At 72.0% G+C, this 57,112-nt stretch carries 51 protein-coding genes and 1 pseudogene; 28 read left to right on the top strand and 24 right to left on the bottom strand.

From position 1 onward, the window contains the following. Positions 1-96 precede the first annotated feature (96 nt). Positions 97-765, bottom strand: a complete 669-nt coding sequence (locus ACLJPY_RS45225; protein WP_410597156.1) for a response regulator — start codon at positions 763-765, stop codon at positions 97-99. After that, on the bottom strand, positions 762-2,336 hold the full coding sequence (locus ACLJPY_RS45220) for an ATP-binding protein (protein WP_410597194.1): 1,575 nt from the start codon (positions 2,334-2,336) through the stop codon (positions 762-764). The genes ACLJPY_RS45225 and ACLJPY_RS45220 overlap by 4 nt, the downstream gene beginning before the upstream one ends. A gap of 155 nt (positions 2,337-2,491) precedes the next feature. Here ACLJPY_RS45220 and ACLJPY_RS45215 point away from each other — a divergent pair, with 155 nt between their 5' ends. Further along, positions 2,492-3,838, top strand: coding sequence for a cation:dicarboxylate symporter family transporter (locus tag ACLJPY_RS45215; RefSeq protein ID WP_410597155.1), 1,347 nt, complete (start codon positions 2,492-2,494; stop codon positions 3,836-3,838). Between the two features lie 141 nt (positions 3,839-3,979). Here the strand turns inward: ACLJPY_RS45215 and ACLJPY_RS45210 are convergent, their stop codons facing one another. Beyond that, on the bottom strand, positions 3,980-4,381 hold the full coding sequence (locus tag ACLJPY_RS45210; protein WP_410597154.1) for a winged helix-turn-helix transcriptional regulator: 402 nt from the start codon (positions 4,379-4,381) through the stop codon (positions 3,980-3,982). A 103-nt stretch (positions 4,382-4,484) separates the two neighbouring features. On the opposite strand from ACLJPY_RS45210, the gene ACLJPY_RS45205 reads away from it, so the two are divergent. Further along, a complete protein-coding gene (locus ACLJPY_RS45205; protein ID WP_410597153.1) occupies positions 4,485-5,903 on the top strand; it encodes a DHA2 family efflux MFS transporter permease subunit in 1,419 nt (472 codons plus the stop codon). A gap of 158 nt (positions 5,904-6,061) precedes the next feature. Here the strand turns inward: ACLJPY_RS45205 and ACLJPY_RS45200 are convergent, their stop codons facing one another. The 4 genes from ACLJPY_RS45200 to ACLJPY_RS45185 form a co-directional block, all read right to left on the bottom strand. After that, positions 6,062-6,505, bottom strand: a complete 444-nt coding sequence (locus ACLJPY_RS45200; protein WP_410597152.1) for an SRPBCC family protein — start codon at positions 6,503-6,505, stop codon at positions 6,062-6,064. 1 nt (position 6,506) lies between these two features. Further along, entirely contained in the window at positions 6,507-7,223 is a 717-nt protein-coding gene (locus ACLJPY_RS45195; protein WP_410597151.1) for an anti-sigma factor family protein, read from the bottom strand. Beyond that, complete coding sequence (locus ACLJPY_RS45190) at positions 7,220-7,771, bottom strand: sigma-70 family RNA polymerase sigma factor (RefSeq protein ID WP_410597193.1); 552 nt, start codon at positions 7,769-7,771, stop codon at positions 7,220-7,222. Before ACLJPY_RS45190 ends, ACLJPY_RS45195 begins: the two co-directional genes overlap by 4 nt. Positions 7,772-7,916: 145 nt before the next feature. Then, complete coding sequence (locus ACLJPY_RS45185; RefSeq protein WP_410597150.1) at positions 7,917-8,420, bottom strand: hypothetical protein; 504 nt, start codon at positions 8,418-8,420, stop codon at positions 7,917-7,919. Positions 8,421-8,556: 136 nt separating this feature from the next. On the opposite strand from ACLJPY_RS45185, the gene ACLJPY_RS45180 reads away from it, so the two are divergent. Then, the gene (locus tag ACLJPY_RS45180) at positions 8,557-8,883 is read left to right on the top strand and encodes a hypothetical protein (protein WP_410597149.1); all 327 of its coding nucleotides are present in this window, start codon (positions 8,557-8,559) and stop codon (positions 8,881-8,883) included. 3 nt (positions 8,884-8,886) lie between these two features. On the opposite strand, the gene uvrA is transcribed toward ACLJPY_RS45180, so the two are convergent. Next, positions 8,887-11,748, bottom strand: coding sequence for an excinuclease ABC subunit UvrA (gene uvrA / locus ACLJPY_RS45175; RefSeq protein ID WP_410597148.1), 2,862 nt, complete (start codon positions 11,746-11,748; stop codon positions 8,887-8,889). 88 nt (positions 11,749-11,836) lie between these two features. Then, the gene (locus ACLJPY_RS45170; RefSeq protein ID WP_410597147.1) at positions 11,837-13,042 is read right to left on the bottom strand and encodes an acyltransferase family protein; all 1,206 of its coding nucleotides are present in this window, start codon (positions 13,040-13,042) and stop codon (positions 11,837-11,839) included. A gap of 111 nt (positions 13,043-13,153) precedes the next feature. On the opposite strand from ACLJPY_RS45170, the gene ACLJPY_RS45165 reads away from it, so the two are divergent. From ACLJPY_RS45165 to ACLJPY_RS45155, 3 genes are all read left to right on the top strand, one after another. Beyond that, complete coding sequence (locus ACLJPY_RS45165; RefSeq protein ID WP_410597146.1) at positions 13,154-13,831, top strand: MBL fold metallo-hydrolase; 678 nt, start codon at positions 13,154-13,156, stop codon at positions 13,829-13,831. Positions 13,832-13,856: 25 nt separating this feature from the next. Beyond that, the gene (locus ACLJPY_RS45160) at positions 13,857-15,830 is read left to right on the top strand and encodes a UvrD-helicase domain-containing protein (protein WP_410597145.1); all 1,974 of its coding nucleotides are present in this window, start codon (positions 13,857-13,859) and stop codon (positions 15,828-15,830) included. Positions 15,831-15,930: 100 nt separating this feature from the next. After that, the gene (locus ACLJPY_RS45155) at positions 15,931-16,425 is read left to right on the top strand and encodes a hypothetical protein (RefSeq protein ID WP_410597144.1); all 495 of its coding nucleotides are present in this window, start codon (positions 15,931-15,933) and stop codon (positions 16,423-16,425) included. 58 nt (positions 16,426-16,483) lie between these two features. Here the strand turns inward: ACLJPY_RS45155 and ACLJPY_RS45150 are convergent, their stop codons facing one another. From ACLJPY_RS45150 to ACLJPY_RS45140, 3 genes are all read right to left on the bottom strand, one after another. Continuing rightward, positions 16,484-17,266 (bottom strand): DUF1684 domain-containing protein, encoded by a 783-nt coding sequence (locus ACLJPY_RS45150; protein ID WP_410597143.1) that lies wholly within the window; start codon positions 17,264-17,266, stop codon positions 16,484-16,486. 80 nt (positions 17,267-17,346) lie between these two features. Next, positions 17,347-18,309 carry a hypothetical protein gene (locus ACLJPY_RS45145; RefSeq protein ID WP_410597142.1) on the bottom strand — a complete coding sequence of 321 codons (963 nt, stop codon included), beginning with the start codon at positions 18,307-18,309 and terminating at the stop codon, positions 17,347-17,349. A 281-nt stretch (positions 18,310-18,590) separates the two neighbouring features. Next, a complete protein-coding gene (locus ACLJPY_RS45140) occupies positions 18,591-19,286 on the bottom strand; it encodes a Crp/Fnr family transcriptional regulator (RefSeq protein WP_410597141.1) in 696 nt (231 codons plus the stop codon). A 74-nt stretch (positions 19,287-19,360) separates the two neighbouring features. Here ACLJPY_RS45140 and rnhA point away from each other — a divergent pair, with 74 nt between their 5' ends. The 4 genes from rnhA to ACLJPY_RS45120 all read left to right on the top strand — a co-directional run bounded on the left by rnhA (position 19,361) and on the right by ACLJPY_RS45120 (position 24,729). Continuing rightward, positions 19,361-19,822, top strand: coding sequence for a ribonuclease HI (gene rnhA, locus ACLJPY_RS45135; RefSeq protein WP_410597140.1), 462 nt, complete (start codon positions 19,361-19,363; stop codon positions 19,820-19,822). A 75-nt stretch (positions 19,823-19,897) separates the two neighbouring features. Next, the gene (locus ACLJPY_RS45130; RefSeq protein ID WP_410597139.1) at positions 19,898-20,278 is read left to right on the top strand and encodes a YchJ family protein; all 381 of its coding nucleotides are present in this window, start codon (positions 19,898-19,900) and stop codon (positions 20,276-20,278) included. 31 nt (positions 20,279-20,309) lie between these two features. Beyond that, on the top strand, positions 20,310-21,566 hold the full coding sequence (locus ACLJPY_RS45125; protein WP_410597138.1) for a hypothetical protein: 1,257 nt from the start codon (positions 20,310-20,312) through the stop codon (positions 21,564-21,566). A gap of 91 nt (positions 21,567-21,657) precedes the next feature. Further along, complete coding sequence (locus tag ACLJPY_RS45120) at positions 21,658-24,729, top strand: glycosyl hydrolase 2 galactose-binding domain-containing protein (protein WP_410597137.1); 3,072 nt, start codon at positions 21,658-21,660, stop codon at positions 24,727-24,729. A gap of 44 nt (positions 24,730-24,773) precedes the next feature. Here the strand turns inward: ACLJPY_RS45120 and ACLJPY_RS45115 are convergent, their stop codons facing one another. Then, positions 24,774-26,159, bottom strand: coding sequence for a carboxylesterase/lipase family protein (locus tag ACLJPY_RS45115; protein ID WP_410597136.1), 1,386 nt, complete (start codon positions 26,157-26,159; stop codon positions 24,774-24,776). Between the two features lie 73 nt (positions 26,160-26,232). Here ACLJPY_RS45115 and ACLJPY_RS45110 point away from each other — a divergent pair, with 73 nt between their 5' ends. The 3 genes from ACLJPY_RS45110 to ACLJPY_RS45100 are packed head-to-tail and all read left to right on the top strand — an operon-like array spanning position 26,233 to position 29,254. Then, the gene (locus ACLJPY_RS45110; RefSeq protein WP_410597135.1) at positions 26,233-26,640 is read left to right on the top strand and encodes a nuclear transport factor 2 family protein; all 408 of its coding nucleotides are present in this window, start codon (positions 26,233-26,235) and stop codon (positions 26,638-26,640) included. 54 nt (positions 26,641-26,694) lie between these two features. Further along, positions 26,695-28,557 carry a Na+/H+ antiporter gene (locus ACLJPY_RS45105; protein WP_410597192.1) on the top strand — a complete coding sequence of 621 codons (1,863 nt, stop codon included), beginning with the start codon at positions 26,695-26,697 and terminating at the stop codon, positions 28,555-28,557. 10 nt (positions 28,558-28,567) lie between these two features. Beyond that, positions 28,568-29,254 carry a histidine phosphatase family protein gene (locus ACLJPY_RS45100; RefSeq protein ID WP_410597134.1) on the top strand — a complete coding sequence of 229 codons (687 nt, stop codon included), beginning with the start codon at positions 28,568-28,570 and terminating at the stop codon, positions 29,252-29,254. Here ACLJPY_RS45100 and ACLJPY_RS45095 read toward each other — a convergent pair. Together ACLJPY_RS45095 and ACLJPY_RS45090 are read right to left on the bottom strand one after the other, a co-directional pair. Beyond that, positions 29,217-29,981 carry an ABC transporter permease gene (locus tag ACLJPY_RS45095; RefSeq protein ID WP_410597133.1) on the bottom strand — a complete coding sequence of 255 codons (765 nt, stop codon included), beginning with the start codon at positions 29,979-29,981 and terminating at the stop codon, positions 29,217-29,219. The two genes, ACLJPY_RS45100 and ACLJPY_RS45095, sit on opposite strands and share 38 nt — an antisense overlap. Before the next feature lie 17 nt (positions 29,982-29,998). Continuing rightward, positions 29,999-30,460, bottom strand: a complete 462-nt coding sequence (locus ACLJPY_RS45090) for an MmpS family transport accessory protein (RefSeq protein ID WP_410597132.1) — start codon at positions 30,458-30,460, stop codon at positions 29,999-30,001. A 209-nt stretch (positions 30,461-30,669) separates the two neighbouring features. Here ACLJPY_RS45090 and ACLJPY_RS45085 point away from each other — a divergent pair, with 209 nt between their 5' ends. From ACLJPY_RS45085 to ACLJPY_RS45070, 4 genes are all read left to right on the top strand, one after another. Beyond that, on the top strand, positions 30,670-31,332 hold the full coding sequence (locus tag ACLJPY_RS45085; protein ID WP_410597191.1) for a helix-turn-helix domain-containing protein: 663 nt from the start codon (positions 30,670-30,672) through the stop codon (positions 31,330-31,332). A 154-nt stretch (positions 31,333-31,486) separates the two neighbouring features. Beyond that, a complete protein-coding gene (locus ACLJPY_RS45080; protein WP_410597131.1) occupies positions 31,487-32,464 on the top strand; it encodes a LacI family DNA-binding transcriptional regulator in 978 nt (325 codons plus the stop codon). Positions 32,465-32,973: 509 nt separating this feature from the next. Further along, positions 32,974-33,555 carry a DNA-binding protein gene (locus ACLJPY_RS45075; protein WP_410597130.1) on the top strand — a complete coding sequence of 194 codons (582 nt, stop codon included), beginning with the start codon at positions 32,974-32,976 and terminating at the stop codon, positions 33,553-33,555. A 51-nt stretch (positions 33,556-33,606) separates the two neighbouring features. Then, positions 33,607-34,263 carry an RES family NAD+ phosphorylase gene (locus ACLJPY_RS45070; RefSeq protein ID WP_004558748.1) on the top strand — a complete coding sequence of 219 codons (657 nt, stop codon included), beginning with the start codon at positions 33,607-33,609 and terminating at the stop codon, positions 34,261-34,263. Here ACLJPY_RS45070 and ACLJPY_RS45065 read toward each other — a convergent pair. The 3 genes from ACLJPY_RS45065 to ACLJPY_RS45055 all read right to left on the bottom strand — a co-directional run bounded on the left by ACLJPY_RS45065 (position 34,245) and on the right by ACLJPY_RS45055 (position 37,829). Then, positions 34,245-34,721, bottom strand: coding sequence for an HAD family hydrolase (locus ACLJPY_RS45065; protein ID WP_410597190.1), 477 nt, complete (start codon positions 34,719-34,721; stop codon positions 34,245-34,247). The genes ACLJPY_RS45070 and ACLJPY_RS45065 overlap by 19 nt on opposite strands. 156 nt (positions 34,722-34,877) lie before the next feature. Next, the gene (locus ACLJPY_RS45060) at positions 34,878-36,815 is read right to left on the bottom strand and encodes an alpha/beta fold hydrolase (RefSeq protein WP_410597129.1); all 1,938 of its coding nucleotides are present in this window, start codon (positions 36,813-36,815) and stop codon (positions 34,878-34,880) included. Between the two features lie 51 nt (positions 36,816-36,866). Further along, a complete protein-coding gene (locus ACLJPY_RS45055; RefSeq protein WP_410597128.1) occupies positions 36,867-37,829 on the bottom strand; it encodes a TerC family protein in 963 nt (320 codons plus the stop codon). A gap of 303 nt (positions 37,830-38,132) precedes the next feature. Here ACLJPY_RS45055 and ACLJPY_RS45050 point away from each other — a divergent pair, with 303 nt between their 5' ends. The 3 genes from ACLJPY_RS45050 to ACLJPY_RS45040 are packed head-to-tail and all read left to right on the top strand — an operon-like array spanning position 38,133 to position 42,701. After that, the gene (locus tag ACLJPY_RS45050) at positions 38,133-40,994 is read left to right on the top strand and encodes an alpha/beta fold hydrolase (RefSeq protein ID WP_410597127.1); all 2,862 of its coding nucleotides are present in this window, start codon (positions 38,133-38,135) and stop codon (positions 40,992-40,994) included. A 20-nt stretch (positions 40,995-41,014) separates the two neighbouring features. Further along, positions 41,015-41,941: an ABC transporter permease gene (locus ACLJPY_RS45045; protein ID WP_410597126.1), complete on the top strand. Its 927-nt coding sequence runs from the start codon at positions 41,015-41,017 to the stop codon at positions 41,939-41,941. A gap of 19 nt (positions 41,942-41,960) precedes the next feature. Further along, positions 41,961-42,701 carry an enoyl-CoA hydratase/isomerase family protein gene (locus ACLJPY_RS45040; protein ID WP_410597125.1) on the top strand — a complete coding sequence of 247 codons (741 nt, stop codon included), beginning with the start codon at positions 41,961-41,963 and terminating at the stop codon, positions 42,699-42,701. On the opposite strand, the gene ACLJPY_RS45035 is transcribed toward ACLJPY_RS45040, so the two are convergent. Then, positions 42,698-43,201 carry an SRPBCC family protein gene (locus tag ACLJPY_RS45035; protein ID WP_410597124.1) on the bottom strand — a complete coding sequence of 168 codons (504 nt, stop codon included), beginning with the start codon at positions 43,199-43,201 and terminating at the stop codon, positions 42,698-42,700. The genes ACLJPY_RS45040 and ACLJPY_RS45035 overlap by 4 nt on opposite strands. Before the next feature lie 236 nt (positions 43,202-43,437). On the opposite strand from ACLJPY_RS45035, the gene ACLJPY_RS45030 reads away from it, so the two are divergent. Then, complete coding sequence (locus tag ACLJPY_RS45030) at positions 43,438-44,823, top strand: S28 family serine protease (protein ID WP_410597123.1); 1,386 nt, start codon at positions 43,438-43,440, stop codon at positions 44,821-44,823. A gap of 60 nt (positions 44,824-44,883) precedes the next feature. Continuing rightward, on the top strand, positions 44,884-45,273 hold the full coding sequence (locus tag ACLJPY_RS45025; protein WP_410597122.1) for a VOC family protein: 390 nt from the start codon (positions 44,884-44,886) through the stop codon (positions 45,271-45,273). A 245-nt stretch (positions 45,274-45,518) separates the two neighbouring features. Here ACLJPY_RS45025 and uvrB read toward each other — a convergent pair whose 3' ends face one another. The 3 genes and pseudogenes from uvrB to ACLJPY_RS45010 all read right to left on the bottom strand — a co-directional run bounded on the left by uvrB (position 45,519) and on the right by ACLJPY_RS45010 (position 49,968). Next, on the bottom strand, positions 45,519-47,675 hold the full coding sequence (uvrB, locus tag ACLJPY_RS45020) for an excinuclease ABC subunit UvrB (protein ID WP_410597121.1): 2,157 nt from the start codon (positions 47,673-47,675) through the stop codon (positions 45,519-45,521). A gap of 46 nt (positions 47,676-47,721) precedes the next feature. After that, complete coding sequence (locus ACLJPY_RS45015) at positions 47,722-48,333, bottom strand: carboxymuconolactone decarboxylase family protein (protein ID WP_410597120.1); 612 nt, start codon at positions 48,331-48,333, stop codon at positions 47,722-47,724. Between the two features lie 10 nt (positions 48,334-48,343). Next, a pseudogene (locus ACLJPY_RS45010) lies at positions 48,344-49,968 on the bottom strand (DUF5685 family protein). 106 nt (positions 49,969-50,074) lie between these two features. Between ACLJPY_RS45010 and ACLJPY_RS45005 the strand changes: the two are divergent. Beyond that, entirely contained in the window at positions 50,075-50,593 is a 519-nt protein-coding gene (locus tag ACLJPY_RS45005; protein ID WP_410597119.1) for a DUF402 domain-containing protein, read from the top strand. Between the two features lie 34 nt (positions 50,594-50,627). On the opposite strand, the gene coaE is transcribed toward ACLJPY_RS45005, so the two are convergent. Then, positions 50,628-51,812, bottom strand: a complete 1,185-nt coding sequence (coaE, locus tag ACLJPY_RS45000) for a dephospho-CoA kinase (protein ID WP_410597118.1) — start codon at positions 51,810-51,812, stop codon at positions 50,628-50,630. A gap of 159 nt (positions 51,813-51,971) precedes the next feature. Between coaE and ACLJPY_RS44995 the strand changes: the two genes are divergently transcribed. The 3 genes from ACLJPY_RS44995 to ACLJPY_RS44985 all read left to right on the top strand — a co-directional run bounded on the left by ACLJPY_RS44995 (position 51,972) and on the right by ACLJPY_RS44985 (position 53,436). Continuing rightward, positions 51,972-52,226, top strand: a complete 255-nt coding sequence (locus ACLJPY_RS44995) for a hypothetical protein (protein WP_410597117.1) — start codon at positions 51,972-51,974, stop codon at positions 52,224-52,226. Positions 52,227-52,327: 101 nt separating this feature from the next. Further along, entirely contained in the window at positions 52,328-52,576 is a 249-nt protein-coding gene (locus tag ACLJPY_RS44990; protein WP_410597116.1) for a hypothetical protein, read from the top strand. Between the two features lie 245 nt (positions 52,577-52,821). Then, complete coding sequence (locus ACLJPY_RS44985; protein ID WP_410597189.1) at positions 52,822-53,436, top strand: TetR/AcrR family transcriptional regulator; 615 nt, start codon at positions 52,822-52,824, stop codon at positions 53,434-53,436. Between the two features lie 81 nt (positions 53,437-53,517). Here the strand turns inward: ACLJPY_RS44985 and rpsA are convergent, their stop codons facing one another. Continuing rightward, positions 53,518-55,017: a 30S ribosomal protein S1 gene (gene rpsA / locus ACLJPY_RS44980; RefSeq protein ID WP_003098851.1), complete on the bottom strand. Its 1,500-nt coding sequence runs from the start codon at positions 55,015-55,017 to the stop codon at positions 53,518-53,520. A gap of 319 nt (positions 55,018-55,336) precedes the next feature. On the opposite strand from rpsA, the gene ACLJPY_RS44975 reads away from it, so the two are divergent. Together ACLJPY_RS44975 and ACLJPY_RS44970 are read left to right on the top strand one after the other, a co-directional pair. Next, entirely contained in the window at positions 55,337-56,188 is an 852-nt protein-coding gene (locus tag ACLJPY_RS44975) for a class I SAM-dependent methyltransferase (protein ID WP_410597115.1), read from the top strand. Beyond that, positions 56,185-57,099, top strand: a complete 915-nt coding sequence (locus ACLJPY_RS44970; RefSeq protein ID WP_410597114.1) for a GNAT family N-acetyltransferase — start codon at positions 56,185-56,187, stop codon at positions 57,097-57,099. The genes ACLJPY_RS44975 and ACLJPY_RS44970 overlap by 4 nt, the downstream gene beginning before the upstream one ends. Positions 57,100-57,112: the final 13 nt, after the last annotated feature.

Here is a 57,112-nt window from a genome sequence, read left to right as displayed (position 1 = left end):
ACTCCCCTGGTCGGTGTGCTTCCCGGTGTACCGCACCGGTGGAGGCGCCGGAACCCGCCGGAAGTCGGGGGCCACGACGTCGGCCGGTATAGGACGTTATACGCGAGTCAGCCGGTACCAGACCTCGGGCCGGCCGACCTGGCCGTAGCGCGGCTCGCGGTGGGCCAGGCCGTTGTCCGCCAGGTACTCCAGGTACCGCCGGGCCGTGACGCGGGAGGCGCCGATCGCGCTCGCCGCCGCGCCCGCCGAAAGCCCTTCCGCCGCGCCGGAAAGCGCGTCGGTGATCGCCTCCAGCGTCTGGACGCTCATGCCCTTCGGCAGCGGCGGCTGCTCGGTCGCGCGCAGGGCGCCGAGGGCCCGGTCGATCTCCGCCTGGCCGGTGACCTCGCCGGAGGCGTCGCGGAATTCCGCGTAGCGCTCCAGCTTTTCGCGCAGCGTGGCGAAGGTGAACGGCTTGAGCAGGTACTGCACCACGCCGACCGACACCGCCGCCTTGACCAGGCCGAGGTCGCGGGCCGACGTCACGGCGATGACGTCGATCGGCAGCCCGGCCGCGCGCAGCGAGCGGCACACCGCCAGCCCGTGCGTGTCCGGCAGGTAGAAGTCCAGCAGCACCAGGTCGACCGGCTCGCGCTCGCAGAACCGCAGCGCCTCGCCGCCGGAGTGGACCACGCCGGCGACCGCGAACCCGGAGAGCCGCTCGACGTAGACGCGGTGCGCCTCCGCGGCCACCGGCTCGTCCTCGACCACCAGGACCCGGATCACCGGGCCCTCTCCTGCCGCGGCAGCCGGACGGTGAACACCGCGCCGCCGTCCCGTCCGATCTCGACGGTGCCGCCGTAGCGGCGCACCGCCTGCCCGACGAGCGCGAGGCCGAGTCCGTGCCCGTCCTCGGCCTTCGTCGACCAGCCGCGGCGGAAGACGTCGGCGTCGTCGGGTACGCCCGGTCCGGTGTCGGCGACGCGCAGCAGCAGCCCGCCGTCGTCCGAGCGGGCGGTGACGACCACTTTCGGGTGACCGGTGCCGCGCACGGCCGCGTCGAGGCCGTTGTCGATCAGGTTGCCGAGGATGGTCACCAGGTCGCGGGCTTCGATGCCGAGCGAGACGTCGTCGATGACGGTGTCCGGGGTGACCGTCAGCTCGACCCCGCGTTCGCTGGCTTCGGCGGCCTTGCCCAGCAGCAGCGCGGCGAGCACCGGCTCGGCGACGGCGCCGACGACCCGGTCGGTCAGCTCCTGGGCGAGCGCGAGTTCCGCGGTGGCGAACTCGACCGCCTGCTCGGGTTGGCCGATCTCCACCAGGGAAACGACCGTGTGCAGCCGGTTCGCCGCTTCGTGCGCCTGCGACCGCAGTGCCTCGGCGAGCCCGCGGGCGGTGGTCAGCTCCCCGGTCAGAGACTGCAGTTCCGTGTGGTCGCGCAGGACGACGACGGTGCCCTGCGCGCGGCCGCCCGAGCGGACGGCGGTGGTGCTCACCAGCAGCACGCGCGAGTCGGTCAGGTGCAGTTCTTCCGCCCGGTTCTCCGCCGACGTGAACGCCTCGGCCAGCCCGTCCGGCAGGCCCAGCGTCGCCAGGTCGCGGCCGACCGGGTCGCCGTCGAGGCCGAGGAGCGCGCGGGCGCCGTCGTTGCAGAGGCCGATCCGCCCGTCCCGGCCCACGAGCAGCACGCCTTCGCGGACCGAGTGCAGCACGGCCTCGTGGTATTCGAAAAGGTTGCTCAGCTCGTCCGGCGCGACGCCCCGGGTCTGGCGCCGCAGCCGGGCGCTGATCAGCCAGCCGCCCAGCGCCCCGACCAGCAGGACCGCGCCCGCCACGCCTAGCAGCGGCCACAGCCGTTCGCGCAGCTCGGCCGAAATCGCCGCGACGGTGATCCCGACCGCGACCAGCGCGGTGACCCGGTGGGCGGCGTCGAACACCGGGACGACCGTACGCACCGACGGGCCGAGCGAACCGGTGTAGGTCTCGGTGAGCTCGCCGCCCCGCTGCGCCTTGTCGATCGTGCCGATGTAGTGCTGCCCGATCAGGGCCGGGTTCGGGTGCGTGTAGCGGATCCCGGCCGGGCTCATGATCGTGATGAAGTCGACGCCGGTGTCGGCCTGCACCCGCAGCGCGAACGGCTGCAGCGTCCCGCTCGGGTTCGGCGTGCCCACCGCGGCGGCCACGGTCGGCGCGTCGGCGACCGTCGCGGCGACCGCGCGGACCTGGTCCTGGGCGTTCTGCTCGACCGCTCGCCGCGCGTCGAGCCAGGCGAGCGTGACACCGACGCCGGCCAGCACGCAGAGCACCACCAGCTGCAGCACGAGCAGCTGGCGCGCCAGGCTCCAATGGGACCGCACCGTCGGGGGCACCTCCTCATACCAGCACACCGCGTCCGCCGGTGTCCGAACGGGACGGTCGATCATCACACGAACTCAATGAACACAAGTGAGCCGGATCACCGAACCCGGCCTACAGTGTGCCGCAACCCGAACACCCCTAGCTGGAGGCAACGGTGCCTACACCGACCCCCGACGCGGCACCCCGGCGCCGCGACAAGACCCACTACCTGTACCTGGCCGTGATCGTCGCGGTCCTGCTCGGGATCGTGGTGGGCTTTCTCTTCCCCGGCTTCGCCAAGGGCCTGAAGCCGCTGGGCGACGGCTTCGTCAACCTGATCAAGATGATGATCTCCCCCATCATCTTCTGCACCATCGTCATCGGCGTCGGCTCGGTCGCCAAGGCGGCGAAGGTCGGCAAGGTCGGCATCATGGCGCTGGTCTACTTCATCGTCATGTCGACTTTCGCCCTCGCGATCGGCCTGGTCGTCGGCAACATCCTCCACCCCGGCACCGGGCTGCACCTCAGCCCGGCCGACGTGAAGAGCGTCCAGAAGTCCGCCACCGGCTCCCAGGGCCCGGTCGACTTCCTGCTCGGCATCATCCCGAAGACGTTCGTCTCCGCCTTCACCGAAGGCCAGGTGCTGCAGACGCTGCTGGTGGCGCTGCTCGTCGGGTTCGCGCTGCAGAAGCTGGGCCCGAAGGGCGCGCCGATCCTGCGCGGCGTCGAACACCTGCAGCGCCTGGTCTTCCGGGTACTGGCGATGATCATGTGGGCGGCCCCGATCGGCGCGTTCGGCGCGATCGCCGCGGTGGTCGGCGCGACCGGCTGGGCGGCGCTGAAGAGCCTCGCGGTGATCATGATCGGCTTCTACGTGACCTGCCTGCTGTTCGTGTTCGTCGTCCTCGGCCTCGTGCTGTGGCTCGGCGCGCGGGTGAACATCTGGCACCTGCTGCGCTACCTCGGCCGCGAGTTCCTGCTGATCCTGTCGACGTCGTCGTCGGAATCGGCGCTGCCGCGGCTGATCGCGAAGATGGAGCACCTCGGCGTCGGCAAGTCGGTCGTCGGCATCACCGTGCCCACCGGGTACTCGTTCAACCTGGACGGCACCGCGATCTACCTGACCATGGCCACGCTGTTCATCGCCGCGGCGCAGGACGAGCCGCTGTCGATCGGCGCGCAGATCGGCCTGCTGGTGTTCATGATCATCGCGTCCAAGGGCGCGGCCGGCGTCAGCGGTTCCGGCATCGCGACCCTCGCCAGCGGCTTGCAGTCGCACCGGCCGGAACTGGTCAACGGCGTCGGGTTCATCCTCGGCATCGACCGGTTCATGTCGGAGGCCCGCGCGCTGACCAACTTCGCCGGCAACGCCGTCGCGACCGTCCTCATCGGAAACTGGACGAAGGAGTTCGACCGCGCGCAGGCGGAACGCGTGTTCGCCGGCAACGCGCCGTTCGACGAAGCCACTCTCCTCGACGAGGAACGGTCGGCGCCGGACGAAGACGGTCCGGCGAAAGCCTGACCACACCGGACGTTCGTGCTCACGCCCCCGCTGAGCACGAACACCGCGGGCCGCGGTGCGAGCTCCCCCGACCTCGCACCGCGGCCCGTTCCACGTCTTCAGCCCAGAGGGCACTTTCACGTGAAAGTGCCCTCGCGGCGTTCAGCTCGCGGCCCGGCCGTCGTAGGCCGCGCGGGCGGCGGCGATGTCGTCGCGGTGCTGCTCCGCCCAGCCGAGCAGGCCGTTCAGCGACTGGTACAGCTCCTTCGCCATCGACGTGGCTTCGTACTCCACGCGCGGCGGGACGGTCGGGTAGATCGTGCGGACCAGCAGACCGTCACGCTCGAGGTTGCGCAGGGTCAGCGTCAGCATCCGGCGGCTGATCCCCTCGACCGAGCGCTCCAGCTCGGTGAACCGCACCGGACCGCGGATCGCCTCCAGGAGGATGCCGATCGCCCACTTGCCGCTGATCCGGTTGATGACCTCCAGCACCGTGCAGACGTCGAGTTTCTCCGGGTCGATCTCGGTGACCTGGACAGGTACACCGATGTTCCCCTGGGACATGGAAGTGCCTCCTTCCGGGCGCACCCATGGTCACACATGATGGGCACTGTTACAAGAAGTGCCCTGGCAACGACCAGGGGAATCTCGACTGGAGGGGCCTGACATGGCCGAGAACCACCCCACCCGCTCGCGCGGCCCGGCGTTGGCGGTGCTGTGCGCCGCGTCGCTGATGGTCGTGCTCGACAGCAGCATCGTCGCGGTGGCGCTGCCCGCGATCCAGGCCGACCTCGGCTTCACGCCCGCCGGGCTCTCCTGGGTCTTCACCGCCTACCTGGTCGCGTTCGGCGGCCTGCTGCTGCTCTCCGGGCGGCTCGGTGACCTGCTCGGCCGCCGCCGCGTCTTCCTCGGCGGGCTGGGCCTGTTCACGCTCTCCTCGCTGGTCGCCGGCCTGGCCGCGGACGCCGGCGTCCTGGTCGTGGCGCGGTTCACCCAGGGCGTCGGCGGCGCGCTGGCGTCGGCCGTGGTGCTCGGGATGATCGTCACGATGTACCCCGAGCCCCGGGCGCGCGCGAAGGCGATCGGCGTCTACAGCTTCACCCAGGCGGCGGGCGCGTCGATCGGGCTCATCGCCGGCGGGGCGCTCACGCAGGCGCTCAGCTGGCACTGGACGTTCTACGTCAACCTGCCGATCGGCGTGGCCGCGCTGCTGCTGGCCGTCCGGGTGGTCGCACCGGACCACGGCACGGGCCTGCGGGCCGGCTTGGACGTGCTCGGCGCGGTCCTGGTGACCGCCGCGGTGATGCTCGGCGTGTACGGCATTTCGGCGTCGTCCTGGGGCGCGGTGGCCGCGGCCGTCGTCCTGCTCGCAGCGTTCGCGGTGCGCCAGGCGAAGGCGCGCACGCCGTTGCTGCCGCTGCGGTTGTTCCGCATCCGCGCGGTGGCCGGCGCGAACGTGGTGATGGTGCTGATGGTCGCCGGGATGCTGGGCTTCCAGTTCGTCACGGCGTTGTACCTGCAGCAGGTGCTGGGCCTGGACGCGCTGCGCACCGGCGTCGCGTTCCTGCCGGTGCCGCTGGTGATCGCGGTGGCGTCCCTCGGCTTCGCGGACAGGCTCGCGGCCCGCTTCGGCCCGCGCGCGGTGCTGCTGTCGGGGCTCGGCCTGGTGATCGTCGGCCTGCTGCTGCTCACGCAGGTGTCGGACGCCTACTTCACCGGCGTCCTGCCCCCGCTGCTGCTGATGGGTCTCGGTGCCGGCGCAGCCATCCCGGCGCTGATGGGCCTGGCGATGGCGGACGTCCCAGCAGCCGACGCCGGGGTGGCGTCGGGCCTGATCAACACGACCCAGCAGGTCGGCGCGGCGATCGGCACGGCGGTCCTGGCCGCGGTGGCCGCCGTCCGGACGGCGAGCCTGGACACGCTGGACCACCGCGAAGCCCTGGCGTCCGGTTACCGGCTGGCCTACGGCGTGAGCGCGGGCTTCCTGATCGCGGCCGTCGCGCTCGGCGGCCTGGTCCTGACCCGCCGCCGCACCCACCCCGCTCCCACTCCCGTCCCGGAGGTCTGCACCGCGGATCCCGCGTGATCAAGACCGTCACCCGCGTGATCAGAGCCGTGACTCGCGTGATTGGAGGCGTAACTCGCGAGTTCCGGCCTCAATCACGCCAGTTCCGGCCCCAATCACGCCGGTTACGGCCCCAATCACGCCGGTTACGGCTCCAATCACGTGGATCGGGGGGCGGGTCAGGCGAGGTAGGCCGAAAGCCCACGGTGGCCCCGCCGCATCATCAGCGCGTGGTTCGCGCGGAAGAGCGGCCGGGCCACCGTGTCGAAGCGCCGCAGCAACTCCTTCCGGGCCTGGACGTCCTGGGTGATCTCCAGCAGCGTGCCTGTGCCCGCCGCGCGGACCGCTCCCGCCAGTGTCCCGTCGAGGTCGCCGCTGAGCCTGACCCGCATCAGGCCCGTGCGCTCGTCCTGGTGGTCCCGGTGCATCCGGACGACGATCCGGAACGGCAGCCGGGACCGGCAAACCAGCTCGGCGGTGTCGTCGTCCACGCGGCGCACCGCACGGACGTCCGACCACCACCGCGGGTAGCCCGCGAGGTCGGTGACCACGTCGAACACCCGCTCGGGCGCGCTCGTCGGCAGCAGCCAGCTGCTGCGGAACCGGTAGCGCGCGCCCGTCACGTCACACCTGGGCCGAGACCAGCTTCCGGCCGTCCACCGTGACGATGTCGACCGACTTCACGTCGTCCGGCGCCACCAAAGCGGAACCGTCGAGCGAGAAGCCCGAACTCTCCCACTTCTCGGACACCTTCCAGCTGCCCGCGGTGACCGCCTGGCCTTCCTTCGTGACGACCTGCAGCAGGCACTGTTCCCCGGCCTTGACGCCCTTCACGGCGACGTTGACCCGGACCCAGCCCTGGAACGGGCTCACCGACGCCGCCAGCTGAACGCCGGTGGTCGGATCGCGCCCTTCGGCGCTCTTCGTGCCGGGAACGTCCGTCGCCGGCGCCGGGATCGCGAGGGAACCGCCGTCCGAGCCCGTCTGACGTCCGACCAGGATGCCGCCGCCGAGCGCGGCCACCACGAGCACCGCCGCCGCGACCAGGGCCAGGCCCCGGCGGCCGCTCGAGCGGGCCGGCGCCACGCGTTCTTCTTCCTCGCGCACCCGGCGCAGGGTCTTCTGCAGCAGCAGGTCCCCGCCTTCGGGTGGCCCGTCGAGGAACGCTTCGGGCGGTACTTCGTCGAGCGAGTCGCGCAGGGCCACGAGCTCGTTGAGGTCGAACCGGCACTGGGCGCAGCCCTGCAGGTGCCGCCGTTCGAAGTCGGCCGCCTCCGCCGGATCGAGCGCGCCGAGGGCGTACGCGCCGAGCTGCGTGTGACTCTCGTCCACCGAGTTCATCGCGCCACCTCCGTTCCGCTCGAAATCATCGCTGCTCTCAGTGCTCTTAATGCGTAGTACGACCTTGATTTCACGGTACCCGGTGCGACGCCCAGTGTTCTCGCCGCTTCGGCCACCGTCCGTCCCCGGTAGTAGATCTCCACCAGGACCTCTCGATGCTCGTTGGACAGTCCGTCCATCGCCCCGAGCACGGTCATCGAGTCGACCACGCCCTGGGCGTGGTCGCGCTCGACGGCCGGGGTCGGCGCGCCTTCGGCCGGCTCGGCCACCTCCTGCGGCCGGGCCGCCCGGGCCCGGGCCCGGTCGGTGACCAGGTTGCGCGCGACGGTCAGCAACCAGCCGCGCACCGAGCCCTTCCCGTCGTTCTGCAAGTCGTCCGCGTGTTTCCACGCCCGGACGAGCGTCTCCTGGACCACGTCCTCGGCTGCCGCCCGATCCCCGGTCAGCCTCGTCGCGTAGGCCAGCAGGCTTCGCCCGTGTTCGGCGTAGAGCTGCCGAATCAGGTCTTCGCCTTTGGCCTTCTTAGGCCGCCTGCCTCCTATGGCCACCCTCGTCCTCCCGACGGTGTTCTGAGTCGTCGAGGACAGTAGTGCAACCCTCAGCTCCACCGGCGGTGCGTGCGTCGAGCGCAGCGCGACCATGGTGTTCATCGGCTGCCCGTCCTTCCTCGTTTGCCCGGAAAACCGTCGTCCGTCAGGATCCGGCGCCGCCGGCGTTGCCCTTCGCCGTGATCTTGCTGCCGTCGGGGGCGACGGCGAACCAGGTGCCGTTGGCCCCCTGGCCGTTCATGTCGCCCGCCGCCTTGTCGCCCGCGTACTCGTACAGCGGCCAGCCGTTGAGCGTGATCTGCTTGCTGCCGTCCTTGCGGGTCGTCGTGCCGACCTGGGTGTCCTGGATGCCCTTGAGCATCGGCGTGGCCACCCCGGCGAGCATCGGCGGCCACGACGTCGCGCACCCGCCGTCGCAATTGGACGTCGGCGGCTGGGAGAGGTCCTTGTCGAACCGGTAGAGCGTCTTGCCGTCGGCGTCGGTGACCACCGCGCCGACCCCGTTGACCGTGGCGACCTGGAGCATCTTGTGCCCGGGCTCGCCGTGGGCCGGTCCTTGCGCGCCGCCGGCCATGTCACCGCAGGCGGACAAGGATGCGACGGCGGCGAGCGCCACGGCACTGGCGACGACCGGCCGGATACGGTTCATGACGTTCTCTCCTCGGTGAGGGCGGCACCGCCGTCCGGCGGACCTCGACACCTGGGAACACGGACGGTCGCGGGAAACGGTTCAGCCCGGTTTCGCGCGATTCGACGCCGGTGCGCGAGCGGATTGGTGGGTCCCGGTGATCGGCACGATCTTGTCGCCGTGCGGGCGCCGCCGCGGCGGTGCTGCTGTCCGCCGGCTGTGCCGACAACGGTGCGGTTCCCTGCCCGCCCACACGACGAGCTACCACCACCCGGACCTGATCCCGGAGACGCCGTTCTTCTACCGCGAGCGGCCGTTCACCGGCCCGGTCTCGACGGACCTGCGCGCGGTGACCGACCCGGATGTGACGACGTGCGCGCTCGCGCTGCTGCCCGGTGAGCAGCGGTCGGCCTTCCGGATCGGGACGCTCCACTACGGCCCGCTCTTCCCGGTGGTCCACCGGACCACCGGGAAGGAGCGGTAGCCGTCACTCGCCCGCGAGCACCGTCCGCAGGAACTGGCCCGTGTAGCTCTCCTCGACCTCGGTGAGGTACTCCGGCGTGCCTTCGGCGACCACCGTGCCGCCACCCGAGCCGCCCTCGGGGCCCATGTCGATGACCCAGTCGGAGGTCTTGATGACGTCGAGGTTGTGCTCGATCACGATCACCGAGTTGCCCTTGTCGACCAGGCCGTTGATCACGCCGATCAGCTTGCTGATGTCCTCGAAGTGCAGGCCGGTCGTCGGCTCGTCGAGGATGTACACCGTCTTGCCGGTCGAGCGCTTCTGCAGCTCGCTGGCCAGCTTGACGCGCTGCGCCTCACCGCCGGACAGCGTCGGCGCGGGCTGGCCGAGCCGGACGTAGCCGAGGCCGACGTCCACCAGCGTCTGCAGGTGGCGGTGGATGGCCTTGATCGGCTCGAAGAACTCCGCGGCCTCCTCGATGGGCATGTCGAGCACATCCGAGACCGTCTTGCCCTTGTAGTGCACCTCGAGGGTTTCCCGGTTGTACCGGGCGCCCTTGCAGACCTCGCACGGGACGTAGACGTCCGGCAGGAAGTTCATCTCGATCTTGATCGTGCCGTCGCCGGCGCACGCCTCGCAGCGGCCGCCCTTGACGTTGAACGAGAACCGGCCCTGCTGGTAGCCGCGCACCTTCGCCTCGGTGGTCGCGGCGAACAGCTTCCGGACGTGGTCCCAGACACCGGTGTAGGTGGCCGGGTTGGACCGCGGGGTCCGGCCGATCGGCGACTGGTCGACGCGCACCAGCTTGTCGACGTTGTTCAGGCCGTTCACGCGGGTGTGGCGGCCCGGCACCTGGCGGGCGCCGTTGAGCTTGTTCGCCAGCACCGTCGCGAGGATGTCGTTCACCAGCGTCGACTTGCCCGAGCCGGAGACGCCGGTGACCGAGACCAGGCAGCCGAGCGGGAACGACACGTCCAGCCCGCGCAGGTTGTGCTCGCGCGCACCGACGACGGTCAGCTGCCGCTTCTTGTCGACCGGCCGCCGGATCGCCGGCACCTCGATCTTCCGCCGCCCGGACAGGTACTGCCCGGTCAGCGACTCCTTGCTCTTCAGCAGCTTCTTGTACGGTCCACTGTGGACGATGTGGCCGCCGTGCTCGCCCGCGCCCGGGCCGATGTCGACCACCCAGTCGCTGGAGCGGATCGTGTCCTCGTCGTGCTCGACGACGATCAGCGTGTTGCCGAGGTTCCGCAGCCGGGTCAGCGTCTCGATCAGGCGGTGGTTGTCGCGCTGGTGCAGGCCGATCGACGGCTCGTCGAGCACGTACAGCACGCCGACCAGGCCCGAGCCGATCTGCGTGGCGAGCCGGATGCGCTGCGCTTCACCACCCGAAAGAGTGGCGGACGCGCGGTCGAGCGAAAGGTACGTCAGGCCGACGTCGAGCAGGAAGCGCAGGCGGGCCTGGATCTCCTTGAGCACCGCGCCGGCGATCATCGCCTCGCGCTGCCCCAGCTCCAGCTCGTCGAGGAACTGCGACGCCTCGGCGATGGACAGCGCGCAGACCTCGGCGATGGACATGTCGCCGCGGGTCTTGTGCTGCAGCGTGACGGCGAGGATCTCCGGCTTGAGCCGGGTGCCCTGGCAGGCCGGGCACGGCACCTCGCGCATGTAGCCCTCGTACCGCTCGCGCATGTACTCGGACTCGGTCTGCTCCTGGCGCCGCTCGAGGAACGGGATGACGCCCTCGAAGTTCGCGTAGTAGGAGCGCTGGCGGCCGTAGCGGTTCTTGTAGCGGACGTGGACCTGCTCGTCGACGCCGTGCAGCACCGCCTTCTGGGCCCGCGCGGGCAGCCGCCGCCACGGCACGTCCATCCGGAAGCCGATGGTCTCCGAGAGCGACTCCAGCAGCCGGACGAAGTAGTCCGCGCTCTGGCCGCCCGACCACGGCGCGATCGCGCCTTCGGCCAGCGACAGCTCGTCGTCCGGGACCACCAGCTCCGGGTCGACCTCCTTGCGGATGCCGATGCCGGTGCACTCGGGGCAGGCGCCGTACGGCGAGTTGAAGGAGAACGAGCGCGGCTCGAGGTCCTCGATGGCCAGCGGGTGGCCGTTGGGACAGGCCAGGTTCTCGGAGAACCCGCGGATGCGGTGCGCGTCACCCTCGGGGAGGTCGACGAACTCCAGCTCGATCAGGCCGTCGGCCAGCCGCAGCGCCGTCTCGACCGAGTCGGTGAGCCGCTGGCGCGAGGCCGCCTTCACGGTCAGGCGGTCGATGACCACGCCGATCTGGTGCTTTTCCTGCTTCTTCAGCTTCGGCGGGTCGGTGAGCGCGTGCATGGTGCCGTCGACGACCACACGCGCGTAGCCCTGCTGCTGCAGGTTCTCGAACAGGTCGACGTACTCGCCCTTGCGGCCGCGGACCACCGGCGCGAGCACCTGGAACCGGGTGCCCTCTTCCATGGCGAGCACCTGGTCGACGATCTGCTGCGGGGTCTGCTTGCTGATCGGCTCGCCGCACTTGGGGCAGTGCGCCTTGCCGGCGCGGGCGTAGAGCAGGCGCAGGTAGTCGTAGACCTCGGTGATCGTGCCCACGGTCGAGCGCGGGTTGCGCGAGGTCGACTTCTGGTCGATCGACACCGCGGGCGAGAGGCCCTCGATGAAGTCGACGTCCGGCTTGTCCATCTGCCCGAGGAACTGGCGGGCGTACGCCGAGAGCGACTCGACGTAGCGGCGCTGCCCTTCGGCGAAGATGGTGTCGAAGGCGAGGCTCGACTTCCCCGACCCGGACAGGCCGGTGAACACGATCAGGCTGTCGCGGGGCAGGTCGAGATCCACGCCGCGGAGGTTGTGCTCGCGGGCACCGCGAACAACGAGGCGATCAGCCACGCCAGGGTCCTCTCAATGTCTTCTTCAGTGCGGTCGCCGACCCGGTCTGTGTCGCCTGGAACGGCTGCACGGGTGGCCGCGATCCATGCTACGAGCCACCACCGACAAAAACGGGTTCCGCGTCCTTGACCTGCGGTTCTTCGGGCTTTCGACGTCTGGTGAGCCACCGGTGGGCCGGGCGTTCGACCCCCGCGGTGACCGCCCAGCCGGCCAGCACGGCGGCGCCGACGACCGCGGGGAGCCGCAGCCAGCCGGGGAGGCCGAGGTCGAGCAGGGCACGGGCCAGGATGTAACCCAGTTCCTGGTGCACCAGATAAAGACCATACGAGATGCCCGCGAGCCAGGTGACGGCCGGGGCGATCCGCGCCAGTCCCGGGAACCGCCAGTCCGGGCCACGGGCGGCCACGCAGACCAGCAGGAGCAGCGCGGCGAACCCGATCGTGGACGGCCAGCGCAGCGCGTCCTGCGGCAGGGCGACGTGGAACGGGAAGACCTGCAGGTCCTGCGCGGTGACGGCGGCCACCACGAAGAGCGCGATGTGCCAGGTCTTCAGCCGCCGCTGCGCCCACAGCCAGATCGCGACGCCGATGGCGAAGACGTGCAGCCGGTGCAGGCCCAGGCCGTAGTAGAACGTCTCCACGACCCGACCGGTGGTCCCCGGCGGGAAGACGACGAAACGCAGCGCGAGCGGCACGAGGATCAGCGCCCAGAGCAGGCCGACCGTCAGCCGGTGGGTGCGCCACGACCGCGGCCACAGCAGGGCGGCGCCGGTGAAGGCCATCAGCTGCACCGGCAGCGTCCAGTAGGAGCCGTCGAGGTAGTAGAAGGCGTCCCAGCGGATGCCCCACTCCTGCACCATGCCGAGGTTGGTGACCAGATCCAGCCAGGTCGGGATGTACCACGGCGACGGGTCCGTCGGCGGGCCCTGCGGCACGCCGAAGAGGAAGCCGGTGACACCCGGCGGGTGGGGCAGGCCGCTGAAGGAGATGGCGGCCCACCGCGTCACGACGTAGGTCACCAGGACGGCGACCAGGTAGGCGGGCACCAGGCGCGCGACGCGGTTCCACAGCCACCGGCGGGGATTGCCCTTGCGCAGGCTGGCGCACACGAAGTAGGCGGAGATCACCAGCAGGATCGCGGCACCGAACTGCGCTGTCACCCGGATGGGGTACCCCGTGAGCTCGGGGTGCAGGAGCGCACCCTGGTGGGTGACGTGCCCGAGGACGACCGCCAGGACGGCGACGACCCGGAGGAGGTCCCAGCTGATCCGGCGCGGCGTCGGGGAGGTGGGCACGGTCGTCCTGAGGTCGGGGCTGGCGGGGGTTGGGGCCGAGCCTACGTGGCGCGGCGGCCGCGCGCTTGTGCGGGTGGAACCGCTTGGAGCGAAACGACTACCGTGTGCACGGTGAACATCGTGGACACCTACACGGGGCACGTCGACCCGGGCGGCGACGCCGCCCGGCGCACCCTGGACGCGCTCACCATCACCAAGCTGTCCGTCGGCCCGATGGACAACAACGCCTACCTCCTGGTGTGCCGCGCGTCGAACGAGGCACTGCTGATCGACGCGGCCAACGACCCGGACCGCATTTCGGACCTCATCGGCCACGGCCCGGACCGGCCGGCGTTGAAGACGGTCGTGACGACCCACCAGCACCAGGACCACTGGCAGGCCCTGGGCGCGGTGGCGGGCGCGAACGGAGCCAACACGGCGGCCCACCCGCTGGACGCCCCGCCGCTGCCCGTGCCGCCGGACTTCCTGGTCGAACACGGCGACACGTTGACGGTGGGCGAGATCACGCTGTCGGTGATCCACCTGCGCGGGCACACGCCGGGATCGATCGCGCTGCTGTACCGGGACCCGGCGGGCCACCCGCACCTTTTCACCGGGGACTCGCTGTTCCCGGGCGGGGTCGGGAAGACGTCGTCACCGGAGAACTTCGCGTCGCTGCTGGACGACGTCGAGACGCGGCTCTTCGGGGAGCTGCCGGACGAGACGTGGTTCTACCCGGGCCACGGGGACGACTCAACGCTGGGTGCGGAGCGCCCGAAGCTGACGGAGTGGCGCGAGCGCGGCTGGTGAGCCGAAGGCACGACGGGGAGGGTCGGTGGGTCTCGGCAAGCACGCCAAGCGGGTGCTCCAGCAGCGGGCTTCCGCGCTCCTGAAGGAGAACGTCCCGCGGCTGGACGCCGACCGGCGGCGGATCCTCACCGCCCTGCTCGTCGAGACCGCGGGTCGCTGGCGCCTGTTCGTGCGGGCCGGTGGCCCGGACGCGCGAGCCGACGCCTTCCTCCTCGGGCCCGAAGGCCTCTTCGCCGTCACCATCGCCGCGCGGCCGCCGCAGCCGCCCGGGCTGCACGCGCTCGTGCGGCACGCCGAGGAAAGCTGGGCCGGCGTCCGGGACGGCCGTGGGCGCGAGCTCACCGGCAGTGCCGTCCACTTCGTGCTGCTCACCCCCGGCCCCCGGAGCACGCTCCGGGACGCCGGGCCGTTCCGGGTCCTCGCGGAGCCCGAGCTGCCGACGCTGTTCAAGCGCACCGCACCCCACCTCGACCGCCGCCAGGTCGAAACCATCGGCGCGCAGGCCGGGCGGGTCCTCGACGGCTACGTCCCGCTGCGCGTCGAAGCAACCGCGCACGACGAGACGGCGGAGGGCTTCCTGGACGCCGGGAGCCTCGTCTCGGCCGAGGTCGCCGCCGCGCAGTTGCGGCCCTTCGACTCGTGGCTGACCTTCCTGCACCCGCACCAGCGGGCAATCGTCACGCGTGATTACCGGGGGCCGGCGCGGATCAGCGGGCCGGCCGGGACCGGGAAGACCGTCGTCGCGCTCCACCGGCTGCGGCACGTCGGACGGCGGACCGCCGGGCCCCTGCTGTTCACCACCTTCGTGCGCACCCTCCCGCCCGTGCACGAGGCCGCTTTCCGCCGCCTGGCCCCGGAATTCGGCGATCGGGCCGAGTTCGTCCACCTGCACGCCTGGGTGCGCCGGTTCCTGACCGCGCGGGGACGGCCCGTCGAGGTCGACCCGCGCGGGGTGCGGACCGCGTTCGGCCGCGCGTGGTCGCGCCACCGCGCCGTGCTGGAGCCGATCGAGCGGCACGACGAGTACTGGCGGACCGAACTCGACCGCGTCATCAAGGGCCGCGGCTTCACCACGCTCGAGGAGTACCGCCGTCCCGCGGTGCGGCGGGGGCGCGAACTGCGGCTGGGCCACGACCAGAAGGCCGCAGTGTGGCAGTTCTACGAGACGTACCAGTACATGCTCGCCGAGCGCGGCCTGCACGACTACAACGACGTCATCGACCTGGCACTGGCCGAGCTCCGCCGTCAGCCGCTGGAGACCCGCTACGCCGCGGTGGTCGTCGACGAGGTGCAGGACATCACGCTCAACGGCCTCCGGCTGATCAAGGAGCTGGCCGGCACCGGCCCGAACCAGCTCCTCCTGGTCGGCGACGGCCAGCAGCAGGTCTACCCGGGCGGCTGGCGGCTCTCCGACGCGGGCATCCCGGTCCTCGGCCGCGGCGAGGTGCTGCGGGTCAACTACCGCAACCGCACGGAGGTGCTGGCCTTCGCCCAGCGGTTCGACGCCCGCAACGAAGTCGACGACCTCGACGGCGCGCCCGCGATCGCGCTGAAGAACGCCGAAGCGGGCAACACCGGCGGGACGGCCGTGTCCTGGCGGGGCACCGAAGCGGAACTCGCGGCGGAACTGCTCCGGCGGATCGGCGAACTGACGGCTCCGCTCGGCCAGACCGCGCTGATCCTCTTCCAGCGCCAGGACGTGGTGCGCTGCCGCCGGATCCTGCGGGAGGCCGGCGTTCCCGTGCTGTCACTGGACGACTATTCCGGTGCGCCCGACGACCACCTCAAGGTCGGTACCGTGCACCGGGCGAAGGGCCTCGACTTCCAGGCCGTCCTGGTCGTCGAATTCCCCGCCCGGCCGGGGGAAAGCGGCGCGGCGGCGGACGAGGCCACCGAACTGCGGGACCGGCAGCGCCTGGTCGCGGCGACGCGAGCCCGCGACTTCCTCTGGTGGGGTGTCGTCGAGGAGCGCGCGGACACGTTCGGAGCAGCGGAGTAACGATAAGGGGACACTCGGCAACTTCCCGGACGAACCGGGCGTGTCCCCCGCACACCCAGCGCTGGGACGCCCACCGGTTCCACTCCGCCAGGAGGCCACCATGTCCAGAACAACGAAGTGGCGTGCGCTCGCCGCCGTCACCCTGCTGATCGCCGGGAGCGGGCTCCTCGCCGCCGCGGGGCCCGCCCAGGCCGCCGATCCCGCGACCCCCACCCTGACCGCCATCCGGACCGGGAACAACACCGGGTTCGACCGGGTCGTGCTCGACCTCGGCAGCGGGCCCGCGCCCGCCGTGTCCTACCAGCTCCTCGACGAGCTGACCGCCGACGCCAGCGGGGAAATCGTGTGGCTGACCGGGCAGTACTTCATCAACGTCGCCGTCACGCCCGCGACCGCGCACGACGCGAGCGGGAACCCGACCTACCCCGGGCCGCAGAAGTTCCGGACGCGGAACCTCGCCAACGTCATGGCCATCGCCCTCACCGGGGACTGGGAGGGGCAGCTGTCGGTCGGGCTCGGGGTGCGGTCACGGACCGCGGTGAACGTCTTCACGCTCACCGCGCCCACCCGCGTCGTCATCGACATCGCCCACTGAAGATCGCCCGCTGAAGATCGCCCACTGAGCACCACTCGCCGCAAGGCGGGCGGGGGAGTCACCCGCGCTCGTACGGGATCTTCTCCCCCGCCTCGACCGCGAACGGCAGGTGGTTGCCCGCCGGCGGCAGCGGGCACGTCGCGAAGTCGGTGAACGCGCACGGCAGGTTCACGGCGCGGTTGAAGTCCAGTGTCACCGAGCCGTCCGCGGCCGGTGCGCCGACCGGCAGCGACCGGTTGGCCGCGTAGGTCGTCACGCCGCTGGTCCCGTCGGTGAAGAGGATGCTGAGCCCGCCGTCCTTGCCGTTGAACGCCGTCAGCGTGTGCGCCGCTCCTCCGTGGGAGAAGTGGACCAGGCCCGGCGCCGTGTAGACGTGGCTCAGGCCTTCCACGACCGCGCCCACCGTGGTCGGCTGCGGCTCGGCGAAGGCCTCGAACCGCCCGGACAGCACCCAGGACGGCGAAGGCTCGTACGCCGGTACCCCGCGGAACTCGCGCAGCACCTCGGCCTTCGGGTCGTGGACCCGGATCAGGTACCCCGACCGGCGGGCCACCTCGATCTCGACGTCGCCGGCCAGCACCCGCGTGCCGGCGCCGCTGTTGACCAGCTCGAACCGCCGGACCTCGGTGATCGGTTCCCCGTCGTGCACCAGGGAAGCGCCGGCCGGGTCGACGTACGCCGCTTCGGCGTCCTGCCACCAGCGGCCCGGGATGCCGGGGTACTCCCGCGGCGAGTCCGTCAGCCAGTCCAGCGAAACCAGCGCCAGCCAGCCGTGCGGCTCGGCCAGGTCGGTCTCGCGCCGGGCCTTCCAGTCTTGCCACTCCTGCGTGAACGTGCTCATCGCGGGCCCCTTTTCCGTCGGCTTCGACGATGCCAACCCGGTGCCCGCGCCGCTATTCCCCGTCCCAGGATCCGGACGGTTCAGTCCCCGAAGGACCACTGCAGCCCGTAGCTCAGCCCCTGGTGCAGGTCGTGGAACTCGAGCGCGACCTCGCCGACCCGGTTGACGGTCAGCGCCTCGCCCGAGTCGGCGCCGTCGTCGATCACCCGGCCGGGGACGCCGTTGAGGCGCCACACCCGCGCCGGCGGGGCCGCCCGGTCGAACCGGACCCGCACGGACAACGCCTCGCAGCGGCGCAACGGCGTCATCACGTAGTACGGCCGCAGTTGCGCGCGCGGCGGGGTGAACCGGATGCCGTACTCGTGGCGCTGGCCGAGCCGCAGCGGGCTCGGCAGCCGCAGGACGAACTGCGCGTGGCTCGCCGAAACCGGGCGCACTTCGACGATTTCGCCGCCGAACAGCGCGTCCGCGGTGATGCCCGGCAGCGGGTCGGTGCCCGGCGCGACCGGCGCGCTGAACGGCAGGACCAGCTCGTCGAGCTCGTCGGCTTCGGCGACGATCCGGCGCTCCTCCCGCAGTTCCGGCTGGTCGCGGTCGAGGTGCAGGATCGCTTTCATCGACTCGACGTACCAGCCGGCCAGCGGGTGCAGGTCGCCGCGGAGCGCGGGGGCGCCGAGGAGCTCGTCGAGGCGGCGGAACGCCAGGTCGATCCGGCGGCGGGCGGTGCGCGGATCGCGGTCGAGGACGCTGGCCAGCCACGAGATCCGCCGGTCGAGGAACTCCCCCGCGGCCTCCTCGTGCAGGCCGAGCGCCGTCAACGCGGCCAGTTTCAGGTCCGGCGGCAGCCGCGCGCACAGCTCGGTCAGCCGCAGCACGAGCTTCTGGCGCGCGGCGGCGGGCTGGTCGGCTTCGGTGATCGCGCACGCCGCCCGCAGGCACGGGCCGATGCGCTGGTGCAGGTCGGCCGCGTCGAGGCCGCGGCCGCGGCGCAGTTCGTTCAGCTCGCGCACGAACGGCAGGTTCTCCTCGTCCGTCGTTCCCACCCCTTCGTTCCCGGTGGCAGGCATCCCGCGATGCCGGGGACCGCCCGGCCGGCCGGCCCCCCACGAGCCGGCCGGCCGGATTCCACTGCGGGTCAGCAGGCCCCGGCGATCAGGGCCCAGATCGAGTGGCTCTCCATCAGACACACCTCCTCATCGCGTCCCGTGCGGAGGCGGAAGGCAGTGCGGCGCCCCGCTGGAAAGGAAAGCCGGCCGGGAGGCATCGGTTTCTTCCCGGCCGTCCCCAGCTTCGCGGTGCGGCGCGGGCGGTCAGATGTCCGCTGTCACGCGCCTTGTGTGCCGTTTGGCTCAGAACGCGCGAAGGCGCGCAGGACGCGCAGCTCCCGGATGAGGAACCGGCGACGGCCGGTCTCGACGATCCCGCGCTCGCGCAGCACGCGCAGCGCCCGGGCAACGGTACGGCGGGCCGCGCCGATCTGCGCGGCGATGTCCTCCTGTGACAGCGCGTCGATGACGACGCCGTCGGGCTCCGGCCGGCCGCGCTCCTCGGCCAGCCGGACCAGCACCACGGCGACGCGGCGGCTGACGTCGAAGGCGGCGACGTCGACCCGGGCGGACTCGGCGTTGCGGAGCCTGGCCGCGACCGTCTTGATCGTCGCGACGGCGATCGCGGGCCGGGTGTGCAGCACGTCGACGAAGTCGGCGCCGGTGAGCTGGAAGACGGTGCAGGGTTCGATCGCGCGCACCGACGCCGACCGCGGCCGCCCGGTGACCGCGGCGAGGTCGCCCAGCACTTCGCCGGGGCCGCGGAGCCCGAAGAGCACCTCGCGGCCGTCGTCGACGACGGCGGACACCCGCACCCAGCCGGTGACGAGCACGTGGACGTGGTCGGAGGGATCGCCCTCCATGAGCACGAGCGAGTTCGCCCGGAACCGGCGGCGCGTGCCGCGGCCGAGCAGGTAGTCGCGGTCGGCGTCGGCGAGGTAGGCCAGGAGCGCCCCGTCCGCAGTGTCGTCCATGGTTCCCCTCCGGAGGTTCACCGTAACCCGGTGTGGCCGCCTTCGGCGAGCACGGCGCCCGGTAGGGTCGCCGCGTGGACGTGGAGATCTACACCGACGGAGCGTGCAGCGGAAACCCCGGACCGGGCGGCTGGGGCGCGGTGCTGCGCTACGGCAAGCACGAGCGCGAGCTGTACGGCGGCGAGGCCACGCCGACGACGAACAACCGCATGGAGCTGACGGCACCGATCCGCGCCCTGGAGACCCTGACCCGGCCGTCCCAGGTTCGCGTTTACACGGACAGCACGTACGTCCGCAACGGCATCACGCAGTGGCTCCCCCGCTGGAAGAACAACGGCTGGCAGACGGCGGCCCGCGAACCGGTGAAGAACGCGGACCTCTGGCAACGCCTCGACGCCGCGATCGGCAGCCACCGCGTCGAGTGGCTGTGGGTGAAGGGGCACGCGGGCCACCCGGAAAACGAGCGAGCCGACCGGCTCGCGGTCCGCGGGGCGCAGGAGGCCAGGGAGAGCGGGAAGCCGGTCAACGCGGGTTAGTCCGGAGTGGACGGTCGCGGGAGCCACCCCCGCGGCGCCCGGGCGGCGGCAGGTCGCCCGTGGCACAATTCCCCGATGCCTCCCGCCGCCTGTCCGTGTGGTCTCGCCGGGTCCTACGCCGCCTGTTGCGGCCGGTTCCACGACGGGGGGCTCGCCGCTCCCACCGCCGAACTGCTCATGCGGTCGCGGTTCAGCGCCTTCGCCGTCGGTGACACCGCGTACCTCCTGCGGACCTGGCACCCCGGCACCCGGCCGCGGCAGCTGCGGCTCGATCCCGGGCAGGAGTGGACGCGGCTGGAGATCCTCGGCCGCAGCGGTGGGGGCCTGCTGCACAACGAAGGCACCGTCGAGTTCCGCGCCCACTACCGCCACCGGGGCCGGGACGGCTTCCTCGAGGAGAACAGCCGCTTCCGGCGTGACGACGGCCACTGGGTCTACCTCGACGCCGAGGCCTAAACCCGCCCCGATCGTGCTAAACAGTGCGGCGATGGGGAAACTGACGCGCCGCGCCCGCGCCAAGGCGGACTACCTCGGCTTCATCGGGGCCCGGGAGTGGCCGCTCGCCGCGTCCGGGCTGGGGGTCGTGCTCGGGGCCGTCACCATCCTGCCCAGCGCCGTCGGCGTCGTCCTGTCCGTCGTCGCGCTCGGTCTCGGGGTCGCCACCTTCACCCGGGACGTGCGGCTGCTGCGCCGCCGGTGGGCCGGGTTCGAGTTCACCACCATCGCCGCGCCCTTCCCGACCGCGGAACTGCCGCCGCCCGCCGCTTATCCGGAAGCGAGCTACCTCGCCGTACCCGCTCGCGGGACCGCGCTGGTCAGCGCGGCGATCGACCGTGACCTGTGGCAGGAGCGGCACACCATCGACGTCGCCGAGGAGCCCTACCGGCTGCCGCCGTCGCTCAAGGCCACCGCGCCGCACGTGCTGCCGCTGCGGGCGCGCGGCCGGCTGCTGTTCAACGGCCCCATCGTCGGCATGCGCGGCGACCCGCTGCCCGCCGCCGGAGCCCGGCCCGCGCCGATCCGGCTGCACCGGGCGCGGTTCTTCGACGCCGTCTGCTCGAACGAGCTCGCCGCGCTGCGCATCACGCGCGTGGACACCGGCGAAGAGTACGACCTGCGCAAGGCCGAGCTCACCGACACCGCCGGCGCGCTGCGGGAGCTGAGCGGCAGCGCGCTGGCCGACCTCGTCGGCGTCTCCACGGTCGCCTTCACCACCGACGGCAAGCTGGTCACCGTCCGCCAGTCGCCGCTCAACTCCGTCAGCGGGCTGCTGCTCGCCCCCTCGGGCAGCGGCTCGCTCGAGCCGCGCGACCTCCGCACGCCCGACGGCGGCACGCGCCGGTTCCTCCACACCGCGGTCCGCGCCGGGATGGAACGCGAACTGTGCGAGGAGAGCGGCCTGACCCCCGCCGACGTCCGCGTCACGAAGGTGGTCGGCTTCGCGCGCTGGATGGAACGCGGGGCCAAGCCGGAGTTCTTCGGGCTGACCGAACTGGCCGTCGACAGCGCCGAAGTCGCCCGGCGCCGTCCGGTCAGCGGCGAACGGCTCTACAGCGCCGGCCTGACGCTCTTCGACGTCGACCTCCCCGCCATCGGCGCCGCACTGACCGGCGGCGTCCCGCTCAGCGGGGCACTGCCGGCCCGGCTCTGGGAGGACGGTTCCTGCCGCTCCTGCTGGCCCTGCGCGCCGCCGCGGCGTGGCAGGCCGCCCGGGTCTGACGAAACACCCCTGTTCCCGGCGTGAGCGGGCCGCTACGATCGTCGCAATTGTTAGGAAAGTTCCCTAACGATGGTCCGCTGTCCCCCGCCGCCGTGGGTGCCTAGGAGGCGCGCTAGTGAGCTATCGGCAGAGAAGAACCCGGACTCTCCTCGCGGCGGCGGTGCTGGCCGTCGCCGCGACCGGGGCGACCGTCCCGGCCGCGACCGGGCAGGAACAGGCGCGAGCGGCCGTCGCGGCCGCGGCACCGGCCACCGCCGTCCCCGGCTTCCTGATCCAGACGTCCGCCCAAGTCAGTGACGATTCCGCGGTCTCCAAGCCCGGTTACAACACCGCGGGCTGGTACCCGGTCGGGCCGCGCTCGACCGTGTACGCCGGCCTGCTGGCCAACGGCAAGTACGCCGACCCGTTCTACTCCACCAACATGAAGAACGTGCCGACCGCCGACTTCGCGGTCCCGTGGTGGTACCGCACCGACCTCACGGTCACCGACACCACCCAGCGCACCTACCTCGACTTCAGCGGCGTGCTGTCCAAGGCCGACGTCTGGGTCAACGGGACGCGCGTCGCCGACAAGACCCAGGTCACCGGCGCCTACACCCGCCACGACCTCGACATCACCGCGCAGGTGAAGGCGGGCACGAACAGCGTCGCGTTCAAGGTCTACCCGAACGATCCGAACAAGGACCTGTCGATGGGCTGGATCGACTGGGCGCAGACCCCGCCGGACCAGAACATGGGCATCGTGCGGGACGTCCTCGTCCGGCGCAGCGGCCCGGTGGCGCTGCGCGGCGGCCACGTCGTCACGAAGCTGACCGGGTTGACCCACGCCGACCTGACGGTGAAGGCCGACGTCCGCAACGACTCGGCGGCCGCGGTGAGCACGACGGTGTCCGGCACGGTCGCGGGCCGCGCGATCAGCCAGACGGTGAGCCTGGCGGCCAAGGAGAAGAAGACCGTCACCTTCGGCGCGGTCGGGATCGACAACCCGCAGGTCTGGTGGCCGGCCGGGATGGGCGGCCAGCCGCTCTACGACCTCGACCTGACCGCGAGCGTCGGCGGGACGGCATCGGACACCGCCCACTCGAGCTTCGGCGTGCGCACGGTGACGGCGAACAAGAACTCCGGCGGCGGCCGGGCGTACACGATCAACGGACGCCCGCTGCTGATCAAGGGCGGCGGCTACTCGCCGGACCTGTTCCTGCGCTGGAACGCCCAATACGCGGCCGACAAGCTCGCCTACGTCAAGGACCTCGGGCTCAACACCGTGCGCCTGGAGGGCCACATCGAGCCGGACGAGTTCTTCGACCTCGCCGACCGGATGGGCGTGCTTACGCTGCCCGGCTGGGAGTGCTGCGACAAGTGGGAGGGCCAGGTCAACGGCGACGAGAAGGGCGATCCCTGGACCGCCGCCGACTACCCGGTCGCGAAGGCGTCGATGACCGCGGAGGCCGAGCGCCTGCGCGACCACCCGAGCGTCATCTCGTTCCTCATCGGCAGCGACTTCGCCCCCGACGCGACGATCGAGAAGAACTACCTCGACGCGTTGAGCGCCGCCGACTGGCCCACGCCGGTGGTGCCGGCCGCGTCGGCGAAGTCGTCGCCGCAGCTCGGGTCGTCGGGCATGAAGATGAACGGCCCGTACGACTACGTCCCGCCGAACTACTGGTACGACAAGGCGCACAGCGACCTCGGCGGCGCGTGGGGCTTCAACTCCGAAACCAGCGCCGGGCCGGACATCCCGACGATGGACACGCTGAAGCGGATGATGTCCTCGAGCGAGCTCGACACGCTCTGGAAGAGCCCGTCGACCGCGCAGTACCACCGGTCCTCGTCCTCGACGTTCGCCAACCTCAAGCTCTTCGGCGACGCGCTCACCGGCCGCTACGGCAAGCCGGCGAGCCTGGACGACTTCGTCCGGAAGGCGCAGCTGGCGCAGTACGAGAACGTCCGCGCCGAGTTCGAGTCGCACTCGCGCAACTTCAGCGACAGCTCGAACCCGGCCACCGGGATCATCTACTGGATGCTCAACAGCGGCTGGACGTCGCTGCACTGGCAGCTGTTCGACGCCTACCTCGACCAGAACGGCTCCTACTTCGGGGCCAAGAAGGCGAACGAGCCGCTGCACATCCAGTACTCGTACGACACGAAGTCGGTCGTGGTGGTCAACCACAACCACGACGCGGCGTCGGGCCTCACCGCCCGCGTGCAGCTGTTCAACCTGGACGGCACGGCGAAGTACGACCAGTCCAAGGCGGTTTCGGTGGGCGGTGACGGCGCGAAGACCACCGCGCTGACCATCGGCTCGGTGAGCGGGCTGTCGACGACGTACCTGGCGAAGCTGGTGCTCACCGACGGCTCGGGCAAGGAGGTCAGCCGGAACGTGTACTGGCTGTCCACCAAGGCCGACACCCTCGACTGGGCCAACAGCGACTGGTACTACACGCCGACGACGTCGTACGCGGACCTCTCGGGGCTGAATTCGCTGGCTCCGGTCACGGTCGGCGCGAGCGCGTCCTCGACGGCGAACGCCGACGGCACCACGACGACCGAGGTGACGCTGAAGAACGACTCGTCCGGCAAGGTGCCGGCGTTCTTCGTCGACGCGCACGTCCTCGGCGCGGCGGGCGCACCGGTGCTGCCGGTGCGGTGGACCGACAACCAGGTCAGCCTCTGGCCGGGCGAGTCGGCGACGCTGACGGCGACGTACCGGACCGCGGACCTCAAGGGCGCCAAGCCGTCCGTGCGGGTCGCGGGCTGGAACACCGGGACGAAGACGGTCCCGGCGGACGGCTCGGTGAACCCGGGAACCCCGGCGGACTACCAGGCCGAGGACGCGACGATCACGAACGGCGTGGCGGAGTCGAACCACCTGGGCTACACCGGAACCGGGTTCGTCAACTACGACAACGCGACCGGCAGCGCGGTGGAGTTCTCCGTGCCCGCCGCCGCGGCCGGACCGGCGAACGTCGTGCTGCGGTTCGCCAACGGCACCACGACGAACCGTCCGATGGACATCACGGTCAACGGCACGAAAGTCGTGTCGGGCGCGGCGTTCGGCGGCACCGGGAGCTGGGACACCTGGCAGACGGTCACGATCCCGGTGACCCTGACCGCCGGGACGAACAAGATCAAGGCGACCGCGACGACCGCCAACGGCGGCCCGAACGTCGACAAGATCACCGTCTAGCACCGGACCAGGGGGGCACTTTCACGTGGAAGTGCCCCCCTGGTTCATGCCCAGAGGAGGCGCTGCTCGCGGTCCGGGTCCGAGACGGTGGTGGAGACGTCGTCGAAGATCCGCGTGACGCGGTCCTCGGTCGTGTAGCGCGGCCAGCCGGGTTCGCCGGTGGTGATGAAACGGACCCAGGCGCCGAACATCTCCGTCGCCAGCGCCTGCATCCGCTCGGCCGGGAAGGTCCGGCCGGCGAAGAGGAACCGCCAGTTGCGGTTGCGGATGTCGTCGAAGACCAGTGGCAGGTCGAGGCCGTGCACCGCCCCGATGCCCTTGCCGCGCGGGGCGATCCGCCAGTCAAGGCGGTACATCCACGCGTCCGGCTGCTTCTCGGCGAAGCGGATCGCGGGGATCCACCAGTCTCCCGCGGTCAGCGCGCGGTTGCGGATCTGGTCCGCCGGCCAGTCGAGCAAGTCGTCATACGCGTTGACGGCCTTCTCGATCTCGTCGGCGGTCAGCATCGTCGAGCCGACGCCCAGCAGCTTCGCCCCGCCGGACTGCAGCCAGCTGAACAGGTCCTCCTCGTCGGCGGTCGTCCCGATGAGCAGCGGCACTTCGCGGACGCCCTCGAGCGGCCGCCGGGGCAGCAGCTCGTCGCCGACGACCACGCGGTAGGTGACCTTGGTGCCCGAGCGGGCCGAGACCCGTTGCTGCGCCTCGAGAATCCGCGTCACCGAGAGCGTCGCGAGGTCGTCCGGCGAACCGCCGAGTTCGGCCAGCACCGCTTCGGCCAAGGCCGCGCCTTCGGCCGGGGTGTGGACCACCGAGCCGACCCCGGTACCGCTCTGCACGATCGCCTGGTGGACGAGGCCCTGCGTGGCGGGCACGGCCAGCAGCGTCCCCACCGTGCGGCCGCCGTTGGACTGCCCGCCCAGTGTCACGCGGCCCGGATCACCTCCGAACGCGGCGATGTTGTCGCGCACCCACTCGAGCGCCGCGACCTGGTCACGCAGCGAGAGGTTCACGTCGGCGACCTCCGGCAGGTAGAGCATGCCGAGCACGCCGAGCCGGTAGGCGACGGTCACCACGATCACGCCCCGCCGCGCGTACGCGGACGCGTCGAACTGGTGGGGCGCCCCCTGCACACCGCCCCCGCCGTGGATCCAGACGAGCACGGGGTACGAGCCGGCCGCCGCGGGCGCGTAGACGTTCAGGTAGAGGCAGTCCTCGTCACCGGTGAAGCCCCGGCCGGTCAGCTCGGGCTGCGGCGCGCGGGGCGCCCAGTTCGTGGCGTCGCGCTCGCCGGACCACGGCTTCGCGGGCCGGGGCGCGCGGAACCGCAGCTCCCCCACCGGCGGCTCGGCGTAGGGCACGCCGAGGAAGGTCCGGACCCCGTCCCGTTCGGACCCGCGCAGCGCACCGGCCGCGATCTCCACCGTCGTCACGATCCCCAGCGTAGGGACTTGCCCTGGAGTGCGCTCCAGCGTGTTGACTGGGGCACACACACCGGAGGGGAACTTGACCGCAGCCGAGAACAAGCAGCTCCTGAAGACCGCTTTCGACGCCTGGGCGACCGGCGACATCCGGCCGCTGATCGGCGCGATGGCCGACGACGTCGTCTGGACCGTCAGCGGGCACAAAAGCTGGTCGGGCCGCTTCCGCGGCAAGGACTCGGTCCGCCGCGACCTGCTCGGCCCCCTGGGCGAGCAGTTCGACGGCACCTACACCAGTACCGCGAGCCGCTTCGTCGCCGAGGACGACGTCGTCGTGGTCGAGACGCAGGGCAGCGTCGCCACCAAGGCCGGGGCGCGCTACGACAACGAGTACTGCTTCGTGTTCCGACTCGAAGGCGGCCGGATCCGGGAGATCACGGAGTACATGGACACCCAGCTGGTCGCCGAAGTGCTCCCCGAGCTGGCCAGGTGACACCCGCCGCGGCGGACGGGTAATGATGAGCGCGTGCACGTAGCTGCAGAGATAGTGGCGCTGGTCGTGACCGTCCTCGTCGTCAGCGCGGTGGCGCGGCGGCTGGACTGGTCCGCCCCGCTGTGCCTGATCGTGGTCGGCGTCGCCGGCTCGTACGTCCCCGGCGTGCCCGAGGTCCACCTCGACCCCGAGGTCGTGCTGCTCGGCCTGCTGCCGCCGCTGCTGTACTCGGCGGCCATCCAGACGTCTTTGGTCGACTTCCGGAAGAACCGCGGGGCGATCGGGCTGATGTCGGTCGGGCTCGTCGTGTTCACCGCGCTCGGCGTCGGCCTGGTCGCCTGGGCGGTGATCCCGGGCCTCCCGCTGGCCGGCGGCATCGCGCTCGGCGCGGTCGTCGCGCCGCCGGACGCGGTCGCCGCCAGCGTCGTCGCCCGGCGGGTCGGCATGCCGCGCAAGCTGATCCGGCTGCTGGAGGGCGAGAGCCTCTTCAACGACGCCGCCGCGCTGGTCGCCCTCCGCACGGCCATCGCCGCGCTGGCCGGTTCGGTCAGCCTCTGGCAGGTCGGCGCGGACTTCTTCCGCGCGGCCATCGGCGGGGCCGTCGTCGGCCTGCTCGTCGGCTTCGTGGCCGCGTTCATCCGCGCCCGGATGGACGAGCCGGTGCTCGACACCGCGCTGTCGTTCGCCGTGCCGTTCATCGCCTACATCCCGGCCGAGGCGATCCACGGTTCCGGCGTGCTCGCGGTCGTCATCGCCGGGCTGATCCTCGGGCACAAGGCCCCGCAGATCCTCTCCGGCTCCACCCGGCTGGCGTCCCGGCTGAACTGGCAGACCATCCAGTTCCTGCTGGAGAACCTGGTCTTCCTGCTGATCGGCCTGCAGCTGCGGCGGATCCTCGCCGAAGTCGGCGACAGCGGGCTGTCCCTGGTCACGCTCACCTGGATCTGCGTCGCCGTGCTCGGCGCGACCATCCTCACCCGCGTGCTGTACCTGATCGGCATCGGCACGGTGAAACGCGTCGAGCGGCGGCTCCTGCCCGGGAGGGTCAAGGCCAAGATCTGGCCGTGGCGCTACTCCGCCGTCATCGCGTGGGCGGGCATGCGCGGGGTGGTGACGCTGGCGGCCGCGTTCGTGCTGCCCGCGGACACCCCGCAGCGGGCCGTGCTGGTGCTGGCGGCGTTCGTCGTGGTGGCCGGCACGCTGGCCGTGCAGGGCATGACGCTGCCGCCGCTGATCCGGAAGCTGCGCCTGCCGCGGCCGGACCCGGCGGAGGACGCGCTGCAGGAGGCGGCCGTCCTGCACGACATGACCCGGGCGGCGCTGGTCAAGCTGGAGGAGATCCGGACGGACGACGACCCGCCGGAGATCATCCAGCGCCTGCGCGACCGCCTGCAGCACCGCACCGACTCGGCGTGGGAGCAGCTCGGCCGGCAGAGCGCGCTGGCCGAGACCCCCAGCGACGCCTACCGCCGGCTGCGGCTGGCGCTGCTGGAGGTCGAGCGCGACCAGTTCCTCAAGGCCCGCGCCAGCGGCAGCGCCGACGACGACGTCCTGCGCCGGGTCCTGGAGCGGCTCGACATCGAGGAGTCGATGCTCGACCGCGACGAGGAAGAACCCGACGTGGAGGGCCGTGAGCTGCGCACCCCGGCCGCGACCGCGGGGTCGTGCAAGCACCTGGCCCACGAGTGGGTCGACAAGGACCCCAGCTCGGCCGACAGCTGCGCCGCCTGCCTCGCCGAGGGGACGACCTGGGTGCACCTGCGGATGTGCCTGAAGTGCGGCAACGTCGCCTGCTGCGACTCCTCGCCGCGCCGCCACGCGACCCAGCACTTCCACGAATCCCGCCATCCGGTCATGCGCAGCTTCGAGCCGGGCGAGACGTGGCGCTGGTGTTTCGTGGACAAGCAACTCGGCTAATGTCGGGGCTATGAGCACGCCCGAGCAGGAGATCGAATACCGCCAGCACCGCTTCAGCCCGCCCCCGGGCTCGACGGAGATCTTCCTGGTCCGGCACGGCGAATCCGCCCCGGCCCGCGGCGACGACCCGTTCGAGCTCGTCGACGGCCAGGCCGACCCCGACCTCGCGCCGGAAGGCCGTGACCACGCCCGGCGCGTCGGTGAGCGGCTCGCCGGGGAGCGGATCGACGCGATCTACGTGACGACCTTGCGCCGCACGGTCCAGACCGCCGCCCCGCTGGCGGAGAAGCTCGGGCTGACCCCGGCCGTGGAGCCGGACCTGCGCGAGATCCACCTCGGCGACTGGGAGAACGGCCTGTTCCGGAAGTACACCGCCGACGGCCACCCGATCGTCGACCGGCTGTGGGCCGAGCAGCGCTGGGACGTGATCCCGAGCGCGGAGTCCGACGAGGCGTTCGGGGCCCGGCTGCGCGGCGCGCTCACCCGCATCGCGGCCGCGCACCCGGACCAGCGGGTCGCGGTGTTCACCCACGGCGGCGTGATCGGCGAGGTGTTCGCGCAGGCCAGCCGCTCGGTCGAGCGGTTCGCGTTCCTCGGCGCCGACAACGGGTCGATCTCGCACCTGGTGGTGCACGGCGACAACTGGATCGTGCGGCGCTTCAACGACACCGCCCACCTGGCTGCGCCGCTCGGCTGAGCTTCCCGGCCGCGACGAGCTGCACGGCCACCAGGATCGAGACGGCCTCCGCGGCGAGCAGCCCGATCAGCACGAGCACCTGCGTCATCCCGGCCTGGACCGGGCCCGCCCCGCCGAGCAGGACGCCGACGTAGGCGCCCGGGAGCGTCACCAGGCCGACCGTGCGGGTCTGGTCGAGCGCGGGGATCAGGGCGTGCCCGGCGGACGGGCGGCAGATCTCGAGCGCGGCCGGGCGCGGCAGGAACCCGAGCGCCAGTGCGGCCTCGTACTCGCCGTGGCGGGCCTCGAGTTCGTCGAGCGCGCGGCGGGCGGCCTGCGAAGTGGCCGTCATGGCGCCGCCGATGACGATGCCGGCGATCGGCACGACGGCGATCGGCTTCAGCGGGACCACGCCGGCGCCGAGGACGAGTCCCAGCACGGGCGCGACGCCGGCGCCGATGGCCAGTGCCGTCCACGGGAGGTTCTTGCGGGTGCCGACGCGCCGCGCCGACGTCACCGCGGCGATGCCGAACATCAGCAGCACGAAGACGCCGGTGAGCGGCGCCGAGCGCAGGACGGCGGTGATCACCAGCGACACGGCGGCGAGCTGGGCGACCGCGCGGACAGCGGCGACGAGGACGGCGCGTCCCGGGCCGAGGCCGCCGGCCTGGACGACGGCGGCCCCGGCGACGGCGAGCAGGACGAGAACCGCCACCAGGGCGGGTCCGAAGGTGATCGCGGCGTTCACGCCGCCGATCCTGCCGGTCAGACGGCGCAGCTGAAGAGGCGGTCCGGTTCGGTCTCGGTCTTTTCGGCGACGACGACGCCGTCGACGACGATCCGGCACCGCAGCGCGCCGGGTCCGGGGTTGCGGGCGGCGACGCTGTAGAACTCGCTGCGGCCGGCCGGGCCGACCCGGGTGAACCGCGCCGACCACGGTGTCGCGACCTCGGCCTGCTGGGTCAGCGCCGAGCCCGCGGCGGCGTAGGTGACGTTGCGGGCGCCGTGCTCGCCGAGCAGTTCGTAGACGACGCTGTGGCGGACGGCGCGGACCGCGGCCGGCGCGACCGGAGGATCTTCCTTGGCGACGGGACCCCGCGCGGACCGGGGCACGACGTAGGCGGTCACCGCGAAGGCCGCGGCGAGCACCCCGAGGACGACGACGAAGCTGCCGGCCGACCGAGCCCGCCCGGCGCAGTCACGCCGGTTCGCGGTGGAAACGCCCATGGAGAGGTCTTCTCTCGTCCGCGCACTTCCGTCGAGTGCGTCGACCTCTATCTCGCCGTGACCTCACGCGGTGTTACCAGCTCTTCGCCGGAAGTTCGATGTTCACCCGGACGGGTGGCTGCCCGGTTTTGTCGGACCCCCGGGGCATGATCGGGGGTGTGTACGAGGAGGCGGTCGCACCGGCGGCGGTGCGTGGCGTGGTGAAGTGCGTGTGGCGGTCGGCTTCGGAGGGTCCGAAGCGGATCGTCCCGGACGGCTGCGTGGACTTGGTGGTGGGCGACGGCGTGGCGTTCGTGGCGGGCCCGGACACGGCGGCGTGGTCGTCGGTGACCAGTTCGGGAGTGGTGCTGCGGGGAGTGCGGTTCCGCCCGGGTTCAGCGGCGGTGGTGCTGGGCGTGGCGGCGGACGAGCTGCGGGACAGGCGGGTGCCGGTGGCCGAGCTGTGGGGGTGGCCGACGGCCGAGCGGCTGCTGGAGGGCGAGGTGCCGCCGGTACGCGCGGTGGCGGAGCGGCTGGCGGATTCGCCGCCGCCGGACGCCGCGGTGGCGGCGTTGATCGCCCGGTTGGACGAAGGGGTGGCCCGGGTGGCCGATGTTTCTTTCGGGAGCGGCGGGAGCCGGCCGGCGGGGGCGGCGCCCGTCTTGCCCGCCGCGGTGAGCGAGCGGCGGCTGCGGCGGCGGTTCGTGCAGGCCGTCGGGTACGGGCCGGCCACCTACCTCCGGGTCAGCCGGTTCCAACGGGCCGTTGCGCTCGCCCCGCGCGTTGCCACCCTGGCCGCGCTGGCCGCCGCCGCGGGGTACGCCGATCAAGCCCACCTCAGCCGCGAGTGCCGGGCGCTGACCGGCCTCACGCCTCGGGGGTACTTCCGCTGAACTTCCACTGTGGACGTTGCCGTGCGTGATCGACTCCGTTCGGCGTAACCCCTGCGGACAACCGGAAGTGGCCGTTCACCCGAAAAGGTAAGCGGACGGTAAACGACTACCAGGAGCGCTATCCTCCCCCTCGACGAGTGATCAGGGAGGGCGTGTGGCCACCATCAGCGACGTCGCAGCCAGGGCCGGCGTCTCCACGGCGACCGTGTCGCGCGCGCTCAACGGGAAGTCCACTGTGGACCCCACGCTGGCCGCCCGGGTCCAGGAGGCCGCCACCGAACTCGGGTACCACCCGAACGGGCTGGCCCGGAATCTCCGCCGCCAGGAGACCGCGGTGCTCGCACTGATCATCTCGGACGTCGAGAACCCGTTCTTCACCGCCATCGCGCGGGGCGTCGAGGACCTCGCGCAGCGGTCCGGGTACTCGGTGGTGCTCTGCAACTCGGATGAAAACGAGGACAAGGAGCGGCGCTACATCGAGGTCGCGCTGCAGGAGCGCGTCGCGGGTGTGGTGCTGTCGCCGACCGGCCGGTCGACGAACGTCGAGGGCCTGCGCCGCCAGGGCACGCCGCTGGTGGCCGTGGACCGCCCGCTGCAGGCGGCGGAGGGCGACCAGGTGCTGGTCGACACCCGCCACGCGGCCGCCGAAGCGACGCGGCACCTGCTCGCCGGGGGCTACCGGCGCGTGGGCTGCCTGACCGGCCCCCCGGGTGTCCGCACGGCCGAAGACCGCCTGGCGGGGTACACCGACGTCGTCGGCGAAGACAACGTCCTGTTCCGGCGCGGGGAGTACCGCGCCGAGGGCGCGCGCCTGGCGGCGTTGGAGCTGCTGGACGAGCCGTCGCCGCCGGACGCGCTGCTGGTCGCGAACAGCACGATGGCGATCGGAGTCCTGGAAGCCCTGTCGGCCCGCGGCCTGCGCCCGGGCCGGGACGTGGGCATCGTTTCGTTCGACGACGCCCCGTGGACGACGTTGATCGACCCACCCCTGACGGTGGTGGCCCAGCCGGCGTACGAAGTCGGCCGGGTGGCGGCACAGCTGCTGCTGGCCCGCATTGCGGACAGCAGCCGAGACACCACGACGACGACGTTGGAAGCCCGGCTGATCGTCCGGAAGAGCTCCCGCCGCTGACGCCCAGGACGGGTCGGCTCGCGCGCTTGGGAAGTCGGCGTGCGTACCGGAGCGGTCGGATGGCGCCGGAAGGGTCGGCTCGCGTACCCAGAGGGTCGGCTCGCGTGCCTGGATGGTCGGCGTGCGTACCGGGGCGGTCGGAAGCGAGCGGCGTGCCCGGGGGCCGGCTCGTGCCGGGCCCCCCAGGCACGCCCCACCCCCTGTGTCCCCCACCGCCGGCGCCGCAACGCCGGGGGCCTGTGAGCACGGAGCGGAAATCGTTTACTCACCCGGAACGTAAGTGCCGCCTCCGACCCTGTCAAGCCGAGGACGAGCCGGAGGCCAACCGCAGAGCGGGCCGAGACCCACTGGACAAGCTCCCCCGACCCAGGGAAACTGACCGGAAGTTGCCTACTCAACGTGTTGGATGATGTGCCCTGAGTGTCGATCTCTGGTGAATTCACCCACAGACAGGGCAAGAAACCGCACGAACCCGCACACGCGCGCTGTTTCGGGTTAACCTGAGGCACATGTCTGTAGCGCTGGAGAACATCCTCGCCAAGGCGGGCCTGAAGGTCGACGCGAACGAGTTCCTCACTCTCGTCGAAGACGCGGCGCGCAGACTGTCGCCACCGAATCCGGATCCCTCGCACTACTTCTCGGCCGACCAGCGCGCCGCGCTCGCCGATGTCGGCCTGGACCTGTCACCGAGGCGTGAGGACGAACCGGACTTCCGAGCACGAACCGTCGCCGCCCACGCCGTGCTCGCCGAGGGCGCGCTCAGCGTCAACGAGGCCGCCAAGGCCCTCGGCGTCGACGACAGCCGGATCCGGCACCGCCTCAAAGAAGGGCGGCTGACCGGCTGGAAGGACGGCGGCTGGCGGCTCCCCGCCTGGCAGTTCGCCGGCTCGGGCGTGCTGCCCGGGCTCGAGGTCGTGCTGAAGGCCCTGCCCGACGACCAGCCCGCGCTCGTCGTCGCCGCCTTCATGAGCACTCCGCAGGCCGATCTCGTCATCAACGACCAACCCGCGACCCCGCGCCAATGGCTCCTCTCCGGTGGTGACCCGGACCACGTAGCCCGCCTCATCGCCACGCTCGGTACGCCACTCTAGGCTGGACCCTCCCGAGCAAGATCACCGACAAGGACGGACCACCCCCGACCCATGGCCCGGCTCCCGCTGCCGCCCGCCCGATCCGTCCTGGTCCGGCAGCTGAACCGCGCCGACGACGTGGTGACGGTCCAGCCCGCGACCAGGCTCGTACGGATCTTCACCGCGCACGGCAACCACCCCCAGCAGTGGAACTCGTTCCGCTACACCGGCCCGCTCCCGCACGGCCGCTTCGACCAGCAGTCGCCCGGCCGCGGCGGTGCACCGGTCACCGATCCCGCCAACGGCGTCCTCTACTTCGGCCTCACCGTGCGCACGTCGGTCGCCGAGGTCTTCCAGACCAGCTCGACGGTCGACCGCCGCACCCGCGGTCCCCGGCTGGTCGTCGTCCGCCCGACGCGCACCCTGCGCCTGCTCGACCTCACCGGCCTCTGGCCGACGCGGGTCGGTGCGTCGCAGGAGATCTCCAGCGGGCCCAAGAAGCTGACGCAGGCGTGGGCCCGCGCGATCCGCGGCGCGTTCAGCGACCTCGACGGCCTCTGGTACCGCTCGTCGATGGACTCCGGCGACCCCGCGATCTGCCTGTGGGACCCGCCGGCGGGCGCCGCACTGCCCATCGCGCCGGACGTGCTGCTGCCGCTGGACCACCCCGGCCTGGACGTCCCGCTCGGCCGCGTCTGCGAAGAGCTGAACTACACGCTGCTGAACTGAGCCGCGAGCAGCGGGACGACCGCCCGCAGGTCCGGCCCGTCGACGACGTGGGTCGCGACGGCGCGGGCGTCCGGAGCCGCGTTGAAGCCGATGCTCATCCCGACGGCGGCGAAGAGCGGCAGGTCGGACCGGCTGTCCCCGATCGCCGCACACCGCTGCGGCGCGAAGCCCTGCGAAAGCGCGAAGTCCCGCTTGCCGAACTCGTCGAGGTGCTCGGCGACCCGCCCGGTGTAGCGGCCGCCGAGAGCCTCCGGCACCGGCCCGCAGTACGCCGCGAACCCGAACCGGCCGGCGAGCAGGCGCCCGACCGGCGTCCACGCCAGCGTGGTGAGGATCGGGCGCAGGCCGTGGTCCCGGCACCACGCCACCGTCTCGGCGATGCCGTCGACCAGCGGCAGCGTCTCGAGCCGGGCAGCGACCTCGGCTTCGGTGTGCCCGGCCCAGCCGCGGGCGTCGATGACCGACGCTTCCCTGGTTGGTCATCCGCCCCGCCGCGTAAGCCGCTTCGGCCGCGACGAGCTCGGCCTCGTGGCCCAGCGCCGCGGCCACCCACGCGCACGAACTCGTGCCGGGAACCAGGGTGCCGTCGACGTCGAAGCACACGAGCCCCCGGGTCACAGGTGCCGCGACCACCACTCGAGGATCGCCTCGAAGCGCTGGATCCGGTGCCGCGGCCGCCCGGACCGGCTCAGCTCGTGCCCCTCGCCCGGGAACAGCAGCATCTCCGCCGGCGCGCCCGCCCGGCGCAACGCCACGAACATCCGCTCCGCCTGCTCCAGCGGGCAGCGCCAGTCCTGCTCCGAATGCACCACCGCGAACGGGATCTTGATCTGCGCCGCGTACGACAGCGGCGACCGGTCGCGCTGGACCTCCGGCGAAGAGCCGATGTACGCGTCCACGAAGAAGTAGCCGATGTCGGAGCTGCCGACCATCGAGTCCCACGCGTTGACCGCCCGCTCGCTCCACGCCGCCTTGAAGCGCTCGCCGTGGTGGGCCGCCAGCCAGCTCGTCATGAAACCGCCGTACGAGCCGCCCATGATGCCGACGCGGGAGGCGTCGAGGTCCGGTCGCTCCAAGGCCTTGTCGAGCAGGGCCAGGACGTCGTCGACGTCGACCGTGCCGAAGCCGTGGGTGATCGCGTGCCCGTGTGCCTGCCCGTAGCCCGCCGATCCGCGCGGGTTGCCGACCACCACCGCGTAGCCCGCCGACGCGTACACCTGCGCCTCGTCGAACAGCGCCCACTCCTGCTGGGTGAACGGGCCGCCGTGCACCACGCGCAGCACCGGGTGCGGGCCCTCGCCTTCGGGCAGCACCAGCCAGCCGTGCACCGGGTAGCCGTCCGGCGCGGTGGTCTCCAGCTCGAGCATCGGCCGGATACCCTTGTCCCGCAACGGCTTCGAATAGTCGGTGAGCACCTTCGGGCCGTCGTCGCCGAGCAGCACCACCTCGCCCGACGTCGACGGGGTGGCGATCACCGCCGCCAGCACCGGGCCGTCCAGCGTGAACGACCGCACCGCGGCCTGCTCCGCGTAGACCACCGCCAGATCCGCCAAGGGCGCCTCGACGGCGTCGGCGGCGACCGCGCGCAGCTCCACCGCGCCGCGGTTGCGGACGGCCACGAGGACGTCGTCCCCGCGCGGGGCCGGCGGGCCGGCCGCGGCTTCGCAGTCGACCGTCTCGGCGTCGGTGAGCCGGCGGGCCTTCACCGGGCCGGCGCCGAACTCCGGCGTCGCCGCGTGGAGCCCGGTCGGCGAAGCCTCGTGGTGGTCCTCGAAGGACTGTCCGAAGTAGAACAGCGTGCCGTCGGCACCGAACGCGGGCCGCTCGGAGTACCCCGCGCCGCGCACGACGACCTCCGGCTCGCCGCCCTCGGCCGGGATCGCGCAGATGTCGCGGTGGTCGCTTTCGGCCGCGCCCCACTCCGGCGGCGCGGTGAACACCACGCGCGTCCCGTCCGGTGTCCAGGCTGGGTGCGCCGCGTCGAACCCGCCGGCGGTCAGCGGCTCGAGTTCCCCGGGCTCGACCGTGTCGAGGACGAACAGCCGCTGCATGCGGTCGCGCAGGAACCCGACGTCGTCGATCCGGTAGTCCATCCGCGTGATCCGGCGCGGGGCCTCGGCGGCCGGCTCCGGCGTCTCGCCGTCGGCGTCCGGGGTGCCATAGCGACCCGCCTCGGGCACGCGGGCGGTGAACGCGATCCGCCGCGAATCCGGCGCCCACACCGGTTCCCCGGCCCCGAGGGCCAGCGACGTCAGCCGGCGGGCCTCGCCGCCGTCCGCGGGCATCACGTGCAGCTGCGGGCACCCGTCGGCGCCTTGGCCCTCACCCGCGCGGAGGAACGCCACCCAGCGCCCGTCCGGCGAGATCGCCGGTGCCGAGTCGCGAGGACCGTGGGTCCACGCCGCTTCCCCGCCGTCGAGCGAGACGCGCCGCACGGCACCGTGCGTCGCGTTCGTCGGCAGGTCCGGTTTCTTCAACGCCGTGAGCAGCAGGTTCCCGCGCAGGGCGGGACGGCCGGGGGCGACGAGGGCTTCGATGTCGGCAGGGCGCACGGCTCCGACGCTACCGGAAATCCTTAGCGAGGCGAACGATTTTACCGGACGTTAAGCGGTGACCTGCTTGCGCTCGTCGCGCCGGGCCTTCGCCAGGCTGGCCACCGTGGTCACGGTGAGCACGACGACGATCACGCCGAGCGAGATCCAGTTGTTGATGTCCAGCCAGTCCGGGACGACGTGGTACTCGTGCAGCGCGTGCAGGAACAGCTTCGCCCCGATGAAGGCGAGGATCACCGCGAGGCCGTAGGTGAGGTAGACCAGCTTCGTCACCAGGCCACCGAGCAGGAAGTACAGCTGCCGCAGGCCCATCAGCGCGAACGCGTTGGCCGTGAAGACCAGGAACGCCTCCTGCGTGATGCCGAAGATCGCCGGGATCGAGTCGACGGCGAACAGCAGGTCGGCCGACCCGATGGCCACGATCACCAGCAGCATCGGCGTGATCGTCCGCTTGCCGTTGATCTTCACCGTGTAGCGGTGGCCGTGGTAGTCGTCGGTCACCGGGGCGATCCGGCGGACCTGCCGGGTCACGGCGTTCTCGTGGTACTCCTCGTCCTCGCCCTTGCCGCGCAGCATGCTGATCGCCGTCCAGACCAGCACCGCGCCGAACAGGAAGAACACCCAGACGAACTGCTCGATGAGCGCGGCGCCGATGGCGATGAAGACACTGCGGAGGGCCAGGGCGAGCAGGATGCCGACCAGCAGCACGCGGTGCTGGTGGATGGCCGGCACCTTGAACGAGGTCATGATGATCATGAAGATGAACAGGTTGTCGACGCTCAGCGAGTACTCGGTGATGTACCCGGTGAAGAACTCGACGCCCGGGTCGTGCCCGGCGAAGATCCACACGCCGATGCCGAAGGCGATCGCGCACGAGATGTAGAAGACGACCCAGCGACCGGCTTCCCCCGTGGTCACTTCGTGCGGCTTGCGATCGACGATGACCAGGTCCAGCGCGATCAGCGCGAGCAGGCCACCGATCGTGGCGATCCACAGCCACAGGGGGACAGTCATGGAACTCGAACCTCCGGATAGTGCGCAGCAGCAACTAACCGGAGGTCTCTCCCGCCGATGAAACTACCGGCCGACGGTGCCGGGGGCGCAGGGCCACCGTGCTGACGACACCGCCGCGAAGGAATACTCCCCTCACAGCGCGTCCAGTTTGCCGGTTATCCCCACCGAACACCAGCCGGGATCGCGCACGTCACCGGGTTGGGTCTGTAATTCCGGTCACTTCGGTCCACCAGGTGGTCCGCGAAGTGTGATCACCGTGAGCCGGTGAGGACACTCTCAGGAAACTTCACATACGGTCACGTCGTGCCCCGACTCCCGCTCCCGCGCACCCGGCGCGCCCGCCTCACGGCGCTCGGTGCCGTCGTGGTGGTGCTCGCCGCCGCGACCGTCCTCTGGGCGACGCGCGACACGGCCCCGCCCGCCGTGCCGACCCAGGACGCGCTGCTCGACCTGCCCGCCGCGCCCGGCTCGGCGCAGCAGGTCAAGATCGACACGACCACCTACCTGCCGACGTCTCTGCCCGCGCCGGCCGTCCTGCTCGCGCACGGCTTCGGCGGGGACAAAACCAGCGTCGCCGACGACGCCCGCGAACTCGCCCGGAAGGGCTTCGTCGTCATGACGTGGTCCGCGCGCGGGTTCGGCAAGAGCACCGGCAAGATCGGGCTCAACGACCCGGACGGCGAAGTCGCCGACGCGAGCCGGCTGATCGACCGGTTGGTCGTGCAGCACCAGGTGACGCTCGACGCCAAGGGCGACCCGAAGGTCGCCGTCACCGGGGCCTCCTACGGCGGTGCGCTGTCGCTGCTGCTGGCCGGCACGGACAAGCGCGTCGACGCGATCGCGCCGGTGATCACCTACAACGACCTGGCCCAGGGCCTGGTCCCGAACGCGGCGACCCCCGCGGCGGCCGCTCCGGGCACGCCGTCCGCCGGCGCCTTCTCGGCCGACGGCGTCTTCAAGAGGAGCTGGGCCGGCATCTTCTTCTCGGCCGGCTCGGGCGCCGCGGCGAGTGGCTCGCCGTCCGCCGAAGCGCCCGAAGCCGGGCAGGAGACCGACACCGGGTCCACCGGCGCCGCCGGCAGCGCGGCGGCCGCCCTCCCCGCCGCACCGCCGGGCGCGGGCGGCCCGCGCGCCGGGGCCGCCGATCCGTGCGGCCGGTTCACCGCCGCGGTCTGCCGCGCCTACACCGAACTCGGCACCACCGGACAGGCGAGCCAGGCGAGCGTCGACCTGCTGCGCCGCGTCTCGCCCGCGTCCGTGACGAACAAGATCACCGTGCCGGCGCTACTCGTGCAGGGCGAGAGCGACACACTCTTCGGCCTCGACCAGTCCGACGCGAACGCCCGGCAGATCACCGCGGCGGGCGGCAAGGTCAAGACGATCTGGTACACCGGCGGCCACGACGGCGGCAAGCCCGGCCCGCAGCTGCGCGCCAAGATCGCCGACTTCCTGAAGACGGCGCTGGACGGCGGCGACCCGGGCACCGGGTTCAGCTACGACGTCCAGGGCACGTTGCGCGCCAACGGGACGCCGTCGGTCCGCACGGTCAACGCCGCCGCCTACCCCGGGCTGACCGGGCCCGCCACCGAACGGCGGCTGCTCGCGCTGAACGGGCCCGCGCAGCCGGTGGTGCGCCCGGCCGGGGCCAACCCGTCGGCGGTGAGCGGGATCCCCGGGCTCAACGGCATCGCGAGCAGCACGTCCCGGCTGGGCGCGTTGTTCAGCAACGACCCGCCCGGCCAGGCCGCGCAGTTCACCACCGCCGCCTTCGACGGCCAGGTCGTCGTCAGCGGCGCGTCCACCGTGCGGCTGCAGGTCGCCGCGGACCCGGCGCACCCGCAACCGGACGCGGTGCTGTTCGCGAAGCTCTACGACGTCGGGCAGGACGGGTCGCGCGTGCTGCCGGCCAACGCGGTCGCGCCGTTCCGGGTGAGCGGGCTGCCCGCCGACGGCTCCCCGGTCGACGTCACCGTGACGCTGCCCGGCATCGTCCGGCCGATCGAGGGCGGCCACTCGCTGCGGCTGGTCGTCGGCACCACCGACCAGGCGTTCGCCGCGCCGGTCGCGCCCGCGGTGTTCCGGATCGGGCTGGCCGGCGGCACCGCGCTGGCCGTGCCGATCGTGCCCGGGACGTCGGTCGGGTCCCCGGCGCCGGTCGGGCAGCTCGTCGGAATCGGCGTGACGCTGGCGATCGGGCTCGCCGCGGTGCTCTTCGCGGCCCTGCGCCGCCGCCGCGCCACCGACGCCGACCCCGAGCTCGCCGGCACCCCGCTGGTCATCGAAGGACTGCGCAAGCAGTACGCGGGCGGGTTCGTCGCGGTGAAGGACCTCTCCTTCCGCGTCGAACCCGGGCAGGTGCTCGGCCTGCTCGGGCCGAACGGTGCCGGCAAGACGACCACCCTGCGCATGCTGATGGGCCTGATCACGCCGACCGCGGGCAGCATCCGCGTGTTCGGGCACAAGATCACGCCCGGCGCGCCGGTGCTCTCGCGGATCGGCTCGTTCGTCGAGGGCTCGGGCTTCCTGCCGCACCTGTCCGGCCGGGCGAACCTCGAGCTGTACTGGGCTTCGACCGGACGTCCGGCCGAGAAGGCGCACTTCGCGGAGGCGCTGGAGATCGCCGGGCTCGGCAACGCGGTCGAGCGCCGCGTGCGGACCTACAGCCAGGGCATGCGGCAGCGCCTGGCGATCGCGCAGGCCATGCTCGGCCTGCCGGAGCTGATGGTGCTCGACGAACCGACCAACGGGCTCGACCCGCCCCAGATCCACCAGATGCGCGAGGTGCTGCAGCGGTACGCCGCGACCGGCCGCACGGTCGTGGTGTCCAGCCACCTGCTGGCCGAGGTCGAGCAGACCTGCACGCACGTCGTGGTCATGCACCGCGGTTCGCTGGTCGCCTCGGGCGAGGTCGGCGAGCTGGCCGCAGCCGGCGGCGAAGCGACGTTCCGGGTCGACGACCCGGCCGCGGCCGCGGCGGCGCTCAAGGCGCTCAGCGGGGTCACCGACGTCGACGTCGAGGGCGAGCTCGTGCACGCGAACCTCGGCGAGCTGCCGCGGGCCGAGGGCGTGGCCGCGCTGGTGCGCGCCGGGGTCGCGGTGGAGCAGGCCGGGCCTCGGCGCCGGCTGGAAGACGCGTTCCTGCAACTGGTCGGAGAAGAATCGTGACTCCCTCCCGCGGAGGCGAAATGAGCACCGGTGGGGTGCACACCGATCCGCACGCGCTCGACGAGCTGAGCGACCTCGCGTCGGCCGAGCACGCCGGCGTCGGGCCGGACGGCGCCGTCGAGGGCTACTCGGCGCGGCGGACGCTGCGGCTCGGCGTCGAGCTGCGGCGCCAGCTCAAGCGGCGGCGCACGCAGTTCCTGCTCGGGTTCGTCGCGCTCCTGCCGTTCATCCTGGTGCTCGCGTTCCAGCTCGGGCAGTCGAGCCCGAACCGGCGCAGCGGCGGGTTCGTCGACCTGGCCACGGCGTCCGCGCCGAACTTCGTCGTGCTGGCGCTGTTCGTGTCCGGGACGTTCCTGCTGCCGATGATCGTCGCGCTGTTCTTCGGCGACACCATCGCGAGCGAAGCCTCGTGGTCGAGCCTGAAGTACCTGCTGGCCGTGCCGGTGCCGCGACACCGGGTGTTGCGGCAGAAGGCGATCGTCTCCGGGCTGCTCTCGGCGTTCGCGCTGGTGCTGCTGCCCTTGGTGTCGCTCGGCGTCGGGGTGCTCTGGTACGGCGCGGGCGACGCGATCAGCCCGACCGGCGACGCGGTGTCCTTCGGCGACAGCCTGCTGGCCATCGCGCTGTCCACTGTGTACATCATCCTGCAGCTGGCCTGGGTGGCCGGGCTGGCGCTCGCGCTGAGCGTCTCGACCGACGCCCCGCTCGGCGCGGTCGGCGGCGCGGTGCTGGCGGCGATCCTGTCGCAGATCCTCGACCAGATCACGGCGCTGGAGGGCCTGCGCAACTACCTGCCGACGCACTACGCGTTCTCCTGGATGGACCTGATCTCGACCGACGTCGACTGGACCAACCTGGCGAGCGGCATGCTCTCGGCGGCGATCTACGGGACGGTGTTCTTCCTCTTCGCCGGGCGGCGGTTCGCGCGCAAGGACATCACGAGCTGAACCCGGTACGGTCGGGCTCGTGCCGATCACGCTGGAGAACCACCAGGACGTCGCCGTGGTCCGGATCGACCACGGCGGCGGCAACACCCTCGACACGGACTCGTGCCGGGCGCTGGTGCGGCGGCTGGAGGAGGCTGAGCAGGCCCGCGCCGTCGTGCTCACCGGCACCGGGCGCGTCTTCTGCGCGGGCGTCGACCTCAAGCGGATCGACGAGGGCGGCGCGTCGTACGTGGCGGAGTTCCTGCCGCTGCTGTCCGACGCGCTGCTGGCGGTGTTCGGCTGCCCGCGCCCGGTGGTCGCCGCCCTCAACGGCCACGCCATCGCCGGCGGCGCGGTGCTCGCCGCGGCGTGCGACCACCGCGTGCTGGGCGCCGGCACCATCGGCGTGACCGAGCTGCTGGTCGGGGTGCCGTTCCCGCTCGCCGCGCTGGAGATCCTGCGCTGCACCTACGGGACGACGCAGTTGCCGTCGCTCACCTACTCGGGTGAAACCTGGGCCGGCGCGGACGCCGTGGCCCGCGGACTGGCCGACGAGCAGGCCCCGCCGGAGGACGTACTCGAGCGGGCCATCGCCGTCGCGACCCGGCTCGGCGACCTGCCCGCCGAGCCCTTCGCGCACACCAAGGCCCAGATCCGGCAGCCCTTCCACGAGCGGATCGCCGAATACCGCCACTCGGACGACCCGCAGGTGGAGCGGCTGTGGCAGTCCGCCGAAGCGCTCGCCGCCGTCAAGTCCTATGTGGACCGGGTGCTCCGCTAGGCCGCGCGCACGCCGCTCTCGGCGAGCGCCTTGATGCCCTCGACGGTCTTCTGCATGTTGCCCTGCAGCTCGCCGAGGCGCATCGCGACGATCTCCTCTTCGTGCTCGGGCATCGAGCCGATGATCGCCGTCAGGTTGGACGGGCCGGGGCCGATCTGGGCCCACTGGCGCAGGATCGTGCCGTCGCCGTCCGGGACGAGCTCGAAGCGCCACGACGCGGCCGGGTTCGTCACGTCCATCACCGCCCACGCGAACAGCCGGCCCGGCTCGTAGCCGGTGACGGTCGAAACCGTCTCCCACTCGCCGGCGACCGGGTGGGAGTTGCGGCCGCGGAACTGCGCGCCGAGGCCGGGCTCGGCGCCGGGGACCCAGCCGCCGCCCTGGAACTCGGTGGAGAACCGGGCCGGCAGGTCGACGTCCAGCAGCCAGGACCAGACGTCGGCCGGCTGCGCGGCGATGCGGACCTCGACCTGGGTCGTCGGGCAGTCGGAAACCTTCATGGCGGACCCCTCGCTCGATGACGGTGCCTACGGTTTCGGACCGTAACCCGGCCCGGACGAGGCCGACAACTCGCACGGTGCCCGCGGCTGCGCACCCCGGAGGACGCGCCCCCGGGCGCGGCGCCACCCGCCGAAAGTCGGTTCCTGACCGATTCTGCGCCCGGACAGCCGATTGCCGACCCCGACGGGTTCTGTGAGGGTCCCACGCAGGGTTCGGTGAGCCGGGAGGGTGCTCGATGCGCAAGATGTTCACGGTGGGTGCGGTCCTGCTCGCGCTGGCCGGCCTGGCGCCGGCGGCCGCGGCGGCGCCCGACATCAAGGCGGAACTGCAGCGGATCCCGGGGCTGACGATCGTCTCCGAAGACGCGGCGCCGGCCGGGTTCCGGTTCTTCAAGCTGACCTACACCCAGCCCGCCGACCACCGGCACCCCGAGGCCGGCACGTTCCAGCAGCGGTTCACCCTGCTGCACCGCGACTTCGCCGCCCCGACGGTCGCCTACACCAGCGGCTACAACGTCAGCGGCTCGCCGAACCGTTCGGAGCCGACCCAGATCGTCGACGGCAACCAGCTGTCGATGGAGTACCGCTACTTCACGCCGTCCCGGCCGGAGCCGGAGAACTGGGCGAAGCAGCTGACGATCTGGCAGGCCGCGGCGGACGAGCACCGCGCGGTGCAGGCGTTCAAGGCGATCTACCCGGGCAAGTGGCTGGCCACGGGCGGCAGCAAGGGCGGCATGACCGCGACGTACTTCCGCCGGTTCTTCCCCGGCGACGTCGACGCGACGATCCCGTACGTCGCCCCCAACGACGTCATCGACCCGATCGACGTCTACAACCGGTTCCTCTCCCGCGTCGGCAACGACCCGGCGTGCCGCGACGCGTTGAAGGCGATCCAGCGCGACGCGCTGAAGCGGCGTGACGAGCTGGGCGCGATCGCCGCGGCGGACGCGGCGCAGCGCGGGCTGACGTTCTCGATCGTCGGGTCGGCCGACAAGTCCCTCGAGATCTCGGTGATCGACTCGTACTTCGCGTTCTGGCAGTACCAGAAGCAGTCCGACTGCGCGACGGTGCCGCACCCGGGCGCGCCCGCGGCGGACGTCTACGCCTGGTACGAGAAGGTGGAGAGCCTCAACACGTACTCCGACCAGGACCTGGCGCCCTACATCCCGTACTACTACCAGGCGGCGGTCCAGCTGGGTTCGCCCGAGGCGTACGACAGCTACCTGCGCGACCTGCTGCGCTACCCGGGCGCCGACCAGCCGAAGACGTTCGTCCCGGCGTCGATCCGCCTGCCGCGCTTCGACTACCTGGCGATGCCGGACATCGACTTCTGGGTGAAGACCCGAGGGACCCGCCTGCTGTTCGTCTACGGCTCGAACGACCCGTGGGGCGCGGAGCCGTTCGAGCTGGGCCCAGGCAGCCGGGATTCGTACCGGTACTACGTCCAGGGCGGCAACCACGGGTCGAAGATCGCCCAGCTGGCCCCGGCGCAGGCCGCGGAGGCCACGGCGACGGTCCGGCGCTGGGCGGGCCTGCCGCCGGTCTCGCCGTTGGTGGCGCGCTCCGCGCCGGCCGGGTTCCCGGACTTCGACGCGGACCTGAGCCTTCGCGCGAGGCTGTGACTTTCCTCAGGCCGGGCGTACTCTCACCAGACGTCGACGGCCCGGCCTGAGGAGGCGCGCATGCCTCGTCCCGTCCACTTCGAGATCCACGCGGGCGATCCCGAACGCGCGGTGGCGTTCTACACCGCGGTGTTCGGCTGGAAGTTCGAGCGCTGGGGTGATGTGCCGTACTGGATGATCACCACGGGGGACGGTGAGGGGATCGATGGTGGGCTTCTGCCTCGGCAGGGTCCCCCGCCGGAAGCCTCGGCGCCGATCCATGGCTTTGTGAACACGATCGACGTCGTGGATTTGGATGCGGCGCTGGGGGAGGTCAATCGGGCTGGGGGGACTTTGGCGTTGCCGAAGAATCCTGTTCCCGGGGTGGGGTGGCTGGCTTATTGCCGGGATACGGAAGGGAATGTTTTCGGGATGCTGGAGGCGGATGGGAGTGCTCCGGCTCCGGAGTGACCCGGGGTGAACTTCCTGATGGGTACGGGGTGCTGGTGAACCGCCTGTTGGGCATCCGGTCCCGGTGAAACGCCTGTTGGGAGGCCCTTCATCCCGATTGCCCATCGTGACTACGGCCGGTGGTACCGCGTCAAGGCGGGAAAGCGTGCCTTGACCCGGTACCACCGGCCGTGTTGGGGCTTCGGATCGGGATGCAGGGCGGGGTCTGGCTGCCGGTCCTGCTGGGCGCGGTCTCCTGACCGGCGCTACTTGATGCCTGCCGCGTCCATTCCCCTCAGCTCCTTCTTCAGGTCCGAAATCTCGTCTCGCAGCCTTGCCGCCAGCTCGAACTGGAGATCCCTTGCCGCCTGCATCATCTGGTCCGTCATCTGCTGGATCAGGTCGGCCAGCTGGGCTCGGGGCATTGCCGACACGTTCTTGTCGACCAGCATTCCGGAGCTGCGGACCCGGTCGCCCTGCTCGGGCTTCTTGCCGCGTGAAGAGTTTCGGCCCGAGCCGCCCACCGATACCTGCTCGGTGTCCTCGGCTTCGCTGTACACCCGGTCGAGGATGTCCGCGATCTTCTTGCGCAGCGGCTGCGGGTCGACGCCGCGCTCCTTGTTGTACGCCACCTGCTTTTCGCGGCGGCGGTCCGTCTCTTCGATCGCGTGGCGCATCGAGTCGGTGATCTTGTCCGCGTACATGTGGACTTCGCCCGAGACGTTTCGCGCCGCGCGGCCGATCGTCTGGATCAGGGACGTTCCGCTGCGGAGGAAGCCCTCCTTGTCCGCGTCGAGGATCGCCACCAGCGACACCTCCGGCAGGTCGAGGCCCTCGCGCAGGAGGTTGATGCCGACCAGCACGTCGAAGTCGCCCGCACGCAGCTGCCGCAGCAGCTCCACGCGCCGCAGCGTGTCGACCTCCGAGTGCAGGTAGCGGACCCGGATGCCCAGCTCCAGCAGGTAGTCCGTGAGGTCCTCGGCCATCTTCTTCGTCAGCGTCGTGACCAGGACGCGCTCGTCCTTGTCCGCCCGCTCCCGGATCTCGTGCACCAGGTCGTCGATCTGGCCCTCCGTGGGCTTCACGACCACCTTCGGGTCGACCAGGCCGGTCGGCCGGATGACCTGCTCGACGAACTCGCCGCCCGCCTGACCCATCTCGTACGGGCCCGGCGTGGCCGACAGGTACACCGTCTGGCCGATCCGGTCGGAGAACTCCTCCCAGGTCAGCGGGCGGTTGTCGACCGCGCTCGGCAGCCGGAAGCCGTACTCCACCAGGTTGCGCTTGCGGGACATGTCGCCTTCGTACATGCCGCCGATCTGCGGGACCGTCTGGTGCGACTCGTCGATCACCAGCAGGAAGTCGTCCGGGAAGTAGTCGATCAGCGTCGCCGGCGCCGTGCCCGGGCCGCGGCCGTCGATGTGCCGCGAGTAGTTCTCGATGCCGGAGCAGAAGCCGACCTGGCGCATCATTTCGATGTCGTAGGCCGTGCGCATCCGCAGCCGCTGCGCCTCCAGCAGCTTGCCCTGCCGCTCGAGCTCGGCGAGCCGCTCTTCCAGCTCCTTCTCGATGCCCTGGATCGCCTTTTCCATCCGCTCCGGGCCGGCGACGTAGTGCGTCGCCGGGAAGATGCGGACCTCGTCGACCTCCTTGACGATGTCCCCGGTCAGCGGGTGCAGGTAGTACAGCTTCTCGATCTCGTCGCCGAAGAACTCGACGCGGATCGCGAGCTCCTCGTACGCCGGGATGATCTCGACCGTGTCGCCCCGGGCGCGGAACGTGCCGCGCGCGAAGGCGATGTCGTTGCGCGTGTACTGCACGTCGACCAGCGCTCGCAGGAAGACGTCCCGGTCGAGCTGCATGCCGACCGCGAGCTTCGACGATCGGTCGAGGTAGGACTGCGGGGTGCCCAGGCCGTAGATGCAGGACACACTCGCGACCACGATGACGTCCCGCCGCGACAGCAGGTTCATCGTCGCCGAGTGGCGCAGCCGCTCGACGTCGTCGTTGATCGACGAGTCCTTCTCGATGTAGGTGTCCGTCTGCGCGATGTACGCCTCGGGCTGGTAGTAGTCGTAGTAGCTGACGAAGTACTCGACCGCGTTGTTCGGGAAGAGCTCGCGCAGCTCGTTCGCCAGCTGGGCGGCGAGGGTCTTGTTCGGGGCCATGACCAGCGTCGGCCGCTGGACGCGCTCGATGAGCCACGCCGTCGTCGCCGACTTGCCGGTGCCGGTGGCGCCGAGCAGCACGACGTCCTTCTCGCCCGCCCTGACCCGGCGTTCGAGCTCGTCGATGGCCGCCGGCTGGTCACCGGCGGGCTGGTAGTCACTGACCACCTCGAACCGGCCGCCGGTCCGCGGGATCTCCGAGACGGGCCGGAAGTCGGACTGGGCGAGTACGGGGTGTTCGGTTGCGAAAGCCACGTGGACCAGAGTAGGCCGACCCACCGACAATTTCCGTCGGGCCTGGTCAGCGGGGGCGGAAGACCGTGACGGAGGTGACACCGCCGCCGTCGGCGACGCAGTGCAGGACCGCGCCGGGGACGGGGTCGTCGCCGAAGCACGAGACGAGCACCCGGTCGGGGCCGGTCGCCTGGACCTCGGTGCGCGGGAACTCCGCCAGCACCTCGGCGACCTCGCCGTCCGGCGCGGTCAGGTACGCGAGGACGACCTCGCGCGGCGACGGCGGCGGCGGGATCGGCAGGCCGTGGCCGTCGAAGAGGCGGTTCAGCTGGTCGGCGGCGGAAACCGCGCGCGGGAACCCGGCGAACGCGGCCGTCTGGACGACGACTTCGCCGACCTCCGCCGGCGCCAGCCCGGCCGCCAGCCCGGTGCGCAGGTGGACGCTCAGCGGCGGCCCGACCATGCCGGCGGCGACGATCGCGGCGAGAGTGGCGGCTTCGCGGGTGCGGGGGTCGAGCGCCGGGCGTTCGTGCAGGTGGCCGTAGACGGTCCCGACGGCCAGCTCACCCAGCGCCGGGACGGTGGCGAAGAGCGCGTCGAGGCGCGCCTTCCCGCCTTCGACGAGCTCGGCGAAGTTGTCACGGCCGCGGTCGTGGAGGTCGGCCATCGGGTCGGTCATCGTTCTCCCCTCAGCAGCTGCAGTCGCAACAGCTGCAGCAGTCGCAGAGTTCGCAGCAGCTGCAGTCGCAGTCGCATCCCCAGGCTTCGATCGGTTTCCCGCTGAAGGGGCCAGGATACGGATCGCGACAGCAGAACTGGCAGGTGCAGCACATGTAGGGGATGAGGGCGCAGCCGAGGAAGGCGTTGCGCTTCTTCGGCGGGACGGCGAACTTCGGGTACCAGAGACCGCCGCCCTTGCCGTCGTGCGGACCGGGCTTGCCGTGTTTGCCGGGGCCGTTGGGGTCCTTGGGGTCCTTGGGGTTCTTGGGACCTCCTGGGCCGCCGGGTCCACCCGGGCCGCCGCCACCTGGGCCGCCGGGACCGCGGCCGCCGGGTGCTCCGGGCGGCGGGACGGGACCCGGGGGCGGAAACCCGTGCGGCTGCGGGGAGCCGTTCCAGCCGGGCGGGACCTGGTGCGGGTGCTGCTGCGGCGCCGGCCCGCGCCCGATCCACCCGGGCGGCTGCTGGTGGGGATGCTGCGGCGGGGTCGGTCCCGGCCCGATCCACCCCGGCGGCGGTTGCTGCCCGGCGGCGCCGCCCGGCCAAGAGCCACGCTCGAGCGATGCGCCTTCCCCGGACGACGAACTCTCGCCGGGAGCGACGGCGCTCCCGAGCTGCGAGCCGTGGTCCGAGCGACGCTCGAGCGAGGAACATTCCGTGGCCGAGGAGTGCCCGAAGACCAGACCTTCCCCGGAACCGGAACCAGCGCGGTGGCCGTGACCAGGACCCGCGCCGTGGGACGAGCCGTGGCCGAACGTCCGCCGCACCGCCTGGCGCAGCTCGTGCACCAGCAGCGCGTGCACCAGCCCCGGCACGGCGAACTCCGCCTCGCGCAACGCCAGCTCCACCCCCAGCACCGCGTCGTCGCACAGCCGGCGGGCCTCCGCCAGTCCCGTTCCCGTGGCCAGCAGCGGGTTCCACACCCCCGCCACCGCGTCGGCCGCGTGGTCCTCGACCGCGTCCAGCAGGTGCGCCACCCGGCCGAACAGGCGGCCCGCCTCGGCCAGCGGTGCCGCGTTGCCCGGCCGTCCGGCCAGCTCCGCCGTGCGCGCGAACGCCGCGGCCGTGGCCCGCTCGGCGGGTTCCGTCGCCGCCAGTGGCGAGTCGCCCGGCCGGACCGAGGACTCCAGGGCCGCCTGGCCCTCGACCGCCGCCGTCAGCACCGTCGTGTCGAACCCCACCTGACCGCCCGTGCGCCGGCCCTGCGCGCTCCAGCGGGCCGCGACCCGGCGGGCGGCCGCCGCCACCGGGCGCCTGCCGAACGCGCCGTCGCCGTCCTCGACGTGGTCGCCCACCTTCGCCGCCGCCAGCACCAGGGACACCGCCGCCGCCAGCTGGGCGCCTTCCCGCGGGCCACCGACGCCGTCCGCATCCCCCGCAGCGGGCACGGGCCCGCGGCGCGCCGTCCGGCCGGGCCCGGTGCCTGGGCCTCGACCAGCACCGAGATGATCAGCCCGTCGTAGTTGGTCACGACACGCGCGAACTGGCCGTGTTCGTCGCGCAGCGTGAGGCACAGGCCGCACAGGTGCGCCATCCAGTCCGCGTGCAGGTCTTCCGCCAGCCGGTGCCGGCACGGCCTGATGATCCCGAACATCCCCAGCTCCCCCTCGGCTTCCCGGCGCTCGGCGCACCTTAGCCCGTACGTGTGACGGCGGAGGCGGGTGTACGCAATTCGTGACCGGCCCGGCAGGATGACCGGCATGGCCGCACTGCACCCCCCGAAGGTCGAGGTCTTCGACCCCGCCGAGCGCGTGAACGTCGACCCGAAGGGCATCCGGCGGGAGGTCGAGGAGTTCCGCGAGGAGCCCTTCGGCCTCTACCTCGCCCGCCCGACGCCGGGCCGCGCCCAGTTCCACTACCTGGAGTCGTGGCTGGTGCCCGGGCTCGGGCTGCGCTTCACCGACTTCTGGTTCTCCCCCGGCCACGAACGCGACCAGGACTTCTACCTCGACGTCGTCCGCGTCCACCGCGACGGGCCGCGCTGGGTCGCCACCGACCTGTACGTCGACATCGTGCTCAAGGACAAGCTCTCCCTCCGCGTGATCGACACCGACGAGCTCCTGCAGGCCCTCGAAGCCGGCCTGCTCACGGCCGACGACGCCGAGTACGCGCTGAAGACGACCTACACGGCGGTGGAGGGGCTGGCCGCGCACGGCTACGACCTCACCGCCTGGCTGGCCACCCGGGACATCGCCCTGACCTGGCGGCGCCACCCCTGATCCGAGGCCGAGATCCGGCCGCAGCCCGGAGAGCCTAGGGCGTCCAGCCGGTGGCCGCCGCCCACTTCTCCGCGCGGGCGAACACGCCGTTGACCCACTCCTGCTTCTCGTCGGCGTACGCCTCGACCGTGGGGTCGGTGGCGTGCGCCTCGGCCAGCCGCAGCTTCATGTCGCGGTAGTCGTCGCGCTCGTCCGTGTTACCGCGCAGGAAGTCGCGGAAGAGCAGCGCGAGGCGCCACGCGGGCGTCTCCACCGAGCGGACGTGCAGGTTCACCGGCCGCTTCGGGTCGGCGCCGACGTGCAGGCGCTTGGGCCACGTCCCGGCGCCGTCCTGGGCGTCGTCGCACCACTCGCCCGCCAGCGGCGGGAACCCGGCGTCGGCCAGCAGCCCGCCCAGCCGGTCCGCGTCCGCCAAGGTGGACACCGTGAGCTGGAGGTCGAGGACGTCCTTGGCCGGCAGGCCCGGCACCGCCGTCGAGCCGATGTGGTCGGCGCGGCGCGCCAGCTCCCCCGCCACGGCGCGGACGCGGGCCAGCACCCGCTCGGCCTGCGCCGGCCAGGTGAGGTCGTACTCGGCGATCTTCGGGGCCATCGGCGGCCGCGGACGGCGCAACCGGACGTTGGCTTCGAACGGCACCAGCCGGTCCGCCCACAGCGCGTCGACTTCGGCGAGCACGGCGTCCTCGGCGCCGCCGTTGTCCAGCCACACGTCGGCGACGGCGCGGCGCTGTTCGGTGCTCGCCTGCGCCCGGATCCGCGCCCGCGCGTCCGCCTCGGCCATCCCGCGCGCCGACACGAGCCGCCGCACCCGCACCTCGATCGGCGCGTCGACGACCACGACCAGGTGGTAGGCCGTCGCCAGGCCGTTCTCGACCAGCAGCGGGATGTCGTGGACGATGACCGCGTCCGGCTTCGCGGCCGCCATCAGCTCGCCGGTCCGGGCGCCGACCAGGGGGTGCACGATCGCGTTGAGCCGGTGCCGCGCTTCGTCGTCGGCGAAGGCCTTCGCGGCGAGCGCCGGCCGGTCGAGCGAGCCGTCCGCCGCGAGGATCTCCGGCCCGAACTCCGCGACCAGCCGGGCGAGCCCCTCGGTCCCGGGCTCGACCACCTCGCGGGCGATGCGGTCCGAGTCCACCAGCACCGCCCCGTGTTCGGCGAGCCGGTTCGCCACGGTCGACTTCCCGGCCCCGATCCCACCCGTCAACCCCACGCGCAACATGCCGATCACCCTAGTCAGCCGGCGCCCGCACCTTCGGCGGACACCTGCGGTCAGATCTGCGCCATTTGTGTGACAAGTGGGAAAATGTCGTAACAAGCAGCTGCTTCGGTCGACTTCCCCGGCAGGTGCGCCGCCTCGGCGCGGCTACGAGGGGGGATCGTGGGAAGGACGAAGATCGGCCGGACGGCCACCGTCCTGATGTGCGCGGCCGGGGTTTCCGTGGCCCTGCCGGAGGCGACGGCGGCACCGGCGACGAGCCTGGCCGCGGCACCGGCGTCGTGCCTGTCCGTCGTGCGCCGGGTGCAGGTGACGTGCCTGCCCGCCGTGTCGCGGCGGCTGTGCGGCGTCCAGTACCGGTGGATCCCGTTCACCACGTCCTGCCTGACGGGCGGAGGATCCGCAAGCGGATCGTGACGCGTGACTCAACCGATATCCGGACACGCCGGGTGGCTCGCCCGCCGCCCCGCCGCCAGTGCGTACCGTGCGCGCGACAGCGTCGCCCAAGCGGAGGAACGATGGCGGACAGCAAGCACGCCGGGAGGCACCGGCTCGGCACGCCGGGGCTGGTGCACTGCGTCGTCCACCGCCCGGTGGCCGAGGCACTGGCCGACTACCGGCGGACGTGGCTGAGCACGCTGCTGGTCCCGGCCAAGCACAGCTTCGCCGGCCTCCGCCGCAAGGCCCGCGCCGCGGCGCTGGAGCGCATCTGGGTGCCGTCGGTGGGCCCGGCGCGCCCGGCCGTGATCACCGTGCGCGCCGCCTGAGCCCGGCCCGCCGGCGGGTAGCCGGCGGCCGTTTCGCGCGTGGGTTCGAGCCTGCGCCGCCGACCGCGGCCGGGGTGGTTCACGCCGGAAATCCGCTCGGGTTGCGGGGAACCGCCGATCCGGACATCAGGCGCATTCCCAAGACGCGCCGGATATCGTATCTTCTGCTGCGAGTGGGTCACCCGGACGCCGCCTGCGCCCGGCTGCCGCAAAGGGGGTACGCCGTGGCTACCAGGCACTTGCCGATGCGCCCGGCTGACCAGGGTGGCCGCGAACGCTACCTCGACGCGGCGCTTTCGGTGCTCGTGGACCGCGGGGTCCCGGGCCTGACCGTGCGGGGCGTGGCCGAGGCGGCCGGCGCGTCGACGATCGCGGTCTACGCCCGTTTCGGCGGCCGCGCGGGCCTGCTCGACGCCCTGTACGAGCGCACTTTCGACTCGCTGCGCGAGTTGCTGGAAAGCCTGCCGCCGTCGAGCGAGGACGGCGTCGCGGACCTGCTGCACCTGGCGCTGGAGTACCGGCGCTTCGCCCGCGAGAGCCCGACCCGCTACGCGCTGATGTTCGAGCGCCCGGTGCCGGGCTTCGACCCGGACCCGGCGCTGCGGTCGGCGGTGCTGCGGACGACGTTTTCGCTGTTCATCGGCCGGGTCCAGCGGGTCTGCCCGCCGGGCGCGGACGCCCGCTCCGCGGCGTACCGCCTGTGGACGGCGATCCACGGCCTGGTGGGCGCGGAACTGCTGATGGCCTCGCGGCGGCCGCTGCCGGACTGGTTCATCCCGCCGACGGACGAGGCGAACGAGGCGATGTTCCGGGAAGGGGTCGTCGCGATGATGACCGGCCTGGGCCTGCGCAACCGCTGACCCGGCGCACCGACCCGGACGACGAAGAACCCCCGGTCCACACGGGACCGGGGGTTCTCGTTCAGCTCAGCGAGCTACAGCTCACGCACCACCGGAGAGCTTCTCGCGGAGCGCCGCGAGCTGCTCGTCGGAGGCGAGGGTGCCGCCGCTGCTCTTGGAGTCGGCCGGGGCCGAGCCCGAGGTGTAGCTTTCCGCGCCACCCTCGATGCCGGTCGCCGCGTCCGCCGCCGCTTCGGCGTCGGCCTCGACGGCCTTCTGGACCTGCTTCATGTGGGCCTCGTAACGGGTGTGCGCCTCGGCGTACTGGCGCTCCCACTCCTCACGCTGCTTGTCGAAGCCTTCCTGCCACTCCTGGGTGTCCGGGTCGAAGCCTTCGGGGTAGATGTAGTTGCCCTCGGCGTCGTACTCGGCGGCCATGCCGTACTGGGTCGGGTCGAACTCGGTGTCCGGCGTGACACCCTCGTTCGCCTGCTTCAGCGACAGCGAGATGCGACGGCGCTCGAGGTCGATGTCGATGACCTTGACCATCACGTCGCCGTTGACCTGGACGACCTGCTCCGGGATCTCCACGTGGCGCTCGGCCAGCTCGGAGATGTGCACCAGGCCCTCGATGCCCTCCTCGACGCGCACGAACGCACCGAACGGGACGAGCTTGGTGACCTTGCCCGGCACGATCTGGCCGATCGCGTGGGTGCGGGCGAACTGGCGCCACGGGTCTTCCTGGGTCGCCTTCAGCGACAGCGAGACGCGCTCGCGGTCCATGTCGACGTCCAGGACCTCGACCGTGACCTCCTGGCCGACCTCGACGACCTCGGACGGGTGGTCGATGTGCTTCCAGGACAGCTCGGAGACGTGCACCAGGCCGTCGACGCCACCCAGGTCCACGAAGGCACCGAAGTTGACGATGGACGACACGACGCCCTTGCGGACCTGGCCCTTGGCGAGCGCGTTGAGGAACTCGCTGCGCACCTCGGACTGGGTCTGCTCCAGGTAGGCGCGGCGGGACAGGACCACGTTGTTGCGGTTCTTGTCCAGCTCGATGATCTTCGCCTCGAGCTCGCGGCCGACGTACGGCTGCAGGTCGCGCACGCGGCGCATCTCGACCAGCGACGCGGGGAGGAAGCCGCGCAGGCCGATGTCCAGGATGAGGCCGCCCTTGACGACCTCGATGACGGTGCCCTTGACGGGCTCGTCCTTCTCCTTGAGCTCCTCGATCGTGCCCCAGGCGCGCTCGTACTGCGCGCGCTTCTTGGACAGGATCAGACGGCCTTCCTTGTCCTCCTTCTGGAGGACCAGGGCTTCGACCTCATCGCCGACGGTGACAACCTCAGCCGGGTCGACATCGTGCTTGATGGAGAGCTCACGCGAGGGGATGACACCCTCGGTCTTGTAGCCGATGTCGAGCAGGACCTCGTCGCGGTCGACCTTGACGATCGTGCCTTCGACGATGTCGCCATCGTTGAAGTACTTGATCGTCTTGTCGATCGCCGCGAGGAAGTCTTCCTCCGACCCGATGTCGTTGATGGCGACCTGCTGGGGCCCGGTGGGGGCGGTCGGGGCGGTGGCGGTGTCGGTGGTCATTAGGCGGGTTGCTCCGGTGGATGGGAATCGAGGGTTGGCAGTTGTCGGCGCGATGGGCGGCATACGACGACCTTGCGAGCAAACGTCCACCAGTGAACGACCGCGGCATGACCCCGCATACGGTGCGCGACCCCGAGTCCCAACCAGAAGCTGAGCGGAAGGCAGCGCGAACCCACTGCGCTAACACTTATCCTACGCGGCAGTCGCTAGGCGGCACAATCAGGGTCCCCCTGGCTCGCTAAGGTCCTCGCGGAAGCAAACCGCACGCACGAGGACGCAGGTGGAGCAGGTCAGGCGCCACCGGGACCGGAGACCCATCATGCCACCGGAGCAGGCGCCCGCGCCGGGGCGCCACGACGCCGCCGAGCACCGGCTGGGCACCGCGGCGGTCGCCTACCGCGAGGTCGGCGGTGCGGAGGCCGCGGCCGCCAACCTCGCCTGGTGGGACGCCGACGCCGACGACTACCAGGCCGAGCACGGCGGGTTCCTCGGCGACGCCGACTTCGTCTGGTGCCCGGAAGGCGTCCGGGAGGCCGAGGCGCGGCTGCTCGGCGACGTCCGCGGCAAGCGCGTGCTGGAGGTGGGCTGCGGGCAGGCCGCCTGCGCGCGCTGGCTGGCGGCCGAGGGCGCGCACGCCGTCGCGACCGACCTCTCCGCCGGCATGCTGCGCCACGCCCGCGCGGGCAACGCCCGCACCGGGCTCGACGTCCCGCTGGTGCAGGCCAACGCCGAGCGGCTGCCGCTGGCGCCGGGCAGCTTCGACGCGGCCTGCTCGGCCTTCGGCGCGATCCCGTTCGTGGCTTCGGTGGACGCCGTCTTCGCCGAGGTGCACCGGGTGCTGCGGCCGGGCGCGCCCTGGGTGTTCTCGGTGACTCACCCGATGCGGTGGATCTTCCCGGACGACCCGGGTCCGCAGGGGCTCACCGTCACGCAGCCGTACTTCGACCGCACGCCGTACGTCGAGGTCGACGACGAGGGCACCGCCACCTACGTCGAGTACCACCACACCCTCGGCGACTACGTGCGCGCGCTGGCCGGGGCCGGGTTCACCCTCACCGACCTCCTCGAGCCGGAGTGGCCCGAGGGGCACACGCGGGTGTGGGGCCAGTGGAGCCCGTTGCGCGGCAAGCTCTTCCCGGGCACCGCGATCTTCCGCACGCACCGCTCGTGAGCGCGCTGGAAGCGGAGCAGAACGCGCGGTTCGCCGCGCTCGACCCGCTGCTGCCGCCGATCGCGGCCCCGCCGTCGCCGTCGAGCGAGCCGCTGGTGGTGACGGTGGGCGGGCGCAAGGCCGGCGGCCTGCTGACGCACGTCGTGCACGCGCCGGGGTCGTGGCCCACGCTCTGGGGCCCGTCGGAGCTGCGGGACCTGACCGCGGTGCCGGGCGACAGCGGCGCCGCGGGCCTGGCCGCCCTGCTGGGCGCGTGGCGCGAGCGGCTGCGCGGGACGCCGGCCGGCCCGGACTCGGGTTGCTCGCTGACCTGGCCGAGCCGCGACGCCGAAGCCTCCGCCGTGCTCCTGGCCCACGGGTTCGCGCCGATGACGTGCCTGGCCGTGCGCGCGCCGGACCCGCCCGCCGGGCCGGGACCGGCGCGGGTGACCGTCCGCCGCGCCGGCGAGGGCGACGTCGACGCGCTGACCGAGCTGCGGCTGGCCGAGTGGCGCTACACGTCGCTGGTCGGCACCGCCGTCCCGCGGCCCGGCGCCCGGGCGCTGCTGCGCACCGAGGTCGTCCGCTCGCTGCGCTTCAGCGGGCTGGTCTGGCTGGCCGAGGACGACGGCGTGCCGTCGGGCATGGCGTCCTGCTCGCTGGCCGTGCCCACGCCGGGCGACACCGTCCACGGCCGGCTGCTCCCGGGCCGCTGGGGGTACGTCGACACGCTCTCGGTCGCACCCGAGGCCCGCGGCGGCGGGGTGGGCCGCGCGCTGATGGCGGTGGCGCACGGCGAACTGCTGCGGCACGACGTGCGCGGGACGTTCCTCTTCTACCACCCGGCCAACCCGCTTTCCCCGGTGTTCTGGCACCGGCAGGGTTATCGTCCACTGTGGACCATGTGGCTCCGGCGCCCCGCCTGGGCCTGACGGCACGACCCGA

It is taken from the genome of Amycolatopsis sp. lyj-23 (assembly GCF_046549135.1).
GTDB lineage: Bacteria > Actinomycetota > Actinomycetes > Mycobacteriales > Pseudonocardiaceae > Amycolatopsis.
Note: the sequence above shows the minus strand (reverse complement) of the source record. Positions and strands in the feature narration are given on the sequence as shown.

Excerpts from the sequence above, each read along its gene's own strand:
- ACLJPY_RS45035 (WP_410597124.1), bottom strand. The coding sequence starts at position 43,201 with ATGAAGGTTTCCGACTGCCCGACGACCCAGGTCGAGGTCCGCATCGCC.
- ACLJPY_RS45125 (WP_410597138.1), top strand. The coding sequence starts at position 20,310 with ATGGGGAAACTGACGCGCCGCGCCCGCGCCAAGGCGGACTACCTCGGC.
- ACLJPY_RS45185 (WP_410597150.1), bottom strand. The coding sequence starts at position 8,420 with ATGAACCGTATCCGGCCGGTCGTCGCCAGTGCCGTGGCGCTCGCCGCC.
- ACLJPY_RS45005 (WP_410597119.1), top strand. The coding sequence starts at position 50,075 with ATGGCCGCACTGCACCCCCCGAAGGTCGAGGTCTTCGACCCCGCCGAG.
- ACLJPY_RS45150 (WP_410597143.1), bottom strand. The coding sequence starts at position 17,266 with ATGAGCACGTTCACGCAGGAGTGGCAAGACTGGAAGGCCCGGCGCGAG.
- ACLJPY_RS45090 (WP_410597132.1), bottom strand. The coding sequence starts at position 30,460 with ATGGGCGTTTCCACCGCGAACCGGCGTGACTGCGCCGGGCGGGCTCGG.
- ACLJPY_RS45055 (WP_410597128.1), bottom strand. The coding sequence starts at position 37,829 with ATGACTGTCCCCCTGTGGCTGTGGATCGCCACGATCGGTGGCCTGCTC.
- ACLJPY_RS45130 (WP_410597139.1), top strand. The coding sequence starts at position 19,898 with ATGCCTCCCGCCGCCTGTCCGTGTGGTCTCGCCGGGTCCTACGCCGCC.
- ACLJPY_RS45155 (WP_410597144.1), top strand. The coding sequence starts at position 15,931 with ATGTCCAGAACAACGAAGTGGCGTGCGCTCGCCGCCGTCACCCTGCTG.
- ACLJPY_RS45100 (WP_410597134.1), top strand. The coding sequence starts at position 28,568 with ATGAGCACGCCCGAGCAGGAGATCGAATACCGCCAGCACCGCTTCAGC.
- ACLJPY_RS45070 (WP_004558748.1), top strand. The coding sequence starts at position 33,607 with ATGGCCCGGCTCCCGCTGCCGCCCGCCCGATCCGTCCTGGTCCGGCAG.
- ACLJPY_RS44975 (WP_410597115.1), top strand. The coding sequence starts at position 55,337 with ATGCCACCGGAGCAGGCGCCCGCGCCGGGGCGCCACGACGCCGCCGAG.
- ACLJPY_RS45015 (WP_410597120.1), bottom strand. The coding sequence starts at position 48,333 with ATGACCGACCCGATGGCCGACCTCCACGACCGCGGCCGTGACAACTTC.
- rpsA (WP_003098851.1), bottom strand. The coding sequence starts at position 55,017 with ATGACCACCGACACCGCCACCGCCCCGACCGCCCCCACCGGGCCCCAG.
- ACLJPY_RS45030 (WP_410597123.1), top strand. The coding sequence starts at position 43,438 with ATGCGCAAGATGTTCACGGTGGGTGCGGTCCTGCTCGCGCTGGCCGGC.
- ACLJPY_RS45195 (WP_410597151.1), bottom strand. The coding sequence starts at position 7,223 with ATGAACTCGGTGGACGAGAGTCACACGCAGCTCGGCGCGTACGCCCTC.
- coaE (WP_410597118.1), bottom strand. The coding sequence starts at position 51,812 with ATGTTGCGCGTGGGGTTGACGGGTGGGATCGGGGCCGGGAAGTCGACC.
- ACLJPY_RS45045 (WP_410597126.1), top strand. The coding sequence starts at position 41,015 with ATGAGCACCGGTGGGGTGCACACCGATCCGCACGCGCTCGACGAGCTG.
- ACLJPY_RS45140 (WP_410597141.1), bottom strand. The coding sequence starts at position 19,286 with ATGGACGACACTGCGGACGGGGCGCTCCTGGCCTACCTCGCCGACGCC.
- ACLJPY_RS45075 (WP_410597130.1), top strand. The coding sequence starts at position 32,974 with ATGTCTGTAGCGCTGGAGAACATCCTCGCCAAGGCGGGCCTGAAGGTC.
- ACLJPY_RS45210 (WP_410597154.1), bottom strand. The coding sequence starts at position 4,381 with ATGTCCCAGGGGAACATCGGTGTACCTGTCCAGGTCACCGAGATCGAC.
- ACLJPY_RS44985 (WP_410597189.1), top strand. The coding sequence starts at position 52,822 with ATGCGCCCGGCTGACCAGGGTGGCCGCGAACGCTACCTCGACGCGGCG.
- ACLJPY_RS44990 (WP_410597116.1), top strand. The coding sequence starts at position 52,328 with ATGGCGGACAGCAAGCACGCCGGGAGGCACCGGCTCGGCACGCCGGGG.
- ACLJPY_RS45205 (WP_410597153.1), top strand. The coding sequence starts at position 4,485 with ATGGCCGAGAACCACCCCACCCGCTCGCGCGGCCCGGCGTTGGCGGTG.
- ACLJPY_RS45025 (WP_410597122.1), top strand. The coding sequence starts at position 44,884 with ATGCCTCGTCCCGTCCACTTCGAGATCCACGCGGGCGATCCCGAACGC.